This window comes from Pseudolabrys sp. (assembly GCF_035943735.1).
Taxonomy (GTDB): domain Bacteria; phylum Pseudomonadota; class Alphaproteobacteria; order Rhizobiales; family Xanthobacteraceae; genus Pseudolabrys.
Genome location: NZ_DASZBV010000027.1, coordinates 56983 through 111482, shown reverse-complemented (window position 1 = coordinate 111482; position 54500 = coordinate 56983). Strand labels below are relative to the sequence as shown.

General features: G+C 64.8%; 59 protein-coding genes and 1 pseudogene (2 of these 60 only partly in view). 35 read left to right on the top strand and 25 right to left on the bottom strand.

Translation table 11 applies throughout. The features are described 5' to 3' along the window. The 7 genes from VGV41_RS21015 to VGV41_RS20985 all read left to right on the top strand — a co-directional run. Nucleotides 1–769, top strand: partial view of a tripartite tricarboxylate transporter substrate binding protein gene (locus tag VGV41_RS21015; RefSeq protein WP_326866105.1) — the 3' portion only. Its footprint begins 212 nt before the window's first position; 769 of the gene's 981 nt are visible here — the last part of the coding sequence; its start codon lies beyond the left edge, outside the window; its stop codon occupies nucleotides 767–769. 14 nt (nucleotides 770–783) lie between these two features. Then, nucleotides 784–1566 (top strand): enoyl-CoA hydratase/isomerase family protein, encoded by a 783-nt coding sequence (locus VGV41_RS21010; RefSeq protein WP_326866104.1) that lies wholly within the window; start codon nucleotides 784–786, stop codon nucleotides 1564–1566. Continuing rightward, nucleotides 1566–3695: an acetate--CoA ligase family protein gene (locus tag VGV41_RS21005; RefSeq protein WP_326866103.1), complete on the top strand. Its 2130-nt coding sequence runs from the start codon at nucleotides 1566–1568 to the stop codon at nucleotides 3693–3695. The genes VGV41_RS21010 and VGV41_RS21005 overlap by 1 nt, the downstream gene beginning before the upstream one ends. Next, entirely contained in the window at nucleotides 3692–4666 is a 975-nt protein-coding gene (locus VGV41_RS21000) for a tripartite tricarboxylate transporter substrate binding protein (protein ID WP_326866101.1), read from the top strand. Before VGV41_RS21005 ends, VGV41_RS21000 begins: the two co-directional genes overlap by 4 nt. 75 nt (nucleotides 4667–4741) lie before the next feature. Then, nucleotides 4742–5215, top strand: a complete 474-nt coding sequence (locus tag VGV41_RS20995; RefSeq protein WP_326866100.1) for a cupin domain-containing protein — start codon at nucleotides 4742–4744, stop codon at nucleotides 5213–5215. A 28-nt stretch (nucleotides 5216–5243) separates the two neighbouring features. Further along, nucleotides 5244–6248, top strand: a complete 1005-nt coding sequence (locus tag VGV41_RS20990) for a tripartite tricarboxylate transporter substrate binding protein (protein WP_326866098.1) — start codon at nucleotides 5244–5246, stop codon at nucleotides 6246–6248. A 20-nt stretch (nucleotides 6249–6268) separates the two neighbouring features. Next, nucleotides 6269–6991 (top strand): class II aldolase/adducin family protein, encoded by a 723-nt coding sequence (locus tag VGV41_RS20985; RefSeq protein WP_326866097.1) that lies wholly within the window; start codon nucleotides 6269–6271, stop codon nucleotides 6989–6991. A gap of 15 nt (nucleotides 6992–7006) precedes the next feature. Here VGV41_RS20985 and VGV41_RS20980 read toward each other — a convergent pair whose 3' ends face one another. Next, nucleotides 7007–7930: a LysR family transcriptional regulator gene (locus VGV41_RS20980; RefSeq protein WP_326866095.1), complete on the bottom strand. Its 924-nt coding sequence runs from the start codon at nucleotides 7928–7930 to the stop codon at nucleotides 7007–7009. 170 nt (nucleotides 7931–8100) lie between these two features. On the opposite strand from VGV41_RS20980, the gene VGV41_RS20975 reads away from it, so the two are divergent. The 4 genes from VGV41_RS20975 (at nucleotide 8101) to VGV41_RS20960 (ending at nucleotide 11453) form a co-directional block, all read left to right on the top strand. After that, complete coding sequence (locus VGV41_RS20975; RefSeq protein ID WP_326866093.1) at nucleotides 8101–8367, top strand: hypothetical protein; 267 nt, start codon at nucleotides 8101–8103, stop codon at nucleotides 8365–8367. 186 nt (nucleotides 8368–8553) lie between these two features. After that, nucleotides 8554–9519 (top strand): extracellular solute-binding protein, encoded by a 966-nt coding sequence (locus VGV41_RS20970; protein WP_326866091.1) that lies wholly within the window; start codon nucleotides 8554–8556, stop codon nucleotides 9517–9519. 9 nt (nucleotides 9520–9528) lie between these two features. Beyond that, nucleotides 9529–10365 carry an ABC transporter permease gene (locus tag VGV41_RS20965; protein ID WP_326866090.1) on the top strand — a complete coding sequence of 279 codons (837 nt, stop codon included), beginning with the start codon at nucleotides 9529–9531 and terminating at the stop codon, nucleotides 10363–10365. Then, complete coding sequence (locus tag VGV41_RS20960; protein WP_326866089.1) at nucleotides 10362–11453, top strand: ABC transporter ATP-binding protein; 1092 nt, start codon at nucleotides 10362–10364, stop codon at nucleotides 11451–11453. Before VGV41_RS20965 ends, VGV41_RS20960 begins: the two co-directional genes overlap by 4 nt. A gap of 10 nt (nucleotides 11454–11463) precedes the next feature. Here the strand turns inward: VGV41_RS20960 and VGV41_RS20955 are convergent, their stop codons facing one another. From VGV41_RS20955 to VGV41_RS20935, 5 genes and pseudogenes are all read right to left on the bottom strand, one after another. Further along, complete coding sequence (locus VGV41_RS20955; protein WP_326866088.1) at nucleotides 11464–11688, bottom strand: hypothetical protein; 225 nt, start codon at nucleotides 11686–11688, stop codon at nucleotides 11464–11466. Between the two features lie 77 nt (nucleotides 11689–11765). Then, nucleotides 11766–13103 carry a S41 family peptidase gene (locus VGV41_RS20950; RefSeq protein WP_326866087.1) on the bottom strand — a complete coding sequence of 446 codons (1338 nt, stop codon included), beginning with the start codon at nucleotides 13101–13103 and terminating at the stop codon, nucleotides 11766–11768. A 153-nt stretch (nucleotides 13104–13256) separates the two neighbouring features. After that, nucleotides 13257–13526, bottom strand: a complete 270-nt coding sequence (locus VGV41_RS20945; protein WP_326866086.1) for an isochorismatase family protein — start codon at nucleotides 13524–13526, stop codon at nucleotides 13257–13259. Nucleotides 13527–13575: 49 nt separating this feature from the next. Continuing rightward, nucleotides 13576–13725, bottom strand: a pseudogene (locus tag VGV41_RS20940) (cysteine hydrolase); the annotation flags it as partial. 116 nt (nucleotides 13726–13841) lie between these two features. Then, complete coding sequence (locus VGV41_RS20935; protein ID WP_326866085.1) at nucleotides 13842–14273, bottom strand: MarR family winged helix-turn-helix transcriptional regulator; 432 nt, start codon at nucleotides 14271–14273, stop codon at nucleotides 13842–13844. Nucleotides 14274–14358: 85 nt separating this feature from the next. Here VGV41_RS20935 and VGV41_RS20930 point away from each other — a divergent pair, with 85 nt between their 5' ends. After that, nucleotides 14359–15837 carry an MDR family MFS transporter gene (locus VGV41_RS20930; RefSeq protein WP_326866083.1) on the top strand — a complete coding sequence of 493 codons (1479 nt, stop codon included), beginning with the start codon at nucleotides 14359–14361 and terminating at the stop codon, nucleotides 15835–15837. Between the two features lie 4 nt (nucleotides 15838–15841). Here the strand turns inward: VGV41_RS20930 and VGV41_RS20925 are convergent, their stop codons facing one another. After that, a complete protein-coding gene (locus VGV41_RS20925; RefSeq protein WP_326866082.1) occupies nucleotides 15842–16741 on the bottom strand; it encodes a LysR family transcriptional regulator in 900 nt (299 codons plus the stop codon). A 134-nt stretch (nucleotides 16742–16875) separates the two neighbouring features. On the opposite strand from VGV41_RS20925, the gene VGV41_RS20920 reads away from it, so the two are divergent. The 5 genes from VGV41_RS20920 to VGV41_RS20900 all read left to right on the top strand — a co-directional run bounded on the left by VGV41_RS20920 (nucleotide 16876) and on the right by VGV41_RS20900 (nucleotide 21297). Continuing rightward, nucleotides 16876–17868, top strand: coding sequence for a tripartite tricarboxylate transporter substrate binding protein (locus VGV41_RS20920; protein WP_326866079.1), 993 nt, complete (start codon nucleotides 16876–16878; stop codon nucleotides 17866–17868). A gap of 75 nt (nucleotides 17869–17943) precedes the next feature. Beyond that, nucleotides 17944–18858 carry a dihydrodipicolinate synthase family protein gene (locus VGV41_RS20915; protein WP_326866078.1) on the top strand — a complete coding sequence of 305 codons (915 nt, stop codon included), beginning with the start codon at nucleotides 17944–17946 and terminating at the stop codon, nucleotides 18856–18858. A gap of 15 nt (nucleotides 18859–18873) precedes the next feature. After that, nucleotides 18874–19779: a dihydrodipicolinate synthase family protein gene (locus VGV41_RS20910; protein WP_326866076.1), complete on the top strand. Its 906-nt coding sequence runs from the start codon at nucleotides 18874–18876 to the stop codon at nucleotides 19777–19779. Next, entirely contained in the window at nucleotides 19779–20531 is a 753-nt protein-coding gene (locus VGV41_RS20905; protein ID WP_326866074.1) for an SDR family NAD(P)-dependent oxidoreductase, read from the top strand. Before VGV41_RS20910 ends, VGV41_RS20905 begins: the two co-directional genes overlap by 1 nt. Nucleotides 20532–20568: 37 nt before the next feature. Then, nucleotides 20569–21297 (top strand): class I SAM-dependent methyltransferase, encoded by a 729-nt coding sequence (locus tag VGV41_RS20900; protein WP_326866072.1) that lies wholly within the window; start codon nucleotides 20569–20571, stop codon nucleotides 21295–21297. Here VGV41_RS20900 and VGV41_RS20895 read toward each other — a convergent pair. Beyond that, the gene (locus tag VGV41_RS20895) at nucleotides 21294–22331 is read right to left on the bottom strand and encodes a CapA family protein (RefSeq protein WP_326866070.1); all 1038 of its coding nucleotides are present in this window, start codon (nucleotides 22329–22331) and stop codon (nucleotides 21294–21296) included. The genes VGV41_RS20900 and VGV41_RS20895 overlap by 4 nt on opposite strands. Nucleotides 22332–22402: 71 nt before the next feature. Beyond that, nucleotides 22403–23380, bottom strand: coding sequence for a tripartite tricarboxylate transporter substrate binding protein (locus tag VGV41_RS20890; protein WP_326866069.1), 978 nt, complete (start codon nucleotides 23378–23380; stop codon nucleotides 22403–22405). On the opposite strand from VGV41_RS20890, the gene VGV41_RS20885 reads away from it, so the two are divergent. The 3 genes from VGV41_RS20885 to VGV41_RS20875 are packed head-to-tail and all read left to right on the top strand — an operon-like array spanning nucleotide 23351 to nucleotide 26028. After that, nucleotides 23351–24544 (top strand): LysR family transcriptional regulator, encoded by a 1194-nt coding sequence (locus tag VGV41_RS20885; protein ID WP_326866067.1) that lies wholly within the window; start codon nucleotides 23351–23353, stop codon nucleotides 24542–24544. The genes VGV41_RS20890 and VGV41_RS20885 overlap by 30 nt on opposite strands. 35 nt (nucleotides 24545–24579) lie before the next feature. Continuing rightward, nucleotides 24580–25296: a class II aldolase/adducin family protein gene (locus VGV41_RS20880; RefSeq protein WP_326866066.1), complete on the top strand. Its 717-nt coding sequence runs from the start codon at nucleotides 24580–24582 to the stop codon at nucleotides 25294–25296. A gap of 48 nt (nucleotides 25297–25344) precedes the next feature. After that, nucleotides 25345–26028, top strand: a complete 684-nt coding sequence (locus VGV41_RS20875) for a class II aldolase/adducin family protein (RefSeq protein ID WP_326866065.1) — start codon at nucleotides 25345–25347, stop codon at nucleotides 26026–26028. Between the two features lie 9 nt (nucleotides 26029–26037). Here VGV41_RS20875 and VGV41_RS20870 read toward each other — a convergent pair whose 3' ends face one another. Next, on the bottom strand, nucleotides 26038–26874 hold the full coding sequence (locus VGV41_RS20870) for a shikimate dehydrogenase (protein WP_326866064.1): 837 nt from the start codon (nucleotides 26872–26874) through the stop codon (nucleotides 26038–26040). A 99-nt stretch (nucleotides 26875–26973) separates the two neighbouring features. On the opposite strand from VGV41_RS20870, the gene VGV41_RS20865 reads away from it, so the two are divergent. From VGV41_RS20865 to VGV41_RS20845, 5 genes are all read left to right on the top strand, one after another. Beyond that, the gene (locus VGV41_RS20865; protein ID WP_326866063.1) at nucleotides 26974–28005 is read left to right on the top strand and encodes an LLM class flavin-dependent oxidoreductase; all 1032 of its coding nucleotides are present in this window, start codon (nucleotides 26974–26976) and stop codon (nucleotides 28003–28005) included. 424 nt (nucleotides 28006–28429) lie between these two features. Beyond that, entirely contained in the window at nucleotides 28430–28633 is a 204-nt protein-coding gene (locus VGV41_RS20860) for a hypothetical protein (protein WP_326866062.1), read from the top strand. A gap of 114 nt (nucleotides 28634–28747) precedes the next feature. Next, nucleotides 28748–29206 (top strand): DoxX family protein, encoded by a 459-nt coding sequence (locus VGV41_RS20855; RefSeq protein WP_326866061.1) that lies wholly within the window; start codon nucleotides 28748–28750, stop codon nucleotides 29204–29206. A 178-nt stretch (nucleotides 29207–29384) separates the two neighbouring features. After that, a complete protein-coding gene (locus VGV41_RS20850; RefSeq protein WP_326866059.1) occupies nucleotides 29385–30422 on the top strand; it encodes a YeiH family protein in 1038 nt (345 codons plus the stop codon). Between the two features lie 236 nt (nucleotides 30423–30658). Continuing rightward, the gene (locus VGV41_RS20845; RefSeq protein WP_326866058.1) at nucleotides 30659–31642 is read left to right on the top strand and encodes a tripartite tricarboxylate transporter substrate binding protein; all 984 of its coding nucleotides are present in this window, start codon (nucleotides 30659–30661) and stop codon (nucleotides 31640–31642) included. Between the two features lie 11 nt (nucleotides 31643–31653). On the opposite strand, the gene VGV41_RS20840 is transcribed toward VGV41_RS20845, so the two are convergent. Genes VGV41_RS20840 through VGV41_RS20825 form a run of 4 tightly spaced genes read right to left on the bottom strand, consistent with a single transcriptional unit; the run spans nucleotide 31654 to nucleotide 34885 of the window. After that, the gene (locus tag VGV41_RS20840) at nucleotides 31654–32631 is read right to left on the bottom strand and encodes an NAD(P)-dependent oxidoreductase (protein ID WP_326866057.1); all 978 of its coding nucleotides are present in this window, start codon (nucleotides 32629–32631) and stop codon (nucleotides 31654–31656) included. 1 nt (nucleotide 32632) lies between these two features. After that, complete coding sequence (locus VGV41_RS20835; protein ID WP_326866056.1) at nucleotides 32633–33007, bottom strand: cupin domain-containing protein; 375 nt, start codon at nucleotides 33005–33007, stop codon at nucleotides 32633–32635. Further along, the gene (locus VGV41_RS20830; RefSeq protein WP_326866055.1) at nucleotides 33007–33810 is read right to left on the bottom strand and encodes a creatininase family protein; all 804 of its coding nucleotides are present in this window, start codon (nucleotides 33808–33810) and stop codon (nucleotides 33007–33009) included. Before VGV41_RS20830 ends, VGV41_RS20835 begins: the two co-directional genes overlap by 1 nt. After that, on the bottom strand, nucleotides 33800–34885 hold the full coding sequence (locus VGV41_RS20825; protein ID WP_326866053.1) for a Gfo/Idh/MocA family oxidoreductase: 1086 nt from the start codon (nucleotides 34883–34885) through the stop codon (nucleotides 33800–33802). Before VGV41_RS20825 ends, VGV41_RS20830 begins: the two co-directional genes overlap by 11 nt. 77 nt (nucleotides 34886–34962) lie before the next feature. On the opposite strand from VGV41_RS20825, the gene VGV41_RS20820 reads away from it, so the two are divergent. After that, complete coding sequence (locus tag VGV41_RS20820; RefSeq protein WP_326866051.1) at nucleotides 34963–35649, top strand: GntR family transcriptional regulator; 687 nt, start codon at nucleotides 34963–34965, stop codon at nucleotides 35647–35649. Nucleotides 35650–35715: 66 nt separating this feature from the next. Here the strand turns inward: VGV41_RS20820 and VGV41_RS20815 are convergent, their stop codons facing one another. Beyond that, nucleotides 35716–37191, bottom strand: coding sequence for a 4-hydroxyphenylacetate 3-hydroxylase family protein (locus VGV41_RS20815; protein ID WP_326866050.1), 1476 nt, complete (start codon nucleotides 37189–37191; stop codon nucleotides 35716–35718). A gap of 453 nt (nucleotides 37192–37644) precedes the next feature. Between VGV41_RS20815 and VGV41_RS20810 the strand changes: the two genes are divergently transcribed. Genes VGV41_RS20810 through VGV41_RS20790 form a run of 5 tightly spaced genes read left to right on the top strand, consistent with a single transcriptional unit; the run spans nucleotide 37645 to nucleotide 41481 of the window. Next, complete coding sequence (locus VGV41_RS20810; RefSeq protein ID WP_326866048.1) at nucleotides 37645–38505, top strand: branched-chain amino acid ABC transporter permease; 861 nt, start codon at nucleotides 37645–37647, stop codon at nucleotides 38503–38505. Beyond that, entirely contained in the window at nucleotides 38502–39338 is an 837-nt protein-coding gene (locus VGV41_RS20805; RefSeq protein WP_326866047.1) for a branched-chain amino acid ABC transporter permease, read from the top strand. Before VGV41_RS20810 ends, VGV41_RS20805 begins: the two co-directional genes overlap by 4 nt. Next, the gene (locus tag VGV41_RS20800; protein ID WP_326866046.1) at nucleotides 39335–40090 is read left to right on the top strand and encodes an ABC transporter ATP-binding protein; all 756 of its coding nucleotides are present in this window, start codon (nucleotides 39335–39337) and stop codon (nucleotides 40088–40090) included. Before VGV41_RS20805 ends, VGV41_RS20800 begins: the two co-directional genes overlap by 4 nt. Further along, nucleotides 40084–40809: an ABC transporter ATP-binding protein gene (locus VGV41_RS20795; RefSeq protein WP_326866045.1), complete on the top strand. Its 726-nt coding sequence runs from the start codon at nucleotides 40084–40086 to the stop codon at nucleotides 40807–40809. Before VGV41_RS20800 ends, VGV41_RS20795 begins: the two co-directional genes overlap by 7 nt. A gap of 39 nt (nucleotides 40810–40848) precedes the next feature. After that, on the top strand, nucleotides 40849–41481 hold the full coding sequence (locus tag VGV41_RS20790) for a MarR family winged helix-turn-helix transcriptional regulator (RefSeq protein WP_326866044.1): 633 nt from the start codon (nucleotides 40849–40851) through the stop codon (nucleotides 41479–41481). Between the two features lie 48 nt (nucleotides 41482–41529). On the opposite strand, the gene VGV41_RS20785 is transcribed toward VGV41_RS20790, so the two are convergent. Both VGV41_RS20785 and VGV41_RS20780 read right to left on the bottom strand, forming a co-directional pair. Next, entirely contained in the window at nucleotides 41530–42690 is a 1161-nt protein-coding gene (locus VGV41_RS20785; protein ID WP_326866042.1) for an FAD-dependent monooxygenase, read from the bottom strand. A gap of 54 nt (nucleotides 42691–42744) precedes the next feature. Further along, the gene (locus VGV41_RS20780) at nucleotides 42745–43437 is read right to left on the bottom strand and encodes an enoyl-CoA hydratase/isomerase family protein (protein WP_326866041.1); all 693 of its coding nucleotides are present in this window, start codon (nucleotides 43435–43437) and stop codon (nucleotides 42745–42747) included. Between the two features lie 61 nt (nucleotides 43438–43498). Between VGV41_RS20780 and VGV41_RS20775 the strand changes: the two genes are divergently transcribed. The 3 genes from VGV41_RS20775 (at nucleotide 43499) to VGV41_RS20765 (ending at nucleotide 46287) form a co-directional block, all read left to right on the top strand. Further along, nucleotides 43499–44116 carry an amino acid synthesis family protein gene (locus tag VGV41_RS20775; RefSeq protein ID WP_326866040.1) on the top strand — a complete coding sequence of 206 codons (618 nt, stop codon included), beginning with the start codon at nucleotides 43499–43501 and terminating at the stop codon, nucleotides 44114–44116. A 4-nt stretch (nucleotides 44117–44120) separates the two neighbouring features. Continuing rightward, nucleotides 44121–45308, top strand: a complete 1188-nt coding sequence (locus VGV41_RS20770) for an amidohydrolase family protein (RefSeq protein WP_326866039.1) — start codon at nucleotides 44121–44123, stop codon at nucleotides 45306–45308. 298 nt (nucleotides 45309–45606) lie between these two features. Beyond that, nucleotides 45607–46287, top strand: coding sequence for a GntR family transcriptional regulator (locus VGV41_RS20765; RefSeq protein WP_326866038.1), 681 nt, complete (start codon nucleotides 45607–45609; stop codon nucleotides 46285–46287). Between the two features lie 6 nt (nucleotides 46288–46293). On the opposite strand, the gene VGV41_RS20760 is transcribed toward VGV41_RS20765, so the two are convergent. Genes VGV41_RS20760 through VGV41_RS20740 form a run of 5 tightly spaced genes read right to left on the bottom strand, consistent with a single transcriptional unit; the run spans nucleotide 46294 to nucleotide 50351 of the window. Then, nucleotides 46294–46947: an isochorismatase family protein gene (locus tag VGV41_RS20760; protein ID WP_326866037.1), complete on the bottom strand. Its 654-nt coding sequence runs from the start codon at nucleotides 46945–46947 to the stop codon at nucleotides 46294–46296. 15 nt (nucleotides 46948–46962) lie between these two features. After that, nucleotides 46963–47739: an ABC transporter permease gene (locus VGV41_RS20755; RefSeq protein WP_326866036.1), complete on the bottom strand. Its 777-nt coding sequence runs from the start codon at nucleotides 47737–47739 to the stop codon at nucleotides 46963–46965. Further along, the gene (locus tag VGV41_RS20750; protein WP_326866035.1) at nucleotides 47732–48520 is read right to left on the bottom strand and encodes an ABC transporter permease; all 789 of its coding nucleotides are present in this window, start codon (nucleotides 48518–48520) and stop codon (nucleotides 47732–47734) included. The genes VGV41_RS20755 and VGV41_RS20750 overlap by 8 nt, the downstream gene beginning before the upstream one ends. Then, on the bottom strand, nucleotides 48517–49305 hold the full coding sequence (locus tag VGV41_RS20745; protein ID WP_414705179.1) for an ABC transporter ATP-binding protein: 789 nt from the start codon (nucleotides 49303–49305) through the stop codon (nucleotides 48517–48519). Before VGV41_RS20745 ends, VGV41_RS20750 begins: the two co-directional genes overlap by 4 nt. Continuing rightward, nucleotides 49293–50351: an ABC transporter substrate-binding protein gene (locus VGV41_RS20740; protein ID WP_326866033.1), complete on the bottom strand. Its 1059-nt coding sequence runs from the start codon at nucleotides 50349–50351 to the stop codon at nucleotides 49293–49295. The genes VGV41_RS20745 and VGV41_RS20740 overlap by 13 nt, the downstream gene beginning before the upstream one ends. A gap of 159 nt (nucleotides 50352–50510) precedes the next feature. On the opposite strand from VGV41_RS20740, the gene VGV41_RS20735 reads away from it, so the two are divergent. Next, nucleotides 50511–50915 carry a RidA family protein gene (locus VGV41_RS20735; protein ID WP_326866032.1) on the top strand — a complete coding sequence of 135 codons (405 nt, stop codon included), beginning with the start codon at nucleotides 50511–50513 and terminating at the stop codon, nucleotides 50913–50915. 174 nt (nucleotides 50916–51089) lie between these two features. On the opposite strand, the gene VGV41_RS20730 is transcribed toward VGV41_RS20735, so the two are convergent. The 3 genes from VGV41_RS20730 to VGV41_RS20720 all read right to left on the bottom strand — a co-directional run. Then, a complete protein-coding gene (locus tag VGV41_RS20730; RefSeq protein ID WP_326866030.1) occupies nucleotides 51090–52526 on the bottom strand; it encodes a UbiD family decarboxylase in 1437 nt (478 codons plus the stop codon). 45 nt (nucleotides 52527–52571) lie between these two features. Then, complete coding sequence (locus VGV41_RS20725) at nucleotides 52572–54083, bottom strand: 4-hydroxyphenylacetate 3-hydroxylase family protein (protein ID WP_326866029.1); 1512 nt, start codon at nucleotides 54081–54083, stop codon at nucleotides 52572–52574. A gap of 158 nt (nucleotides 54084–54241) precedes the next feature. Further along, on the bottom strand, nucleotides 54242–54500 hold the 3' end of the coding sequence (locus tag VGV41_RS20720; protein ID WP_326866028.1) for a tripartite tricarboxylate transporter substrate binding protein. It continues 743 nt past the right edge of the window; the window shows 259 of its 1002 coding nt (coding positions 744–1002); its start codon lies off the right edge, out of view — the gene reads right to left on this strand; its stop codon occupies nucleotides 54242–54244.

The following is a 54500-nucleotide window of genomic DNA, read 5'->3' as shown; positions in this document are numbered from 1 at the left end:
GCCGGGCGCCGGCACCATCGTCGGCACCGAATACGTCGCCAAGGCGGAGCCGGACGGCCACACGCTTGTCATGGCCACGTTCGCGCATGCTGTGAATCCGAGCCTGCGGTCGAAACTGCCCTTCGATGCCGACAAGGATTTCGCGCCGGTGGCGCTAGTCGCACGCTCGTTCAACATCGTCGTGGTCAATCCCAGTTCCGGCATCAATTCCATCGCCGACCTGATCGCCGCGGCGAAAGCGAAGCCCGACGGACTGAACTTCGGCACCTTCGGTCCGGGCACCTCGGCGCATCTTGCCGGCGAATTGTTCAAGAGCCTGGCGCACGTGAAGATGACAGCCGTGCACTACAAAGGCGCGGCGCCGGCGATCACCGATCTGCTCGGCGGCACGATCCAGGTGATGTTCACCACCGTCGCCAGCGCCACCTCGCTGATCAAGGCCGGCAAGCTCAAGGCGCTCGCGGTCACCTCGGCGACGCGGACCAAAGCCTTCCCCGATCTGCCGACGGTCGCGGAAGCCGGTGTGCCCGGCTATGCCGCCGAAAGCTGGTATGGCGTGTTCGCACCGGCAAAAACGCCGCCGGCCACGATTGCGCTGCTCAACAAGGCCATTGACCAGTCGCTGCACGCGCCGTCCTTCGACAAGCTCGTCGCGAACGAAGGTCTCATCATGGTCGGAGGGGCGCCGGAAGAGTTGGGGCGCTACGTTCACGAGCAGGAACTGCTGTGGCGGCGGGTCGTGCGCGAAGCCGGCATCAAGGTCGAATAGCAGGACATCAGAACATGACAGCGCTCGTCGAACTGGCGGTCGAGGACAAGATCGCGATCGTAACGCTCAACCGGCCGGAGGTGCGCAACGCTATCAACGACGCGATGCGTAGCGAACTCGTGGCCGTGCTCGAACGCGTCGCCGCCGACCAGTCCGTTCGCGCCTTGGTGCTGACCGGCGCCGGCAAGGGCTTCTGCTCCGGCGGCGATATCGCCGGCATGAAGGAGCGGCTGACCGCGCCGTCGGGACAAGTCGGCTTCAACGGCTGGCGGCGGCAGGGCCAAGTGCACAAAAGCGTCGGCCTCCTGCACGGCATGCCGAAGCCGGTGATCGCCGCCGTCAACGGCGCCGCCGCCGGGCTCGGTTGCGACATGGCGCTCGCCTGCGACTTCATCCTCGCGTCCGAGCAGGCCGCCTTCACCATGAGCTTCGTCAAGCGCGGGCTCGTGTCCGACGGCGGCGGCATGTATTTTCTGCCGCGCCGCGTCGGCCTGCCGCGCGCCAAGGATCTGATCTTCACCGGCCGCGTGGTCGAGGCGAATGAGGCGCTCGCCATCGGGCTCGCCGACCGCGTCACCGCGCCGGACAGGCTGATCGCCGATGCGGTCGCCTGGGCATGCGAACTGACGCAGGGCTCCAGCGTATCGATCGCCTTTTCCAAGACAATTCTCGATCGTACGTTTGAATCGACGGAAGAGCAGGTCTTTGCGCTCGGCCGCGAGGCGCAGGCGGTCTGCTACACCACCGACGAACATCGCGACGCGGTCACGGCCTTCCTGAACAAGGCCGGGCGCTGATGGCGTCGCTTGAGGCTCTGCTGCGGCCGCGCAGTGTCGCCATCGTCGGCGCCTCCGCGGACACGGCGAAGCTGACCGGCCGGCCGCTCGCTTATCTGGAGAAATACGGCTTCACCGGCGACATCTATCCGGTCAATCCGCGCTACGAGACCATCGGCGCGCACCGCTGCTATCCCGATATCGCCGCACTGCCCCATGCGCCCGATGCGGCCATCGTGCTGCTGGGCGGCAGCCGCGTGCTCGACGCCGTGCGGCAGCTCGCTGTCATCGGCACGCGCGCGGCTATCGTGCTGGCGAGCGGCTTCGGCGAGAGCGGGCCCGAGGGCCGCGCCCGGCAGGACGAATTGCGCCACGCCGCCGGTGCCATGCGGCTGCTCGGCCCCAACACCATCGGGCTGGTCAATGTCAGCGAAGGCATCGTGCTCTCGGCCAGCAACGCGCTGGTCACCGATGAAATCATCGCTGGCAACATCGCGCTGGTGTCGCAGAGCGGCGGCATTCTCGGCTCGCTGCTGTCGCGCGCGCAGGCGGCGGGGATCGGCTTTTCCAAGCTGGTCGCCACCGGCAACGAATGCGACCTCGAAGTGTCCGATTTCATCGATCACCTCGTCGACGATCCGGCGACCAAGGTCATCGCGCTCTATCTCGAGGGCTTACGCAACGCGAAGGCGTTCCAGGCCGCGGTACTGCGTGCGCACGCCGCCGGCAAGCCGGTGGTCGCGTTCAAGGTGGGGCGCTCGGAGGCCGGCGCCCGCTCGGCGGTGTCGCACACCGGCGCGCTGGCCGGCTCCGACGCCGCCTATAACGCCATGTTCAAGCAGTTCGATGTCATCCGCGCCGAACGCTATTCCGACCTGCTCGACATCCCGCTGGCGCTGAGCCGCGGCCGCAGGCTGAACGGCACGCGCGTCGCCATCATCACCTCGACCGGCGGCGCGGCGAGCCTGCTGGCCGACGCCGCAGGCATGCTGGGGCTGGAGACTCCGCCGCCCGATGCTGCCACCGCCGCCACGCTCAAGGCGCTGGCGATCGAGGGCACGACGCTCGACCGCAATCCGATCGACGTGACGCTCGCCGGCGTCAAGCCGGACACCTTCCGCGCCGTGCTCGACGCGGTGGCGTCGAGCACGACCTACGACGCGGTGGCGGTCGTGCTCGGATCGTCGGCCCTGCGCGAGCCGGAGACGGCCGGTGCACCGCTGCGCGCCTGCGCCGCCGCGAGCGACAAGCCCGTGGTCGGCTTCGCCAGCCCCGACGCGCCTCACTTGATCCGCACGCTCAATCTCGCCGGCGTGCCGACTTTCGCCGCACCGGAAAGTTGCGCCGCTGCGCTGGCGGCATTGCGGCGTATGGGCAACGCGACACCGGTCGCCGGCAGCGCCAAGAGCACGCCTGCCCTCACGCAGGAGATACGCGCGCTGCTGCGCCCGGGCGCGCTCGACGAGGCCGAGAGCAAGCAGCTTTTCAGCCGCTTCGGCATTCCGGTGACGCGCGAGGTTGTCGCCAGGACGCCCGATGAAGCGGCCGCTGCGGCGAAGACCTTCCCTGGCAATGTCGTGGTCAAGGTCCTGTCGCGCGATCTGCTGCACAAGTCGGAGGCCGGCGGCGTCGCCGTCGACGTCCCGCCGGCCGACGTGGCAGGCGTGTGTGCCGAGATCGCGAAGCGCTTCGCTGCGGCGAAAGGCGGCAAGCCGGACGGCTTCCTCGTGCAGGAGCTCATCCGCGGCGGCATCGAGCTCATCCTCGGCTTCCACCACGACGCGCAACTCGGCCCGGTGATCCTGCTCGGCATGGGCGGAGTCGCGGCCGAGCTCTATCGCGACACCACGCTGCGGCTGGCCCCTGTCTCGCGCGGCGAGGCCTGCGCCATGATTGACGACCTGAAGACGTCGGCGCTGCTCAAGGGCTACCGCGGCCGCCCGGCCGCCGATGTCGAGGCGCTCGCCGACGCGATCATCGCCTTCTCGGACATGGTCGTGGCCACCGGCGATGTCCTGCAGGAAGCCGAGATCAATCCGCTGTTCGTGCTGCCGCGCGGACGGGGCGTTGTCGCTGCGGACGGCGTAATCTTTGTAAATGCCACCGAAGAAGTGGCCGGTGTAAGCACATCCGAGGGAGGATCATCATGAACAACAACCGTCGTCGCTTTCTGCAATTGCTCGGCGCCTCCGCCTTGGCGCCGACCGTATCGTCCGCCGCGGACACCTATCCGACGCGGCCGATCCGCATCATCGTCGGTTTCGCGCCGGGCACCGCGACCGACATCGCAATGCGCCTGATCGCGCAGCCGCTCAGCGTACGGCTAGGCCGGGAAGTGGTGGTCGAGAACAAGCCTGGCGCCGCCAGCAACATCGCCGCCGACTTCGTCGTCCGCTCCCCGCCGGACGGCTACACGCTGCTGGCCATGACGGTGACGAACGCAATCAACGCCACCTTCTACCCGCATCTGAACTTCGATATCACGCGCGACATTGTCCCGTTAATCGCCACCTTCCAGTCACCGAGCACTTTCGTGGTCAATCCCTCGGTGCCGGTAAAGACGATCCCCGAATTCATCGCCTACGCCAAAGCGAATCCCGGCAAGCTCAACTACGCCTCGTCCGGCTATGGCAGCGCGCCGAACCTGAACGGCGAGATGTTCAAAATCATGACCGGCGTGAACATCGTGCACGTGCCGTACCGCAGCAGCCTCGTGCCCGACCTGCTCGCCGGGCAGGTGCAGGCCTTCATCGGGCCGATGCCGGTAACGATTGCCTATGTGAAAGCGGGCAAGCTGCGCGCTTTGGGCGTGACCAGCGCCAAGCGTTCCGATGCCCTGCCGGACGTGCCCGCCATCGCCGAGTTCGTGCCCGGCTATGAAGCCACCATCTGGCACGGCCTCGGTGCGCCCAAAGGCACGCCGCCGGCAATCGTCGACAGGCTCAACAAGGAGATCAACGCGGTCCTCGCCGCGCCGGACTTCAAGGCCAAGTTCGCCAAGATCGGCGGCACGACCCTCGGCGGCACATCGGCCGCATACGGCAAGCTCATCGCCGACGAAATCGCCAAGTGGGGCAAGGTCATCCGCGAGGCGAACATCAAGCCGCAGTCGGACAAATGACACAATGGCGGGAAGCGCCTGCCGCGGCGGGCCGCCCTCGTCTTCCCCGCTTCAGCATTCAAGGAGACCAGACTCGTGAAATTCCCCGCCCGGCGCGTCGTCACCGGCCACGACGAGAACGGCAAGGCCATCGTCCTCATCGACGAAACCGCCACCAATGTGCGCTCCCGTCGAGGCGGGCACGCGTCGCATGTCGTCTGGTCCGAGCCCTATCCCGTCGACAACGACGCGACGTCCGACGGCTCGCAGCGCCAGTTCGACCGCGTGCTGCCGAACGGCAGCGTGTTCCGCGTCATCCGGCTCGAGCCCGGCGCCGAGCCGCGCATGCATCGCACCAACTCGCTCGACTACGCCATCGTTCTCGCCGGCGAGGTCGACCTCGAACTCGACGACTCCGTCGTTCGCCTCAAGGCCGGCGACACGGTCGTGCAACGCGGTACGATCCACAACTGGGCCAACCGCGGCGGCGAGGTCTGCCTGATCGGCATCGTGCTGATCTCGGCCGACCCGGCGAAGGCGGGCGGCAAGGTTCTCGACGAGATCAAGTAATCAAAAAGACGTTAAAGGGGAGGATGACATGACGAAGACCGGAGGCCGGTGGCTTGCAGTCCTGCTGCTCACCGCAACGCTCGGTATCGCGAACTGCGGCGCGCGGGCAGCCTCGTTTCCCAGCCGTCCCGTCCGCATTGTCGTGCCCTTCGCGCCGGGCGGCGTCACAGACGTGCTGGCGCGCATCCTGGCGCAATATCTGTCGCAGCACTGGGGCCAGTCGGTCATCGTCGAAAATCGCCCCGGCGGCAACACGACCATCGCGGACAATTACGTCGCCCACGCCGCGCCCGACGGCTACACGGTCGTCGTCATTCTCACCAGCCACACGGTCTCGGCAAGCGACCCGCAGTACACCTTGAGCTACGACCCGATCAAAAGCTTCGCGCCAATCACCATGCTCGGCTCGACGCAGGATCTGCTCGTCGTCAACCCGAGCGGCCTTAAGGTCAAATCGGTGAAAGAGTTGATCGCCGAGGCAAAGGCACGGCCGGGCGCGCTCAACTTCGGTTCGTCCGGCACCTACACGCCGGGCTTCCTGAGCATGGCGCTGTTCATGCACGCGACCGGCATCAAGATGGTCAACGTCACCTACAAAGGCAGCGGGCCGATGCTGGCCGCCGTACTCGGCGGCGAGGTGCAGCTAACCTTCGGAACCGTGGCGACATTCCTGCAGCAGTCGAAAGCCGGCAAGCTGGTGGCGCTCGCGGTGAGCGGCCCGACCCGCTCGCCGATCGCGCCCGACGTGCCGACGCTGCTGGAAGCGTCCGGGCCGCTCGACAAGGACGCGGCGGCGCTCGTCTCCTCCAACGACAACTGGTACGGCGCACTGGCGCCCGCCGGCACGCCGCCGGAGATCATCAAGATTTGGCACGACGGCATCGTCGCAGCGCTGCACGACCCGGAGGTCGGAAAGCTGCTGGTAGGACAGGGTTTCGTTGCCGACGGCCGCTCGCCGGAAGCCTTCGCCGCCTTCCTGAAGGAAGACATCGCCAAGTGGCGCAGGATGCGTCAAGAACACGTGCTCAAGTGAGCCGCACCGTCGAGGTCGTCATGGACGAGAATACGAAGATCGCCGAGAAGCTGGCGAAGGCGTGGCGGTTCTTCTTCGACCGCGGCTTCATTGAAGGCTTCGGCCACATCAGCGCGCGCACCACCGATCCCCAGCGCATCCTGATGGCGCCGCGCAGCCTCGGCCGTGACGCGGCGCCCGGCGACTTCGTCATCGTCGATCTCGCCGGCCGCCAGATCGGCACGACGTTGGAACTGCCGAGCGAGTTGCCAATCCATCTCGAGATTTACAAGAGGCGTCCCGATGTCGGGAGTGTTGCGCACTTCCACTGCCTCTATCCGACGAGCTTCGGCATGTCGGAGAGGATGCTGAAGCCGACCTACTTTCTCGCCTCGATCTTTCGCGACGGCATTCCGATCCATCCCGACTCGCGACTGGTCAGCAATGCCGAACGCGGCGCGGCGCTGGCCGCGACTTTGGGCAGCCATCGCGCCGCGATCATGAAGGCGCATGGCATCGTCGTCGTCGGCCAGGATGTCGAGGAGATGCTCGCGGCAACCTACATCCTGGAAGACAACGCCCACCGCACTTGGGTCACGGCGTCGATGGGCGACATCGAATATCTCGCCGACGAGGCCATGGCCGAAATCGAAGCCGAGATGCTGAAGACCCGCGGCCCCTTCCGGCGCATCTGGGCGCTGTGTGAGTGCCATACTTCGGAAGCGGGAGCGGCGCCGGGCCGCCAGGCTTTCAAAGCGGAGTGAAACGGCCGCCGGTCGTCAATGCTCGCTGGCCTCAGCCGTCAGTTCGACCATCTTGCGAAACCAGCGGTGTGCCGGAACGCCATCGAGCCAGCGCGGCCACAACATCTCCGTCTCAACCGCCGGTGAGACAAACGGTAGGTCGCGAGAGACCAGCGGATAGAAGCGCATCAGCGCCTGAGCGATTCGTCGGGGCAGCACGGCGATAGATTCCGAGGACGCAAGCATCGAGCCCGCCGACAGAAGCGGCGCACGCACCGCAATACGGCGGACAAGCTTGTTCCGCTTCAGGGCATTCTCGACGAACGCCATCGTGTACCGCGAGGATGACACGTCGAGGTGCGCCAGTGCAGCGAACTTCTCGGGCGTCAACTTGCGGGCGCTCGCTGCCGGATGATCCTTGCCCATGAGAACGACGAGCCCATCGCCAAGCAACTTGCGATGGCCGAAGCGCTCCGCCGGCTCCATGAAAAACCCGAGCGCTAGGTCGAGCAGGCCGCGATCGAAAACATCGGCGAGATCGAGCGTGCCGCTCGGCTGGAATTCCAGGCTGATGTTCGGCGCCAACTTTGCGACGCGCGCGGCAAGCGGCGCCGTCAGGACGATGGCGGAATAGTTGTCGACGGCGACGCGGAAGGTGCGTGTGGCCTTTGCCGGATCGAACTCTTCCTCCTCGAGCGCGCGCTGCAATTCCTCCATAGCATGGCGCACCGCCCCGGCAATTTGCTCTGCGCGAGGCGTCGGCACCATGCCTTTCGGACTACGAACGAACAGCTCGTCACGGAGCATGTGCCGCAGGCGCGCCAACGCATGACTGACCGCCGGCTGACTCAAGGCGAGCTGGCGTGCCGCCCGGGTGACGTTGCGTTCCTGCATGAGGGCATCGAAGACGACGAGAAGGTTGAGGTCGACGGCGCTGAGGTTGAAGGCCGACTTGGCCACGGCTGCGCTCCATTATTCATATCTGACATGGGTGGATAAAGAGAATGCATTTCATTTATAACTGACCCGATCCCATCTGTCGTGTCGGACGATGCCGCTGGCGCAAGCCGCCCGGCAGGCCCGCGAGCAGGCAGCGCCTTCTCGCGCAACGACACACCAGGAGACTTTCCATGCGTAATGCTCTCAAACTGCTGATCGTCGGCTCGGTTGCCGGACTCGCGCTGGCCGAACCGGCTTTCGCCCAGTCCTTCAATCCAGACTTCGGCACCGCGAACACGTTGCCGCTGGCCTACGCCCCGCAAAGCGGCGGGCAGTACCAGGCCACTCCGGACGCCGGCCGCAACGCCTTCGCGCAGGCGCCGGAACGCGGGATCGCCGCGCAGGATGATGCGGGCAACGCCAGCGTCGGCTACGAGAAGCTGCTCGCGACGCACTGATCTCGCTGACCGACCGATCGCGCTAATGGGAGACGGACACGATCCGTCTCCCATTGCATTCTCGGAGGCCGCCGAGATGACGCATTTATCTATATGCATAAGTATGCTTATTTTACGCATATTGGCCATTGCCGGAAACTGGGGCACAAAGCGACCGGGACGACAATTGTTCGAGGACGCTTTGCCATGCGAGTTGCCGCCACTTCATCCATTTCAGCGCTGATTTGCGTGCTTGCTGTTCTGCCCGCGACCAACGCGGCCAGCGCCGCTGAGCCCACCAAGCTCACCATCTTCGCCGCCGGCACGCTGGCGGTGCCGTTTCGCGAGGTCGACGCACTGTTCGAGAAGAAATATCAGGGCGTGAAGGTGCAGCCGCAGTTCGGCGGCAGTGTCAAAATGGCCAAGCAGATCACCGAATTGCACCAGGACGCCGACCTGCTCGCCGTCGCCGACTACAGCGTCATTCCCAAATACATGTTCGCGCAGCCCGCGCACGCGGCTTGGTATGTAGGGTTTGCACGCAACGCCATCACCTTCGTCTATACTGACAAGAGCAAGGGCGCGAAGGACATCAACGGCAAGAACTGGTACACGGTGCTGGCGCAGAAGGGTGTCGAGATCGGCCGCTCCAATCCGGACACCGACCCGTCCGGCTACCAGACCGTTCAGATGCTGAACCTTGCGAACACGTTCTACAACGACGCCAAGATCGAGGACGCCGTGCTTGCCAACGCACCGCTGAGTAACGTACGCGACACCGAGACGTCACTGATCTCGGCGCTGCAACTCGGCCAGCTCGACTATCTGGCGATCTATCGCTCCGACGCTCTACAGCATCACCTGAAATTCATCGAGATGCCGAACAAGATCGACCTCAGCGATCCGGCGCAGTCGGCCTACTATCAGCAGGGCGTCGCCCACACCAAGAATGGCGACCTCAAGGGCAAGCCGATCGTCTATGCGATCACCATGGTCACCGGCAGCAAGAACGCCGACATGGCGGAGAAATACGTCGCCTTCCTGCTTGGGCCGGAGGGCCAGGCGGTGATGAAGAAGAACGGTTTCGGCGAGTTCAAGCCGGCCTACGCCGTCAACAGCAACGCCATGCCGGCGAGCCTGCAGACGCTGGTAGAGCCCTGGCCGGGCCAGTAACAGACGGATATGGCGAACCGAGCGCAACACGGCTGGTGGCGATCCGCCGCCCCCAGCCACCCCACGACAGTGTTTCTGCTGCTGTGGCTTCTCGGCAGCCTGCTGCTGGCCTTCGTGCTCATCCCGCTGCTGGTGCTCGCGGGGACGCCCTCGCTATCGGGCCTGATCGATGCCGCGCGCATGCCGGACGTGCGCGATTCCATCCTGCTCAGCCTGGAAGCGGCGTGTCTTTCGGCCATCCTCACCGCTCTGTTCGGCGTGCCACTGGCGTATGTGCTCGCACGCACGCGTTTCGTCGGCAGGGGCATCATCTCGGCCATCGTCGATCTGCCGCTCGCCGTCCCGCACACCGTCGCCGGCATCGCGCTGCTGATGGTATTCGGCCGGCAAGGCATCCTCGGCGAGCCCCTGCAGGCGCTGGCCGGGCTGAAATTCTGGGGCACCTTGGCCGGCGTCGTCGTCGCCATGATGTTCGTGTCGGCCCCCTACACCGTGAATGCCGCGCGCGTCGGCTTCGAAGGCGTCGACCTGCAACTCGAGAAGATCGCGCGGACGCTCGGGCTCGGGCCATGGCGAACGTTCTGGAAGATCACGCTGCCGCTGGCCCGGCGCGGCATCTTCACCGGGATGATGCTGACGTTTGCCCGTTCGATCAGCGAGTTCGGCGCGGTGGTGATCCTCGTTTATTACCCGAAGACCGCGCCGGTCGAGATCTACGAGCTGTTCCTGCGCGTCAACCTGCAACAGGCCGTCGCCGCCGCCGTGCTGCTCCTGGCGGTCTCGCTGGGCCTTTTCGTTCTCCTCCGCTTTGTCGCGCACAATCCGGACCTGCGCGAAAGCCGATGACCAATATCGCGATCGAGGGGCTTTCGCTGTCGCTCGGGACCTTCGCGCTCGACAATATCGAGGTCGCGCTCGACGGAGGCCAAATCCTGGTCGTGCTCGGGCCGAACGGATCGGGCAAATCGGTGTTGCTCGAGACCATCGCCGGCTTTCACCGACCCGACACCGGGCGCATCCTCATCCGTGGCATCGATGTCACTCGCCTGCCGCCGGAGCGGCGCAGGGTTGCATTCGTGGTGCAGAATTTCGGCCTGTTTCCGCACTTGACCGTCGAGCAGAACGTCAGGCTGGCGCTCGGCCCGCACGCGAACGAAAAGCGGTCCGGCGTGCTGTCGCCGCTCGCCGGCGATGCGGCGGCGCTGCTCTCCTATTTCGGCGTCTCGCATCTTGCGGCGCGAACACCGGGGCGGCTGAGCCCCGGCGAGAAGCAGCGCGTGGCGCTCGCCCGCGCGCTAGCGGCGAACCCCGACCTGTTCCTGTTCGACGAGCCTTTCTCCGCGCTCGACTCGCAGACGCGCGAGCAGTTGCGCGACGACCTGTTGTCGCTGCTGCGGCGGATTTGCCTGCCGGCGATCTTCGTCACGCACGATCACACGGACGCTCTGACCCTCGCCGATCGGGTTTTGGTGCTGCGCCACGGCAAGACCGTGCAGGTGGGCACGGCGGACGACGTGTACCGGCGGCCTTCGGACGCCTTCGTCGCGCGCTTCTCCGGCGTCGAGAACATCCTCACCGGCCGCATCGGCGCTGCGCACGGCGATCGCCTCGCGGTCTCAGTCGGCGACATCGTGCTGCAGGCGGTGAAGCCTTCATCTCCACCGGGCGCGGAGGTGCAGGTCTGCATCCGCGCCGAGCAGGTCCGATTGCGCGACGCGCGGAGCGCGCAAGACAGCGAATGGCGCGAAAACAGGTTTACCGCGCGCGTGGCGAACATCCGCCGCATGGGCGCCGTCGTCCGCGTCGAGCTCGAGGGACCGTGCCGCCTCACATGCTGCCTGCTGACACCGCAACTGCAGGAAATGCGCCTCGAGCGCGGCAGCTCCGTCGAGGTCAGCATCGCCGCGGAGGCGTTGCACCTGATTCCCGCGTGAGCGCAGGAGGTCAGTAGCCGATTGGCGGCCGCCGCGGCCGCCAATCGCCGTCGCGCTCGAGCTGCATCGCCTTGAACACGCAGAACTCGTTCGGCGGCAGGCCGCAACTCGCGTTGCGCTCGCAGTCACCGCAGGAAAACTCGCGCTGCGCGCTCAGGACGGCCATGCTGCGAGCGGCGGCTTTCGCCACGCCGTCGAAAAAAATCGCAAGGCCACGGGACAATTCAAGCTGCATGAGAGCCTCCATTCCGAGACGATCAGCTCAGCATGAAGGGCGTTTTGTGGCCTTGAGGAAAATCAATCGCGGGCGCGTCAGTTCTTCCGCGCCAGCTCCGGATGCGGCGGGAAGGCCGGGTTGCTCTTGACGCCGCGCAGGAGATCGTCAGCTTCGTGCAACGCCTTGTCGTTTTTCGGGTCCGGCGGGACGTAGGACTGCGAGCCCTTGTTCTCCTTGCCCGGATCGCCCGTGAGGTGCCCGCGCAGCGAGGCCTCGCCGCCGGTATCGGCGTCGCTCTTCAGATCGGCCGGTACATCCTGCATCACCTCGATGTCCGGCGTGATGCCCTTGGCCTGGATCGAGCGGCCGGACGGCGTGTAGTAACGCGCGCTGGTCAGCCGCAGCGCGCCGTTGTCGCCGCCGAGCGGGATGATGGTCTGGACGGACCCTTTGCCGAACGATTGCGTGCCGAGGATGGTCGCGCGCTTCTGATCCTGGAGCGCACCGGCGACGATCTCCGAGGCCGAGGCCGAGCCGCCGTTGACGAGAACGATCAGCGGCTTGCCGTGCGCCAGATCGCCGGGCTTGGCGTCGAAGCGCTGCATGTCGTCGGGTTTGCGGCCGCGCGTGGCGACAATCTCGCCGTGGCCGAGGAAGGTGTCCGCCACCGACACCGCCTGGTCGAGCAGACCGCCGGGGTTGTTGCGCAGGTCGAGGATATAGCCCTTGAGCTTGTCCTCCGGCACCTTCGCCTGGATGGCGGCGATGCCCTTCTCCAGCCCCTCGGCCGTCTGCTCGGTGAACTCGGTCAGCCGGATATAGCCAACGTCGTCGCCTTCCACCTGCCAGCGCGCCGACGGCACGCGGATGACCTCGCGCGTCAGCGTGACCTCGACCGGTTTGTCCGCGCCCTTGCGCTGGATGGTCAGATGCACCTGGCTGTTGATCGGGCCGCGCAGCTTGGTCACCGCCTGCTCCAGCGTCAGTCCCTGCACCGCATCGCTGTCGATCTTCGAAATGATGTCGTTGGCGAGCACGCCGGCCTTGGCGGCGGGGGTGCCGTCGATCGGAGACACGACCTTGAGCGCACCGCCCTCCATGATCACTTCCATGCCGAGACCGCCGAACTGGCCCTGGGTCTCGACCTGCATGTCCTTGAAACTCTTCGCATTCATGTAGCTTGAATGCGGATCGAGGCCGGTGAGCATGCCGCTGATGGCGTCCTCGACCAGCTTCTGGTCATTGGGCTTGTCGACGTAATCGGCGCGCACGCGTTCAAACACGTCGCCGAAGAGATTGAGCTGCCGGAAGGTATTCGTCTCGCCGCTCACTTTGGCGATGGCTTCGGTCATGGCCGGGCGCGGCTGAGCGACAAAAAAAGTGAGGGCCGCGCCGGCGGCCGCACCGAGAACCACGAACGAGCTGTTGCGCATTGCCTACCGGTTCGAAGATACCAGCGCCCCTACGCGCCAATATAGCACCGCTCCGGACGAAATTGCGGCAGCCGTTTCGGATTGCTCTCCTATTTTTGACGATCGGCAAGGCGGGCAGCGGACTACCGCCGCGGCCCGCCCGTCCGTGCACAATTAGGAGGCACTCAATTTCGCGACCACATCGGCGGTCAGGCTGCGTTCGCCGATGCGCGGAAACACCTTCTCGACCGCATTGCGATGCATCTCGGCGTCGAGGTCGGTCATCGCGTCGGTGACCAGTACGACATTGTAGCCGTGGTCGAAGGCCTGCCGCGCCGTCGATTCGACGCCGAGGCTGGTGGCGACGCCGGCCACGAATACCTGCGTGACGCCGCGGCGGCGCAGGATCCTCTCCAGCCCGGTGCCATAGAAGGGCACCGACATTCATCTTCGTGACGGTCTCGTCGCTCGCCTGACGGTCGAGTTCGGGAATCAGCTCGGCCCAATCGGGCGGCGGCGTAAAGTTGAGCGTCGCTTCGACCCGCCCCGGAGCGCGGCCTGCGACATTGACCAGCACCACCGGCAGACCACGCGCGCGGAAAGCGCGGCACAACGCGGCGACATTGTCGATGACGCCGGCCATCGGATGCGCCGTCGGCAACGCCACGATGCCCTTCTGCATGTCGATCACGATCAGGGCGGCGTTGGCATCGAGGCCGGAAAAGGGCATGGGATATCCTTTACGCAATGGGTTACGAATTACGATTCGGCGAGGCGCTTGATAACGTCGATGGCCGTGAAGAGTTTGCGCTGTTCCTCGCGCTCGAGGCCGGCGATCGCCGACAACAGCCATTCGCGCTTGGCCAGGCGCGACTTGTAGCGACCCTGAAGGCCGGCGGCGGTCAGTTCGTAGAGGATCTGCCGCCCGTCGGTCGGATGCGCCTTCCGCCGCACCAGGCCCTCCTGCTCCATCTGCGCCAGCGCCGCGCCCATCGACTGCGGCTTCATCGATTCGGCGCGGGCGAGGTCGGCCGTGGTCATCGGCCCGGCTTCGAGCCGCCCCATGATCGCGTTTTGCCCCCAGCTCAGTTCGCCCGTACGCGCCTCGGCGCGCAGCCGGCGCACCAGCTGGCCCATGGCGGCGAGCAGCTCGGCGACCTCGGCTTCACGGGCTTGGGTGAACTTGGCCATGCGGTCTAGGTATAGATTAGAAGGTTATCTTGCAAGTCTATCTGATGATATCTAGATGAGGCCTGCCGCCGCAGAAAGGACCGCCTTGCCCTCGCATCCAGTTCCGCACACGCCTGCGCCCGGCGCTTCCATACCCGCCGGCGGCCGGCTGCCGATCATCATCCCGGTGATCGTCGCCGTGGCGTTCCTGATGGAACAGCTCGATGCCACCATCATCACCACGGCGGTGCCCGATATCGCGCACAGCCTGCAGGTGACGCCGGTGCAGATGAGCCTGGCGGTGGCGGCCTACGTGCTGTCGGTCGCCATCTTCATTCCGGTAAGCGGCTGGTTCGCCGACCGCTTCGGCGCGCGCCGCGTCTTCATCGCCGCGCTTGCCATCTTCACCATCGGTTCCGTGCTGTGCGGGCTGTCGCAGAGCTTCGCCATGCTGGTGGCGATGCGCGTGGTGCAGGGGCTGGGCGGCGCAATGATGACGCCGGTCGGCCGTCTGATCCTGCTGCGCAGCTTTCCGCGCTCCGAATTGATGACGGCAATGACCTACATGACGCTGCCCGCGATCATGGGCCCGGTGATCGGCCCGCTGCTGGGCGGCGTCATCACCACCTATTTCTCCTGGCGCTGGATCTTCTACGTCAACATCCCATTCGGGCTTCTCGGTATCCTGTTGGCGATGCGCTACGTCGCGAACACGCGGGAGCATGAGGTCGCGGGCTTCGACTTCGCGGGATTCCTGATGGTCGGCGGCGGACTGGGATTGTTGCAGTCCGCCCTCGAAGCTGTCAGCCACCCCGTCGTGCCGCCGTTCGTCATCGCGCTCGCGGCGGCCGCGGCGATCGCGCTGCTGCTCGGCTTCTATTTCTACGCACGCCGCGCAGTGGCGCCGGCGGTCGATCTGACTCTGTTCCGCAGCCGTTCATTTCGCGTCGGCACGCTCGCCGGCGGAGTCTGCCGCATCGGCATGAACGGCATGCCGTACCTGTTGCCGCTGATGCTGCAAGTAGGCTTCGGCCTGTCGCCGATCGCTTCCGGCTCGATCACCTTCATCACGTCCGTCGGCGCGGTCATCATCCGTAACCTGCTGGCGCCGGTGATCCGTAACTACGGCTTCCGTTTCGTGCTTATCGCCAGCGCTGTCGCCGGCTCGGTCGGGCTCGCCGGCTTCGCGTTGATCGAACCGCACACCCCGCATTACCTCATCCTGCTCTGGGTGTTCATCTTCGGCCTCACCCGCTCGGCTCAGTTCATGAGCTCCAATACGTTGTCTTACGCCGACACGCCGGACCGGCAGCTCAGCCGCGCCACCAGCCTCGGCGGGGTGCTGCAGCAGCTCTCGGTAAGCCTCGGAGTGTCGGTCAGCGCCGTCTTGCTGGCGCTGGTCAGCGCGCACAGCGAGACACTCACCCCCGCGCGCTTCCACGAGGTCTTCCTGCTCTCCGCGGTCATTCCGCTGCTGGCGATCCCGGGCTTCCTCACACTGGCGCACGACGACGGCGCCCGCGCCATCAGCCGTAAGAAGACGTTCTCCGAGGTGGAAGAGCACGATCGTGAGGTGGCGGCATAGCCGCTCACCATGGCGGCGGCGAGAAGATCTCGACCAGAAAATCGATGAACACGCGCAGGCGCGGCGAGATCGACTTGCGCTGCTGAAACACCACCGAGATATCGTAGGCGTGCGCCTTGAAGTCCGGCAGCAACTCCACCAGCGCGCCGGCGTTCAAGGCGGGACGCGCGTAATATTCCGCGACCTGCACCAGCCCGAGTCCCGCCGTCGCCGCCGCGATCAACGCCTCGCCGCTGTTGAAGATCAGCGCCGGGTCGGGCGTATGCGCCTCGGCAGCGGCAGCGCCCGCAAAGCGCCAGTTGCGGATGTGCCCGTTGCGGGGCCGCCGATAGCTCAGACAGATGTGATCCTTCAGATCGGTGGGACGCGCAGGCCGTCCGCGCACCGCCAGATAGCGCGGCGCGCCGCAGACGAGATAGTCGACCGAGGCGAGCTTGCGCACCATCATGCGTGACGACGGCAACTCGCCCACCTGGATCGCCGCGTCGAGTCCTTCGCGGTCGGCCACCGTGAAGAAGTCACCGACCACGATCTCAATCGACACCGACGGGAATGCCGAGGTGAACTCAGGCAGCCGCGGAATGACCCACATGCGTCCGAGCGCCGAGGGCATGCCGATGCGCAAACGGCCGCTTGGCAGACGGCCACTGCGCGCCACGCTGCTTTCGGCCTGTTCGAGATCGGCGACGATCTTCTTGCAGCGATGGTAGAATTCGAGCCCTTCCGGCGTCGCGTCGACGCGGCGCGTGGTGCGGTTGAGCAGCCGCACCGCGAGCTTCTCCTCCAGCCGGAGCACCGTGGCGCTCACCGCTGCGGTGCTGACGCCGAGCGCCCGCGCCGTCTCGCTGAAACTGCGCGTCTCGACGACGTTGAGGAACACCAGCAGGCCGTGCAGCCGATCCATAGGCGCTCATTGTCAATGCTGACATTGAAACTCAATAAACCACTCCGCTGGCAAAAAATCCACTAGAGTCGCGGCTATCGGGCGTGTTCTCACATCCAGAAAAACAGCAAGACGCTCGATGTCAGGGAGGAGTCATGTCCATCGTTAGGTCGCGAAAGGCCATCGCGCTCGCTTCGCTCTTGTGCGCGGTCGGATTGACCGCCGCTTCTGCGCCGGCGCACGCCGACAACTACCCGAGCCATCCCATTACGCTGGTCGTGCCGTCGCCGCCGGGCGGCGGCACGGACACGCAGGCGCGCATCCTCGCGCCGAAGCTGTCGCAAATTCTCGGCCAGACCGTGGTCATCGAGAACCGGGCCGGCGCCAGCGGCAATATCGGCGCGCAGGCGGTCGCGAAAGCCGCACCGGACGGCTACACGCTGCTGGCCATGATCTCGTCGCACGTCATCAATCCGAGCGTGCTGAAGTCGGTGCCCTACAATATGGATCGCGATTTCGCGATGATCTCGCGCACGGTCACGGTGCCCGGCGTGCTGGTCGGCAATCCATCGCTGCCGGCGAAGAACCTGAAAGAACTGCTCGCCTATCTCAAGCAGAATCCGGGCAAGGTGAACTTCGGCTCGGCCGGCGTCGGCAGCCTCTCGCATCTGATCGTCGAATTGTTCGAGCGTGACGCCGGTGTGAAGTTGCTGCACGTGCCGTATCGCGGCACGCAACCGGCGCTCAACGACACGCTGTCGGGGCAGGTCAAGCTGATGGTGCCCGATCTGACCATCGCACTCGGACAGATGGCGGCCGGCCATCTGCGCGCCTACGGCGTGACCAGCGACAAGCGCTCGGCCGCGGCGCCGGACGTGCCCACCCTGTCCGAAGCCGGGCTGAAAGGCTTCAACGCCGTGCAATGGTTCGGCCTCGCCGCACCCGCAGGAACGCCGCCCGCCGTCATTCACAAATTGTATGAGGCGACTGCGAAGGCGCTCGGCGACGCCGACGTCCAGGCGAAATACAAGAAGCTTGCCATGACGCCCAGCCCGAGCGCCTCCCCCGAGGAATACACGAAATTCGTGCACGACGAAGGCGTCCGCTGGGCCAAGGTCGTGAAGGACGCGCACATCGAAGCGAAATGATGCGAGGAAGCCGGGTGTGCACCCCACCGTGCATCCGGCCTTCGCGCTTGACTGTCAGGGAGCAAAGAAACTGGAATGACCCTCGTCCTCAAGGGCGTGATGCAAAGCCCGGTCACGCCGCTGAAGGCTGACTTCTCGCCCGACTACGACACCTTCGAACGGCTGGTCGATTTCCACGTGCGTACCGGCGCGACCGCCATCTCCTGGCCGCACCACAAGGCGGAATCGCACAACCTGACGATCGCCGAGCGCAAGGCGCTCGCCGAGGTGGCCATCAAGGCGGTCGCCAAGCGCGTCCCCATCTCCATTCACGTCAGCGCGCTGGCGCTCGAGGACACGTTCGACCTCGCTCGCCACGCGCAGGCGAAAGGCGCCGACGCGATCATCGCGATCACGCCCTACTTCTGGAAATATCCGCCCGAAGCCATCTACGACTACTTCGTCAAGCTCGGAACGAGTTTCGACCTGCCGCTGATCGCCTACAATTCGCCGAGTTATCTCGACGGCATCGAATTTACCGGCGAACTCACCGCCCGCCTCATCCAGCGGCTGCCGAACTTCATCGGCATGAAAGAGGCGAGCTTCAACAGCGAGAAGTATTTCGAGATCTTGCGCGCCGCCCTGCCCCTGCGGCCGAACTTCGCGATGATCGCCGGCGTCGAATATCTACTGCCGTCGATCTCGCTCGGGGGCGCCGGCTCCTACTCGTCCGCCGGCGCAATCTGCCCGAACCTCTGCGTCGAGCTCTACGAGGCGTGCGCGGCGGGGCAATGGGGGCGCGCCCGCGCTGCACAATACAAGCTATCGCAGCTCTGGCTTATCTTTCGCGACCAGTACCCCTCGTCGCTCAAGGGCGGCTGCGTGATCATGGGCCGGCCGGTCGGACCGACGCGGCCTCCGCTGCCGACCGCCTCGCCTGAGCGCGTCAAATTCATCGAGAAGCGTCTGCAAGAGCTCGGTATCCTCGATACCGAGCCGCATGGCTGGTGACCGGAGGACAGTATCGTGACATTCAAGTTCGGTCTCGTGCATGCGCCGCTGACGCCGTTCGCGAACGGCCGCATCGATTACGCCACCTATGGCCGGCTGCTCGACTTCCACATCGCCCATGGCGCCGAGGCACTGGCCCTGCCGATGCACGCGGGCGAGTCGGTGAGCCTCACCGTCGTGGAGCGGGAGGAACTGCTCCGCTTCGCAATAGGTCATGTCGCCGGCCGCGTCCCGATCATCGCGCATGTCAGCGAGGCGGGCACCGCGATCGCCGCATCGCTCGCCGCACACGCGAAAGCGACAGGCGCCGCCGCGCTGATCGCCTCCGTTCCCTATTATTGGACGCCCCCGCAGCACATGCTGGTCGAGCACTTCACCGCGATCGGCACGGCGGGTGGCCTGCCCTTCTTCGTCCTGAATACGCCCTCCGAAATGGCCGACGTCGAAATCGCCAGCAAATCGGTGGTCGATCTCATCGGCAAACTGCCCAACTTTGCGGGACTGATCGATACCAGCCTCGACTGGCAATACATGATCGAGGTGGTGACGGTGGCGCGGGCGGAAAACCCCGACTTCCAGTTCGTCTCCGGCACCGAATACATGATCTCCGCGTCGGCGATCGGGGCCACCGGTTTGTTATCGCCGCTGGCCTCGCTCGCGCCGCGCCTCGTGAGCAATCTCTATCGCGCCTGCCGCGCCGAAAACTACGTCGCGGCGCGACCGATGCAGGAAGATGCGGCGATCCTGTTTCGCCTGATGCGCGATTCCGGCGTCGCGGGGCTGAAGGCCGGCGCGGCGGCCCAGGGACGTGACTGCGGCGATCCACGCCCACCGCTGGTGACATTGCGCGACGGCAGCGGGTTACAAGCCTCGATGGCGCAAGCGCGCAGCCTCGCCGCCGAGCCGCGCGGCTGGGCGTGATGGACGGGGCGAGCAAGGTCGCTATCGTCACCGGGGCCTCCTACGGCGTCGGCGCCGCATGCGCGCTGGCGCTGGCGCGCGCCGGCTTCCGCCTCGCCATCACCGCCACCCGCGAAGCCAATCTCGCGCCTGTGCTGGCGAAGCTCGCCGGCGCCGAAGTGCTGCCGCTGGCGCTCGATCTACGCCGGCAGGACAGCATCGAAGCCTGCGCCGCGGCGGCGCTGCAGCGCTTCGGCGCGATCGACGTGCTGGTCAATAACGCCGCCGTCAACCTCCGCCGCAAGGCCGTCGACACCGGCTGGGCGGAATGGAACGATCTCATCGCCGCCAACCTCACCGGCGCCTTCTTCCTCACCCAGCAGGTCGGGCGCCATCTCATCGCGCGCAAGGCGCCCGGCCAGATCGTGTCCATCGCTTCCGCGCACGCCTTCGTCGGCGCGGCCGAGCGCTCCGCCTACGGCATCAGCAAGGCGGGGCTCGTGCAGATGACACGTATGCTGGCGATCGAATGGGCCGAGCACGGCATCACGGTCAACGCCGTGGCGCCGGGGCGGCTGATGACCGACTCCCCGTCGCGTCAGAAGACCGGCTCCGATGCCGCTTACATGGAAGCGATGCTCAAGCGCATTCCGCTGCACCGGCTGGCGACCGCCGAAGAAGTCGCGGGCGCCGTGGCGTTCCTGGTGAGCCCGGCCGCGCGTTCGATCACCGGGCAGACGATCATGCTCGACGGAGGTTTGACCGCCGCCTAAAGTCCGCCGCTCGCGAACTCAAGACGCAGGATATACCGTGGACAAGAAGCCGCTCGACGATCCCTGGGACTGGATGCAGCCCTACGACGTGCAGCGCTTCGGCGAGGTCATCCTCGACCGCAAGGAGCAGGAGCGCTGGTGCCGCGCCGTTCTGCTCGGCGGCCTGCCGTTCATGTGGCGCAAGGCGGAAGCTGCGCGCAACGTCATCTATGATCGCCTCGAGCTGCGTCCCGGCGACAAGGTACTGATCATCGGCGAATGCATCACGCCGTGCGGCTTCGTCGACGATATGAAGCAGCGCATCGGTTCGAACGGCGAGGTGCACGTCATCGACATCACCGACGAGGCGCGCGACAACTACATCGCCAAGAAGCGCGGCCGCGGCGGCCAGCTCGCCACCTGGCAATGGACCTACACCAAGGACTTCGCCGACGGCACGTTCGACTGCGCGGTCTGCCTGCAGGGCGTGCAGCACACGGACGATTGGCGCGAGACCGGGGCGGAATTGCTCCGAGTCATGAAGGCCGGACGCAACATCGTGCTGGCCGAAATCGCCTACAGCCCCGAGACGCAGATGAAGATCGGGCTGGACATGCACATCCAGTACGTCTTCGACAAGCTGCTCGCGCGCGTCGGCTGGAAGCTCGACGAGTTTCCCTATTACAGCCCGCAGGACCTCGAAGCCGCATTCGCCGGCCTCGTCAACGAGACCGGCAGCTTCGTCTGGAACGGCATCGAGACCTTCTGGGGCCGCAAGCCGCGCTAGCAGCGCAGGATGCGCACCCGCTCGCCGTCGCCCTTCAGAGTCGCGGCGAGCTTGGCGCTGCGCGCGATCAGGTCCGCGAGGACGGACGCTTCGGCGGTCGCGGGGCTGAAATACGATTCGTTGTCGTCATTCGCACGCACGAAGCGGAAGCAGCAGTCGATCGCCGAACCGCCGTCCACCGCCAGTTCCACCAGCAGCCCGACCCAGCCTGCGTGCGCGCGCCCGAGATGGCCGGTGTTGAACGTCAGGTTGCCCATGCCGTAGAAGATTGGCCGGCCACGGTAGACCTCGATCGGCAGCGGATAATGCGGCCCGTGCCCCATGATGATGTCCGCGCCCGCATCGATCGCGGCATGCGCGATCTCCTTCATGTACTGCAGCGGCTCGCGGCCGAGCCCCCAGTGGAACGATCCCACGAGGATGTCGACCTGTGGCCGCAGCGCCTCGACATCCTTGCGCAATTCGTCGAGATAGGCCGCGTCGGCCCAGGTCAGGACGAGCGGCGGAATGCCGGGCCGGTTGGCCGGCGGGATGTCGGGCGAAATGCGGCCCATCGGTACGTGATAGGCGGTGTGGCCCTTGAGCACGGCGATGCCGGGCGAGTCCGCCTGCGCCTCGTGGTCGGTCGGCCAGTAGACCGAGCTCCGCTGCAGCGCGCCAAAACGCACACCGTTGCGCTCGACGATGGCCGGCGCGCGCGCCGCCGCGGCGTTGGCGCCGGCGCCGGTATGCACCATACCGATCTCGTCCAGCCGCGCGATCGAGGCGGAGATATTGTCCCAGCCGTAGTTGACGTTGTTGGCGATGCCGACGGCCCGAATGCCGGACAGCCGCAGCGCCTCCCCACCGACCGCCGGATCGGCGAAGAAACCCTCGTTGGCGTGCGTCTGCTGCTGCCGCCGCAGGCAGCACTCCAGATTGGAGAACACCACGTCCGCCGCATTCAGATCGGCGGCGACATGACGGAAGGGCACGTTCGCATCGGTGACGCGCATGAGGTTCACATCACCGGTGAGAACGACTTTGGCGGCCATTGCGAGCGATCCGTTGCCTCGAGAGAATTGGGAGATTGCAAGCCGGATTCACCCGGCGCAGTTGAACACGGTCAGTCGGCCGACATGTGCGCCGCCGTGACCACTTTCGCCCACTTCGCGGTCTCGTTGGCGATGAAGGTTTCGAACTCGGCCGGCGTACCGCCCATGATCGTGCCGCCGAAAGTGGCGATGCGGGCCTTGATGACCGAATCGGTGAGCGCGGCGTTGCTTTCCTTGTTGATCGACGCGACGACCTCGGCCGGCGTGCCTTTCGGAGCTACGAAGCCGTACCACGCAACCATGTCGTAGCCTTTGACGACCTCGCCGATGGCGGGCACGTCGGGCAATGCCGGGGCGCGTTTAGCGCTGGTGACGCCGAGCGCGCGCAACGTACCGGCCTTGATGTATTTCTCCGCCGCCGATATCGGCGGGAACAGCACATCCACCTGCCCGCCGAGCAGCGCGACCAGCGCCGGCCCGTTGCCGCGGAATGGCACGTGCGTGAGATTGACGTCGGCGAGATACTTGAACATCTCGCCGCTGAGATGACCGCCGCTGCCGACGCCCGGCGAGGCCATGTTGACCTTGCCGGGGCTCGCCTTCGCGTAGGCGATGAACTCCTGCAGCGTCTTCGCCGGAAACTTCGGATTGACCATCATCACGTTCGGGATGCTAAGGATGCCGACGATCGGCGTCGTGTCTCGCAGGAAGTTGAAATTTAGCTTGTGATAGAGGGTTGCGTTCACCGCGTTGGGAATACCGGCGAGCAGCAGCGTGTAGCCGTCCGGCGCCGAATGGAGCACGAGCTCGGCCGCGATATTGGTGCCGGCACCCGGCTTGTTCTCGACCACGAACTGCTGGCCGAGCTTCTCCGACAGCCGCTGCGCCATCAACCGCGCGACGAGATCGTTGCCACCGCCAGGGGCGAAGCCGACGATCAGACGCACCGGCCGCGACGGGTAGCCGGCGGCGCGGGCAAAGGTCGACGTGGCGGGCATAAGCGCGGCGCCAGCGGCCAGATGCAAAAACGTTCGGCGGGGCATGGGCATGGACGGTCCTCCGGGTGTTTTTGTGCGCGCTTTATGCGCGTCGCCCGCCATTCAGGACCGGCGGCGACCTACAATCTAAAGGCGTGCCGCCATGCCAGGATAATGCTATTTAGGCATCGGACCATAACGTTTCTGGGATGGGGTGACGTCGTGCAGTTAAGCGATCGCATTGGACGCCGCGTGAAGCTGCACGATGTGCATGTGCTGATGGCGGTCGTGCAAAGCGGCAGCATGAGCCGGGCCGCCGCCCTGCTCAACACGGGGCAGCCGGCAATCTCGCGTTCGATCGCCGAGCTCGAGCAGGCGCTCGGCGTTCGCCTGCTCGAGCGCAACCGCGACGGGGTGAAGCCGACAGAATGTGGCCGCGCTGTGCTCGACGGCGGCACCAAGGTTTTCGACGACCTGCGCCAGACGGTGAAGAACATCGAATTCCTCGCCGATCCCACAGTTGGCGAGGTCGCGATCGGCGGAAATCCGTTCCTGATCGCCACATTCATCGCCACCGTGGTGGAGCGCCTCTCCTGCCAGTATCCGCGCATGGTGTTTCGCCTCGCGCCCGGCAACGTCCGCGCGCTGCACCGAGAGCTGATTGAACGCAACGTGGATGTGCTGGTGACGCGGCGCTTCGGGCCGATCGCGGACGAGCATCTGGATTTCGAGCCGCTGTTCGACGACTCCTACTCGGTCGTGGTCGGCGTGCAGCATCCGCTGGCGGAGCGGCGCAAGATCGAGCTGGCCGAGCTGATGCACGAGCCCTGGGTGCTGCCGCCGCCGGACGGGCCGCTCGGCTCCATCGCGATGCAGGCATTCCGCGCCAGCGGCCTGGGCTATCCCCACACCGCGGTGATCGGGCCGGCGGAGGTGCGCGCCAGCCTGCTGGCCGGCGGCCGCTTCATCTCCATCGTACCTAACTCGGGGTTGCGCTTTTCCCGACGGCAGCTCGATCTCAAGGTGCTCCCGGTCAAGGCGTCGTTCGGCACTGTGCCGGTCGGCATCGTGACGCTGAAAAAACGCGCGATCGGTCCTGTCGCACGGCTGTTCATCGACAGTTGCCGTGCGCTCGCGCAGCAGAACGCGACCGACGGGCCGGCTCAGGCGGACGCGTCTCGCCCGCACCGCCCGCGCGGCCGCGGCGTTAGACAACGCTCGGCATCACGGGCATAAACCGCCCGATCGAAGCGCGGAGGAGTGCAGCCATCATGACGACATCCGGCGGTCCGGTGGATCGCGCCACGCTGGAGGATCTGGCCGCCGCCAACCGGATTCTGGTCGACCAGGGCGTGTTCGACGCTGCCGGCCATGTGTCGATGCGGCATCCGGGGTCTGCGCAGCGTTTCCTGATGGCGCGGGCGCTGGCGCCGCAGATGATCACCGCCGACGACATCATGGAGTTCGATCTCGACTGCAACGCCATCGCTGCCGGCGGCCGCCGCGGCTTCATCGAGCGCTATCTGCATGGCGAGATCTTCCGCGCGCGCCCCGACGTCATGGCGATCGTGCACGGCCACTCGCCCGCGGTCATCGCCTTCGGGCTCACCAGAACGCCGATGCGCGCGATGTACCACAACGCCGCATTTCTGGCGGCCGGCGTTCCGGTGTTCGACATCCGCGACACCTTCGGCACGACTGACATCGTCATCAGTTCCGCCGGCAAGGGCGCCGCGCTGGCCGCGACGCTCGCCGACAAGCCTGTGGCGCTGCTGCGCGCGCACGGCATGGTCGCAGTGGGCCCTAGCCTGCCGGTCGCCGTGTTCCGCGCGATCTTCACCGTCGCGAGCGCCGGCATCCAGCATCAGGCGCAGGCGCTTGGCGGGCCCATCGCTTGGCTGGAGCCGGAGGAAGGCCGCATCGCTGACATCGTCAATGTCGACACCGTCGGCCGCTCTTGGGATGCCTGGAAGCAACGCGTGGCTTGAAGCGCCGCGCGGCGTGCGGACGGGAATAATGTTTGGGGGGATGAGCTTATGCTGAAGCCGTCTGAGGAAGCGATCAAGCAGGAACTGGTCGACGCGATTCGTATGCTGGAGCGCGCCGAATACATCGACCACAACGGCCATTGCAGCGTCCGCCGCGACGAAAGCTCTTTCTACATCAACTCCGGCGGCTCGATGCGTGCTGCATTGACCGTCGAGGACATCGTCACCGTCGATCTCGACGGCAAGCCGGTGGACGGCGGCAACGTCAAGCCGCCGCTGGAATTTCCCATCCACGCCGAGGTCTATCGCGCGCGGCCGAAAATCGGTGCCGTCTTCCATACGCATCCACAATGGTCGACCTACCTGACCATGACCGGCGTGCAGCAGAAGGTCGTCTACGCGCAGGCCTCGCTCCTGGGCGACATGCCGGTGATGGATTCGCCGATGTCGGTGAATTCGCGCGCCATAGGCGAAAAGATGGTCGCCGTCATGGGCGACAATCCGATCGTGATGCTGAAGGCGCACGGCGTCGTCGCAGCGGGCGAGACCGTCCTCGAATGCTTTGCCTACGCGGCCTACGTCGAGGAGAACGCGCGCCGGCAATACATGGCGCTGCAGATCGGCGAGCCGTACGTGTTCAGCGATGAGGAACAAGCGGCGTGCCGGCAGAAGCTGCGCTCGCCCAGCCTGTTCAAGAAGACCTGGGACCACTACCGATCGAAGATAGCCTGATCCGGCGCGCTACAGCGTCGCCTCGATCGCCGCCCGCAGCGCCGCTGTCACCTGCGGCTCGATGCCGAACCACGCCTTCCATGCCGGCACCCCCTGGTGCAGCAGCATGCCAAGGCCGGTGACGGTGCGATTGCCGCGTTCGCGCGCGACGACCAACAATGGCGTCTCGCGCGGAATATAGACGATGTCGTTGACCAGCGCCGTGATTGGCAATCTGTCGAGCAGCAGGTCGAGCGGCGGCTGACCGACCATGCCCTGGCTCGTCGTGTTGACCAGCATCGCCGCGCCGTCGAGCACGTCGTGGCGATCATCCCAAGGCACGACCCGCACCGCGGCGCCGAACTCATCCGCCAGAGCCTGAGCCCGTTCGACAGTGCGGTTGCACAGCCGAACCTCGCGCGCGCCGCGCGCGAGCAACCCGTAGATGACCGCGCGGGCCCCGCCGCCCGCCCCGATCACCACCGCGGGCCCCGCGTCCGCGCGCCAGTCCGGCGCGAACTCCAACACATTGTGCACGAAGCCGTACCAGTCATTGTTGAAGCCGACGAGGCGCCCGTCCTCCTTCACCACGACGCAGGAGGTGGCGCCGATCTTTTGCGCGGTGACGTCGACCTCGTCGACGATGGCCATCGCCTTCTGCTTGAGCGGAATGGTCAGGTTGCAGCCGGAGAAATTCAACGCTGGCAGCGCGCGCAGCGCCGCCTCGAGGCGGTCCGGCGCAATCGCCAGCGGCACGTATGTGCCCCTGAGGCCGTATTGCGCAAACCAGAAATTGTGCAGCATCGGCGAGCGCGACTGCGAGATCGGCCAGCCCATCACGGCGGCGAGAAGGAAACGGTCGGCCATCGATGCCCCTGTCCTGCGACCGAGGCAGAAAGCACGTAGTCGCGGCGGGCCGTCAAGGGCGCGGCGTGCTTTTGCCCCCGGACTTGCTATAACGCCGCCATGGCGCAGACGATCGAACTCGGCCTCGATACCTTTGGCGACATCACCGACGGTCCCGACGGCAAGCCGCTGCATGCAGCCCAGGTGATCCGGGACGTCGTCGACGAGGCGATCCTCGCGGACGAGGTCGGCGTCGACTTCATCGGCGTCGGCGAGCACCACCGCGCCGACTTCGCCGTCGCCTCGCCGGAAATGGTGTTGGCGGCCATCGCCAGCCGCACCAAGCGCATCCGGCTCGGCTCGGCAGTCACGGTCCTCTCTTCCGACGATCCGATCCGCGTCTTCCAGCGCTTCTCGACGCTCGACGCGATCTCAAACGGCCGCGCCGAGGTCATCCTCGGCCGCGGCTCGTTCATCGAATCCTTTCCGCTGTTCGGCTTCGACCTCGACCGGTACGAGGAGCTGTTCAACGAGAAGCTCGACCTGTTCGCCGCCGTGCTGACGCAGCAGCCGGTGACCTGGAGCGGACAGCTGCGGCCGCCGCTGAAGAACCAGAGCGTCTTCCCGAAAACCGAATCCGGCCGACTGATGACCTGGGTCGGCGTCGGCGGCACGCCGCAATCAGCGGTGCGCGCGGCGCATTACGGCATGCCCATGATGCTGGCCATCATCGGCGGCGATCCGAAACGCTTCGCCCCCTTCGCCGATCTCTACCGGCGCGCGCTCAAAGAGATGAACAAGCCCGAACTGCCGGTCGGCGTGCATTCGCACGGTTTCGTCGGCGAGACCGACGAGGCGGCGCGCGCCGACCTGTTCGCCGATTACAAGCGCATGCGCGACAAGATCGGCGCCGAGCGCGGCTGGCCACCGCTGACGCCGGCCGATTTCGCACGCGAGATCGAACACGGCTCGCTCTATGTCGGCTCACCCGAGACCGTGGCCCGCAAGATCGCCGCCACCGTGAAGGCGCTTGGCGCCGCCCGCTTCGACCTCAAGTACAGCGCCGGCCCGCTCCCGCACGAGAAGATGATGCGCAGCATCGATCTTTACGGCCGCAAGGTCATGCCGCTGGTGCGCGACATGCTCGCGTGAGTCATGCACACTGCACACGAGTCTAGACAGCGCGCTCCATCGGTTTGAAATCGATGGTTTTTCCCGGCACGCGAATGTGTAGTTCGCGCGCCGTACGCTGCGACAGATTGTACATTACCAAGATGTAAGGTGTATCGCCGCGCGCATCGGCCTAATGTCCTCTCAGCCGGCTGGATCGGCGGGTGACCGCATCCGTCGCCCCCGCGATCGCCCGAAGATCCGGTCGGCAGCTTTCCCCTCAGATCGGCGCAATCACCGCCCGCCCACCGCGCGGGTTCCCCTGTGGCGCCCGTCGCTTCATCACAATCCGGCCGCGGCATTTTGGCTCTGATCGGGCAGAGGAACACCTATTCGTTTTTCGACGTACTCACGGCGGCCATTCCGCGTTGAAATTAATAAGACAAGAATTGTGGAGGAGGCGCCCGTGACCCGCTGCATTCGACAAAGCCCGGTCTGCGAAGCCTGCCGGGTGCCGATGGTCTGGCGCGCGGCGAAGGACGCCGGCTGCCGTACCAGCAAGCGGCAGATCGACGTGTTCGAGTGTCCGCAGTGCGGGCGCACCGCGCAGGTCGATCTGGAACCTTTGGCCCTGGTCGACCATCCGCCGCCGCCGCACACGCAGCGCTGATCAAGCGATCGTGAAACCCCACGGCACACGCAGGTAACGGGCCACATCCGCACGCCGCGGATCGGCCACACTAACGCACGTGATAGCGGCTCTTCTTTGCTCATGGAGAGTCGAATGTCTGTGAACGCCGCGACCCGCCCCAAGCTTCTCATCCCGTCGCTGTCGGGTTTCTACGCCGTCGCGCCGAAGCTCGGTTACTTCCTCGTGCGTGTCACCGTCGGCGCCATCCTGTTCATACACGGTTGGGCCAAGGTCAAAGGCGGCGTCGCGCACGAAGTCGGCTTCTTCGTTCAGCACGGGTTCCCGCAGCCGGCGCTCTGCGCCTACACCATCATGTTCTTCGAGACGATCGGCTCGATCGGCGTCATCCTCGGTCTCTTCACACGTTTCTTCGCGGCGGGGTTAGCTATCGACCTCGGCGTCGCCTTCCTGGCGATCCATTTCCCGCATGGCTTCTCGGCGAGCCATGGCGGCTACGAGTATGTCCTCTTGCTCGGCATGGTGATGTTCGCGATCGCGCTGCGCGGCGGCGGCCCGCTGTCGCTCGACCGCGCCATCGGCGTCGAGCTCTAGTCCGCATCCAAGACCTTCCGATCTTGCGGCGCCCGACGCCGCAGGATCGCGCCGCCTGTGCGGGCGATCCATCGCCTCCCTCGAACAATTCATTCGCAACAGGCCATTGGACGATGCGGCCGGCCATACGTATGTGTCGCAGCGAATACATCATTCTCCAATCAGGCCCCTTCAAAGAATGGCCGTCCTCAAGCGCGCGAGCGAACTCCTACCCGGGGTTGTGCTCGTCATCGCCGTCACCGCCGCGGCGGAAGCGGCGCAGTACCTGGAAATTCAAGCGCTGGGGCGCGCCTGGCTCGAGTCGATCGTGCTCGCGATCCTGGTCGGCACGATCCTGCGCAGCCTGTGGACTCCGTCGGCGCGCTTTTTCCCCGGCATCAACTTCAGCGCCAAGACGCTGCTTGAAGTGGCCGTGATGCTGCTCGGCGCATCGATCAGCACCGAGCGGATCATGGAGATCGGCCCGGCCCTCGTTTGCGGCATCGCCGCGGTCGTGGTTGTGGCGCTCGCCTCGAGCTATGGCCTCGGCCGTCTTTTCGGTCTGTCGAAGCACGTCTCTCTTCTGGTCGCCTCCGGCAATTCGATTTGCGGCAATTCCGCCATCGCCGCGGTCGCGCCGGTCATCGGCGCCAAGCCGGCCGACATTGCGACCTCGATCGCCTTTACCGCGGTGCTCGGCGTCGTGGTCGTGATCGGCCTGCCGCTCTTGATCCCGGTGTTGCAGCTGTCGCACGCGCAATACGGCGTGCTCGCCGGGCTCACCGTCTATGCCGTGCCGCAGGTGCTGGCGGCGACGATGCCGATCGGCGCCGTCGCCCTGCAGATTGGCACCATCGTCAAGCTGGTGCGGGTGCTCATGCTTGGCCCGCTACTGGTGGCGCTGTCGGTCGGCAAGGCGCGCAGGCAGGATGCGTCGTCCGAGAGCGACGCTGCGCCGGCACGGGTGAACTGGGCCGGCGTGGTGCCCTGGTTTATTGTCGGCTTCATCCTGCTGTCGGCGCTGCGTTCGGCCGGTCTAATTCCGAAGCCGTGGCTCGCGCCGATTAACGAGGTCTCGATCCTGCTGACCATCGTCTCGATGGCCGCGCTCGGCCTTGGCGTCGACGTGCGCACGGTCGCGCGCGCGGGCACCCGGGTCATTGTCACGGTGACGGGCTCGCTCGTCCTGATCGCGGCCATTGCGATCGGCATGATCCATGCGCTCGGCGTGTCCTGACACCGAGCCCACTCGGGGCGGTGACGCCAAGCCCACAGCCGTCGACAAAGGCGGCATTTCGTGGCGCGAAATGGCCGTCCGCTTGCCCGTCCGAGGGCGTTTCGTGTTGACAAGACTCTACCTCAGCGCGTGAGATTGCGTACCGTGGCCTCGAACGAGAGGCGACGGTTGCTGTCGCTGCAAAAAGGCAGGCGCCGAACGAGCGGCTGCCAAGAAATAACTACGGGAGGATTTCCATGACGAAGACCTGGCGTCTTGCTCTGACTTTATGCGCACTTCCTGGGCTCGTCGGCGCTGCCTTGCTTGGGGAGAGTACGTCGGCCTGCGCCGAATATCCGGACCGCCCCGTGCATATCATCGCGCCGGTCGGCGCCGGTGGCGGCGTCGACGTGATGGCGCGCCTGCTGGCGCAGGCGCTCAGCGAGAGGCTGCATCAAAGCTTCATCGTCGAGAACAAGCCGGGCGCCGCCGGCATCATCGGCACCAAATACGTCATTGCCACACCGGCCGACGGCTACACGCTGCTCTATGCGCCGAGCAGCATCGCGCTGTCCGTCGTCGTGCACAAAAAGGCGCCCTACAACATCGACAAGGACCTCACCCCGATCATCAATGTGGGCATCAGCCCCTACGCGCTGGTCGTCAACCCGTCCGTTCCGGTCCATAACCTGAAAGAATTGATCGCCTATGCGAAAGCGCATCCGGGCAAGCTCAATTACAGTTCGCCGGGCGTCGGCAGCGCCGCGCATCTGGCCGGCGAAATGCTGAAGACCGAGGCCGGAATTCAGATGGTGCACGTCCCTAACAAGGGTATGGGCGGCGCCGTGCTCGACCTGATCAGCGGACAGGCTCAGGTTCTGTTCGCCAGCGTGCCGGCCTTGAAGACGCAGGGACCTGACCGGGTCCGCCCCATCGCCATGGCCGAGAAGAAGCGCTCCGCGCTGCTGCCCGACCTGCCGACGATGTCCGAATCCGGCATGCCCGGATTTGCCGTCGCCAACTGGTCCGGATTGCTGGCGCCGGCGGGGCTCGATCCGAAAATCGTCAAGAAGCTGCACGACGAGATCGTCGCCGTCCTCGCGACGCCGGAGATGAAAGAGAAGGTCAAGACGCTTGGCTACGATCTGATCGAGAGCACGCCGAAGGAATTCAGCGAGGATCTGGATGCCGATATCAAGCGCTGGGGGCCCGTCGCCGAGAGCGCCGGCATCGTCAAGTAAGCCGGCGCCGCTCAATAGGCGCGATTGAGCGGCCCGGCTTTCTCGATCAGCACCCGTTCGACGTTCTGCCACGCCGAGCGGAACAGAAGTGCGGCGGACTGCCGCGTCACGCCGGCGATGTGCGGTGTCAGCAGCAGGCGATGGGCCGCGTCGCCGGTCAATCCGAGCAGCGGATTGTCCGGCGTCGGCGGTTCGGTCGAATACACGTCCACCGCCGCGCCGCCGAGGGCGCCGGAACGCAAGGCATCGGCGAGCGCCTGCTCGTCGACGATGCCGCCGCGCGAGGCCTGCACCAGGATCGCGCCTTTCTTCATGCCGGCAAGCGCGTCGCGGCCAATCAACCCCTTGGTCTCCGGCAGCAGCGGCACGTGGACGGTCACGACATCCGCCTGGCGCAGCAATTCGGCGAGCGAGAGCGATGTCACGCCGAGCGCCGCGGCCGCCTGTGCATCGGCCGGCGCCGGATCGTAGTAGCAGACGCGGCAGCCCGCCTTGGCGAAGGCCTCCGCCACAGCCATCCCGATCACGCCGAGGCCGACGATGCCGACGAGCAGCCCGCCGAGGCCGGCGAGATTGTCGCCGATCATGCGCGCGCGGAAAGCGACGTAGTTGCCGTCTTTAAGCTCGGCATCGGCCCAGCCGAAGCGGCGCAGCAGCAGCGACGCCGTAGTCACCGCGTACTCGGCGACGGCGCTGTTGCTGCCGCCGGGTACGTTGGCGACGGGAATGCCGAGACCAGCCAAAGCCGCCTTGTCGAGGCGGTCGAGACCGGCGCCGGTCACCTGCACCAGCTTCAGCGCCGTTCCCTGGAACAGCTCGGCTGGCAGCTTCGGACCGACGGCCGGGATGACGAGCGCTTGCGCCTTGCGCATCAGCGTTGGCACCTCGGCATCATCCGGCGCCTTGTAGGTTACTGCGAGCGTCGACGGCGGCAGCGCATCGACGCGCGCGAAGTCGGCCTGCGGCCGCAGACAAAGAACGTCGCTCATTTCAGAAGCTCGCAAATTCGGTAGTGCCGGACGTGACGTCCGGCGTGGGGAAGAAGCAAAGCAGCACGAGCGGCTCGTTGCCGGTGTTGAGCGTCATGTGCTTCTCGCCGGCCGGCACCAGCAGGATGTCGCCGGCGGCGACCGGATAGGCGCCGCTCTCAGCCTGCATCGTGCCGCGGCCGGAGAGGACGTAGATGCATTCCTCGAAGTCGTGATGCACGTGCGGGCCGCGCGCCCTGTCGCCCGGCTGCGGCACGCCGATCGTGGCGATGCGGACGCTCACGCGCGAGCCGATTTCGCCCGACACTGGTTCGAGCGACGAACGCCCCGGCAGACCGAGGCGCTTTGCTTCGCTCTGTTTCAGCAGCTTGGCCATCAGCCTGCCTGACGCAATTGCCGGATCTCGGCGGTGCCGCCTTGCACCTGATCGAGCTGACGGAAGATTTCCTTTGCCTCCTGCGCGATCTTGTCGGCGATGTCGGTCAGCATGCGCGCGCCCTTTTCGGCCGTGGCGTGCTGCGGGCTGCCGAACCAGCCGGTCGCCGCAATCGAGCGGATGTCGGTGAGCACCGGCTGAAACGACCGTGTCCGGCGTAATTTATCCATCTTGTGGCCGTGCGCGTGGTCGGACGAATAATCGATGCGGTCGAGATGCACCAGATCGGGCCGATAGGCGAGCACGGCCAGCGCTTCGATCTCACCGCCATGCGTCAGTCCGTTGCACGAGTGCCCGTACAGCTCTTCGGCGACGTAGCAGGCCTGCACGGTCAGCACCGTCATGCCGTGTTCGCGATGCAGCGCCTCGGCGGCGATGGCCAGCGAGGGAATGTTGCCCTCGTGCCAGTTGAGGATGAGCAGGTATTTCGCGCCGTGCCTGGCCGTCGACACGCAGGTCTCGGTGACGACCCGCATATAGGTGTCCGGCGTGAAGCTGATCGTCCCTTCGAACGGCATATGCATCGGCGTGACGCCGAACGGCGTCGCCGGCAGGACCAGTCCATCCATGCGCTCCGCCACGGCATGGCCAATGACATTCGAGGCGAAGATGTCGGTGCCGGTCGGCAAATGCGGGCCGTGCTGCTCGACGCTGCCCGCCGGCAGGATTACCAGCGGGTTGGCCTTCAGTTGCGCCGCGATTTCGGGCTGCGTGAGGTCGATGAAATAACGGCTAGGCAACATGGCGCGTCCGCTCCCCGGCTTGCGCTTCCGCCAGCACGTCGGCGACCCGCACCAGCTGGCCGCGCTGATCGACCGACCGCAGCGCCGCGTTGACGATGGCCACGGCGACGTTGCCGTTATGCGCGTTGAGCTCGTTCCCCAGCCCGGTGCGACAACTTTCGGCGAACATTTCCAGTTCGACGCGGAACATGTCGCTTTCGGGAACCGCAAGCTCCTCGCGCTTGGACCAGCCATCCTTGCCGCGCTGGATGTAGAGCGTCGAGTTCGTGTGGAGCTTGTCCGGCGTGTCCCAGGTGCCGAAGTCGATCTCGTAATGCATCAACCCCTTGGAGCCGAACACGCGCACGGCGAAGATGCCCGGCGACGTCCAGCTCGAGCCGACATAGCCGATCTTGCCGTCGGCAAACTTCATGACCGTCATCGACTGGTCATCGACTTCGGCGCCGACCGGCGACAGCTTCGAGGCGATCGAGCTGACCTCGGCCACTTCGCCGCCGAGATAATGCAATACGTCGAACTGGTGGATCGCGAGCTGCGACAGCGGCCCGCCTGGCGCGCGCGACTTGTACCAGCGCCAGGTGTCCGGGGTGAGTTCCAGCGCACGCTCGTTCGAGAAATTCGCCTCCATGAAGGCGACGCGGCCAAGCTCACCGGCATCGATGGCCTCGCGGATCTTGCGGATGCCGGCCATCAGCCGGGCGCTATGACCAACGGTCACGGTGACGCCGTAGGCTTTTTCCAGCGCCTCGATGGCGAGGCCGTCTTCCAGCGTCGCGGCAATCGGCTTCTCCGTGTAGACGTGCTTGCCCGCCTTCGCCACCTCGCGCGCGACGGGAAGATGCTGCTCGTTCGGGACCGTCAGGATGACGCCCTTAATGTGCGGGTCGCACAGCATGCTCTGCAGGTCGGCCGCCGCCCCCACGCCCATCTCGCGGGCGAAGCTCTCGCGCTTCTCCTGCGAACGGCTGAAGCTGCTGACGATTTCGATCTTGTCGGAAGGCTTGATAGCGCGGGTGAGCACCTTGGCCCAGCGCCCCAGTCCGACAATGCCAACCTTGACCGCGCCCTCGCCCATGGGGATTTCCCTTTGTTCTGGCGTTCTTATCAGTATCGTAATACGGTATTACGGCTTGAGATGAGGAGCAAGAGCCCTTGTTGGACACCGCCCGCCCGACTTTCCGGAGAGCCCCGGCGCCGCTGCGCCATCAGGTCCTGGACTATGTCCGGCAGGCGATCATTTCCGGCCGCATCGCGCCCGGGGCGCGGCTGATCGAGCGCGACCTGATCGAGATGATGGGGGTCTCGCGCACCGTCATCCGCGAGGCCCTGCGCCAGCTCGAGACCGAGGGGCTGGTCGCGACGATCGCCAACAAGGGGCCGGTCGTGCGGCAATTGACCGCCGCCGAAGCCAGAGACCTCTACGCGATCCGCGGTGCCCTCCTCGGCCTCGCCGCGCGCCTCTTCGTGCAGAACGCCGACGACGCCGACGTGCAGAGCCTGCGAGCGGCGCTCGACGAGACCGTCGCCTGCTACGAGGCGGGCGATCCCGACCGGATCCTTGATGCGAAAAATCGGTTCTATGACGTGCTGGTCGCCGGCGCGCGCAGCGATTCGCTATCCGCGATGCTGTCGACGCTGCACGCGCGCATCTGGCGATGGCGCGCGCTCGGTCTCAGTCATCCGTCACGCTCGCCGATGCGTTCGCGCGAAAGCATCGACGGCCTACGTGCGATGTTCACGGCGATCACGATCCGTGACGCGACGAAAGCCGAACAATGCGCGCGTGAGGAGACTGATCGGGCCGCCGCCGAGGTGATGCACCTCCTCGCACAGAGCTGAGCAAGCGCCAATCGTTCCGACAGCGGTGACAGCGAATAGTGCCGGAGCGGCCGCCTACAAACGAAACTAGCGCGTTCGCGCCAGTTCGCTCTGCAAATCGTAGGAGGCGAGCAACCCCTCCAGCAGTCCCGTCGCGCCATTCCAATCAAAGGTCCGGAAGGAGTGACCGCAGGTCACGAAGTGCGCGCCGGCATAGAACATCTCGTACTGGGTGTGGCGCGAACCGAACTCCGAGCCGATCGCGTCCCACGCCGCCTTGAGAAACTTGACCTTCTCCTGCGGAGCCATGGATGCCGACCGCTGGGTCTTCTCGATGATCATTGCCAACTGCGGATTGCCGAAATCCCGCACCGACGAGGGCAACATGATGAGCGAGCCACCCGCCAGATCGCGCAAGGTCTGGATCACCTTCGGATAGAGCTCCTGCGTGATGACTTGCGCGGAGTACATGTAGTGCTTGTTCGGCACCCAATACTCTCCAAATTGCGAACCGGACGCCTCCATGCCCGACAGCATCGCGTTGACCATGCCGGTCTGCGCGGCCAGCATGCCAAGTTGTTCCGCCACCGATGGAATCCGGGTCGTGCCGATCGCCTCGGTGATGCGGCGCGCGAGCCCCGTGAGGAACGCGATCTTCACCGAAAGCCTGATCTGCGCCTGGTAGTTCTGATAGGCGTGCCCCGGCGTATCGTGGAACTGGGCGCGGCACGCATCCGTGTCGCGGTAGATGAAGATGCGATCCCACGGCACTTTTACGTCGTCGAAATACATCAGCGCATCGTTCTCATCGAAGCGCGACGAGAGCGGATTGTCGTAGATCGACACGGCGTGCTCTTCGTAGGATTTGCGCGAGAGGACGCGCAGACCCTTGACGTTCATCGGCAGCGCGCAGCAGAAGGCAAGGTCTTCTTCGCCCGGCTTGAGCGGCTGCAGGTTGGCCACGAAAACTTCGTTCGCCATGATTGACGACGTGCCGAGCATCTTGGCGCCTCGGATGGTGACGCCCGTCGAATCCTCGTCGACGACACGCGCCACCAGATCCTCTGCCTGGTCGCCCCAGTCCTTGCTCCGCTCGGCCTGCGGGTTGATGATCACATAGGTGAGGAACAGGTCGTTGGTCGTGGCATAATCGACGTAATCCTCGAATGCCTTCGCCCGCGCTTCGCTGTGCTTCTTGAAGATGTCGATGCCCATCCGCTGGCCGATGAGCGCGGATGCGAGATGGTCGGGCGAGCGGCCCATGAAACCGCACGACAGGCCGGCCCAGGCTTGCATCGCCTTGCGACGCTTCACCATCTCTTCGTAACTGCGCGGCATCTGCCACGCACGGTTGACCCTGCGGACTGAGCCGTCGGGCTGGAACGTCATCAACTCGCGGTTCTCCGGCCGCGCCTGGAAATCGTACAGGGCGGCCGCCGACGCCACCGAGTTGCGAAACGCCTTGTGGGCTGTGACATCCTCGATCAGCCGCCCGTCGAGATACACGGTGCGGCCGTCACGGAGGGACTTGATGTGGTCAGCTCCGGTTTTGATGTCGCTCATGGAATGCCCTTCTTTCGGAGCTTTTTGATATCGCTCCTGACGAGATATTAGGCATCAAGCATGTCTCGACGGCGATCATTGCCTAAGTAACAAAGCTTTTCAAGTTTGTTGATCGGTGTTAGCGTTTGCAACTGTGGGCAGCGGTTGGGGAAGCGATGACGTCGGCCGCGCGTCACAGCCGGGCAGCGCAGACGCCGTTCGGGACAACCGCGGCGGCACTGCGCATCGGGAGATGAAACGTGATTATAGGTAAGGCTTTCGCAGCCGGTCCCGCCGCGGCGCCGGTCGCCGCTTCGACATCTGCGAGATCGTCAAGCATGTACATTGACGGCGTGAAAACGGCCCGCTTCCACTGGGCCTGAAATTCTGACTCGTTCCCCCCGAGCGTCGGCACTATGCTGCCGGCGCGGGCCATCTCATAAAGACGCGCGAACCATGCTGCTTCAACAACTGGTGAACGGCCTGACATTGGGCGCAGTTTACACGCTCATCGCGCTCTCCTTTTCGCTCGTGATGGGCGTCCTTTCGATCCTCAACCTCGCGATCGGCGAGGTCTTCATGCTCGGCGGTTATCTCGGCTTCGCGCTGCTGGCGGCGCACGTGCCGCTCGCCATCGCCCTGCTCGGCGGGATGGTCAGCACCGCCGTCGTAAGCATCGTCATCGAGAAGGTCGCCTATCAGCCTCTACGTGACGCCCCCCTGATCACGCCAATGCTCTCGACCCTCGGCTGTTCGATCATTCTGCAGAATCTTGTGACCAACCTGTGGGGTTCAGACCCGCTGCAGCTGCCTTCCGAACTGTTCGACAGGCGTATTCCGCTCGGCCCAATCAGCATCGGGCTGATGCAGCTTGTCATCATCGGGGTCGCGGTGGTGCTGGTCGCACTCGTCGCATTTCTGGTGAAGAAGACGTCGGCCGGCCGCGCCCTGCGCGCCGTCGCAGAAAATCGCGACGTCGCCCGCCTGCTCGGCGTATCGCCGCAGCGGGTGACGCTCCTCGCGTTCGCGATCTCCGGCGCGCTCGCCGGCGCAGGTGGTGTACTGGTTAGCCTGCATTACGCGGCGATTACACCCTACGTCGGCGTCGATATCGGGCTCAAGGCGATCGCCGTCATGGTGATCGGCGGCACGACCAACGTGTGGGGTGCGCTGCTCGCCGGGCCCCTGATCGGAATCGCCGAGGTACTCACCATCGCCTATGGCGGCTCGCAGGCGCGCGACCTCGTGGTCTATGGCTTGATGATCCTCATCCTGCTGCTTCGTCCCCAGGGCCTGCTGGGCGGCGCCCGCAGCGATGTCGGGCAGCGCGTATGATATCGACCTATTACGCGGGCCTTTTCGCGGACGTCGGAATCCTCACGCTCGGGGCGCTGAGCGTCTACATCATCCTGGCCACTGGGCAATTGTCGCTCGGCAACGGCGGCTTCATGGGTATCGGCGCCTACGTCGCCTCTTATCTCACGGTCGCGCTGCACTGGCCGGTGACGCCGGCCCTTCTGGTCGCCGGCCTTGTTGCCGCCGTGGTCGGTGTCATCGTCGGTTTCCCTGCGCTGCGGCTGAAGGGAATCTACCTCGCCATAGCGACGCTTGGCTTCGGTGAGATGGTCCGCAGTTTCTTCCTGGTCTTCGAGCCGACCGGTGGCTCCGGCGGCTATCGCGGCATGCCGCATATCTCGATCAGCTACATCTGGGTTTGGGCCGGCGCCATAGTGCTTCTGGTGCTAGCCCTGGAGCGGTCCCGGCTCTGGCTGGAGATGCGGGCCGTGCATGACGACGAGACCGCCGCCAACCTCGTCGGCCTCAATACGACGGTCATCAAGATCGGCGCATTCGGCCTCGGCGCCGCCGTGGCGGCGATCTGCGGCGGTCTGTTCGCACATCAGTATGTCTATATCGAGCCTGGCAATTTCGGCTTTGATCGGTCCATCGACTTCGTCCTGGCCATCATACTCGGCGGCTCGACAGTCGGTCTCGGTGCGCTCGTCGGAGCTCTCCTTCTCGTGTTGGTCCCCGAATGGTTGCGTTTTCTGGTCGACTGGCGCCTCGCCGCCTTCGGCGCCCTTCTTATTCTCGTGCTGCTCACGCGCAGACAGGGCATTCTCGATCGCGCGCTCATCATGCGTCTCACCTTCAGGAAGACAGCATGACCCACCTCCTGACGCTGGACAACGTCAGCAAGATCTTCGGTGGCATCCGCGCGCTGTCGAACGTATCGCTGTCCGTCCCGCCGGACCGCATCGTCGGCGTCATCGGCCCCAACGGGGCCGGCAAGACGACCCTCTTCAACGTCATAACGGGCGCCTATCGCGCCACCGAAGGCAACGTCGTCTTTGACGGCAAGGAAATGACGCAATGGCCCTCTCACCGCATCATGCGGGCGGGCATTGCGCGCACATTCCAGAATATCCGCCTGTTCGGCGGCATGACCGTCTGGGAGCATCTGTTGGTGGCGCAGCCGCACCAAGGCAACATGCTCCGCCTCGTGCTGCCGGCCCGTTTCGCCGACCCTGTCGCATGGCGGCGCGCGGAAGAAGCGCTCGACATCTTCGGCCTGGGCGCCTACCGCGACACGGTCGCGCGGACATTGTCCTACGGGCTCCAGCGCAAGGTCGAGATGGCGCGGGCCCTGACGACCGGACCGAAGCTGCTGATGCTGGACGAGCCGGTCGCCGGCATGAACCACGACGAAGCGGAAGAATTGCGACTGCTTCTGCTGCGGTTACAGGGTCAGGGGCTTTCGATCCTACTGATCGAACACGACATGCCCTTCGTCATGCGGCTCTGCCACCAGCTTTATGTGCTGAATTTCGGCTCGCTTCTCGCTGAGGGCACGCCCGCCGAGGTGCGCAGCAATCCGGCGGTGCTCGACGCCTATCTTGGGAGTGAGACCGCATGCTGAAAGTGCGCGGCCTCGAAGTCTTCTACGGCCCGATTCGCGCCGTGCGCGGTATCGATCTGGACGTCGGCAAAGGCGAAATCGTCGCCCTGCTCGGCGCCAACGGCGCCGGCAAGACAACCACGGTGCGGGCTATCGCGGGCCTGTCGTCCTGTCGCGGCGAGGTGACTTATGACGGTCGCGCGCTGGTATCCAACGCCGCCGAGCGCAATCTGCGTGCCGGAATCTCCCTTGTCCCCGAAGGCCGCGGCATCCTCGGTTCAATGACCGTCGAGGAAAACCTTCTGATGGGCATCTACTGCCGGCGCGACCATGCGCAAGCGCTTAAAGACGTTGAGGACATGTACGCGCGCTTCCCGATTCTCGGTGAGCGCCGCATCGCGACGGCGCGCCTCCTGTCAGGCGGTGAACAACAGATGCTGGCCATCGCGCGCGCACTGCTTACCCGCCCGCGTCTGCTTATTTTGGACGAACCGTCGCTCGGGCTTGCGCCCAAAACGAGCGACTTCGTCTTCGACCTGATCGCCGGCCTTAAAAAAGAGGGAATGGCGATTCTACTGGTCGAGCAAAAGGCACGGCAGGCGCTCAAGATCGTCGACCGCGCCTATTTGCTTGAGACCGGCCGCATTATCAAAAGCGGTTCTGCGGCCGAGCTGGCCGGCGACCCGTCTGTCTCGGAAGCGTTTCTCGGCGGCAAGGCAGCTGTCGGCACGACTTCGTGAATCCATTCATTGCGTACAAGGGCAAGGAACAGGATCGTTATGCCAGCTCAAGCGCGCAAGCGTTCGCTCGTGACCTCGGCGCAAACCGCGGCCCGGAAGGCCTCCCGCGCTGCGCCTGCAGTGCCGCTAACGATCTCGCGACCGGAACTATTGGTCAACGGAAGCGACGCCGAGTTTCGCAAGCTGGTGCACAACCTGTTCGGCTTCTTCGCTTTGCATGAACGCATCCGTGGCGGGCACGCCCGGACTATCGGGCTCGCCGGCGTCGAATACACGGTGCTGATCTCGATCCTGCATCTCTCTGCCAAGGGCGAGGTGAACGTCAAAACCGTCGCCGATCACCTGCATCTTTCCGGAGCCTTCATCACCACAACGACGCGCAAACTGTTGCAGTTCGGGCTCATCCACAAGACGATGGACATGGCGGATCGTCGGCGCGTCACACTCACGGTCTCGCGCAAAGGACGCGCGGCGCTCGAGAACCTGGCGCCCACACAACGGCGCATCAACGACGTAGAATTCGGCTGCCTCGGCCGGGACGAATTCCGGGCTCTCAATGGACTGCTGGAGCGCCTGATTCAATGCGGCGATCGCGCAGTGGCGCTTCAGAACTACCTGCAACAGAATGGCAATTCCGAACATCTGTTAGGCCGGCAACCGGGCACGAGCTGAGATCGCCACCCGCCCATCATCGCTACGGATCGACGACGGCCGACAGCATCAGAATATTCGAGTATTCAGAACCCTGTCGCTTGCGCCAATCCGAACTGAAGCGTTCGCCGCGAACTCCTTGCACGCAACGGTAAGCTCCTCTTCAGTGCGCACGGACTGCTCTTCGTCCAGCCATTGCCGAGAGAAGCTGTAGACGAAGGTGCAACGCGCGTACCGCTTCTGCGAGTAGCGCATCAATCTGGCTTCGAGTGGCACATCCTGAGCCAGCGCCTCAAGCGCAAGGATGTAGCCGTCTTCCGCCGCCATCGCGGCACCCTGCGTGAGGTGCGGAGGAACCACATGCGCGGCATCGCCGCCGATAGCGACGCGCCCGCGATACCAAGGCCAAGGGAGCATCATCGGCTCGATCGGGCTGTAGACGATGTCCGACGCGTCGTTCAGCGATTCGCGGATATCGGTGACGTAGCTGCCATACTGCGCAAGCCTCTCCTGGAAGAGCCGCACATAGTCTTCGCGCGCGAACACTGCGCCTGGCTCTTCCGGGCGGATATGGAACAGATACATCAGATTGTCGCTGAGCGGCATCGCGCCGGTCTTGCTTCCGACGCCCTGCAGAAATTCCATACCTTTGACATCGGGGTGACGCGGCACCTGCACGCGCCATGCACCGTAACCGGACGGACGCGGTAAGAACGCGGAGCCGACCAGATGTTGCCGTGTGGTCGAGCGGATGCCGTCGAAGCCCGCGACCAGATCGAAGTTGTCTGAACTGCCGTCGGAAAACGTCACCGCGACCTTGTCCGGGCCTTCATCGAATTTATCGACCGACAGACCGAGGCGCACGGTCGTACCGGCGCCCTCCGCCGCGGCCAGCAGGATGTCGTGCAGGCGCCGGCGCGACAGCGCGCAGACCGCGGGCACCCGCTCGTCGCCGAGCAGGAACTTGTGATCGACGAGCAGCACACGCTGTCTGTCGAAGATATACATGTGATCGTAGATGAAGCCGCTAGCCAGAATCTGCGGTAGGACGCCGATCGCGTCATAGACGCGCAGTGCGTTGGCCGGCTGGCCGAGACCGACGCCCGGAACATCGAAGGCCGGGCGTTTCTCGATGAGCACGACGTCGACGCCCCGTTGCCCGAATGCCGTCGCCGCGGTCAGGCCGCCGACACCGCCTCCTACGACCAGAACGCGCTTGATATCAGCCATCTGCCATTACTGTCTTTGCATACCCCGCAGTCCCCGCCGGCAACCGGCGAAATGCTAGGCTTTGTTCAGCGCAAACTCGGTCTGCTCGACCAGGGCGAACGCCGATCGCGCATCGGCCGGCAATTTGGCGGACGCGCGCAGGTAGCGCTTGCACGCAAGCACGACGCGGCGATCGCGGCCGCGCAAAACGTCGACGAACCTATCGACCGCGTTATTGAGAGTGGCGGCGGACACGGCCTGCGACAGCAAGCCGATGCGGACAGCCTCCTGCGCGCTCAACTGACGCCCACTCAGCACCATCTCCAGAGCATGTTTCGGCGCGAGGTGATCGGCCATCGCTTCCATGATGAACATCGGCGGAATGCCGTGCTCCACCTCGTCCAGCCGGAATTGCGCGTCCTCCGACGCGAAGGCGATATCGGATCGCATGACCAGCCCCACGCCGAATCCGAACGCGCGTCCGCGCACCTTGCTGATGAGAATGCCCGGAAAGGCCGCCATTGCCGCATTGGCCGCGCTGATCTGACGGAAGGCGTCGAATGGCGATGCGGTCTTCGGCTCGTGCCGATCGCGGCCGATCGTGAAGTCGGCGCCCTCGCCGCGGATGATGACGACGTCGGCGCTCTGCGCCGCCTCGCGCATGATCTGCCCCAGTTGACGCGCCATCTCACCGGTGAAAGCGTTGCCGGCACCCGGCCGGTTGATGACGATCTCGGCGACGCGACCGTCGGCATTGAATTGCAGCATCCTTGATCTCCCGTTCAACACTTAGCTTACGTGATTGACAGATTGTCTGACAATAGACAGAATGAAAAAAGCTGATTGCCAGGGACAAGCGGTCGTGCGCATCACCATTCGTCGCAGCTTCGCCATCGTGGAAGAACGCAATGAAGAAGCCGGCCGGCCGGCCGAGCGGCCGTTGCGGCGCGTCGCCGCCGTCGCGATCGTCGAGAACCCCTATGCGGGGCGATACGTCGACGATCTGAAGCCGATGATCGACGGCAGCGTGCAACTTGGTCACGAGATCGCGGCGCTGGCGCTCGGCGCCTTCGGACAGCACGAGGTCCAGAGCTACGGCAAGGGCGGCATTGTCGGCCTGAACGGCGAGCAGGAGCACGCCAACGCGCTGCTCACGACCGTCTTCGCCAACCCGATCCGTGACGCGATTGGCGGCGGCGATGCCTGGATTTCGTCCTTTACGAAGAAGGGCGGCCCCGGCACTCTCATCGATATCCCGATGAACCACAAAGACGACGTTTACGTACGTTCGCATTACGATGGCATGACCGTGATGCTGCCGGATGCACCGATGCCGGACGAAGTGGCCGTCATCTTCTGCATTGCCAACGGGGGGCGCTTGAATTCCCGGGTCGGCGGCTTGACTCACGATGAAGTCGTCGCACGCAAGGGCAACAAGCGGTCGTAGTGGAATGAAGGTCGCGATCTTCAATCTCGGCAAGATTCTGACGGGCGATCTCGCCGCGCCCACTGCCGTCGGCGACACGATCATCCTCACCGCTGGCAAGATCGAATCCGTCGGAACCGGCGGCAGCGACGGTGAGTACGATGTGGAGATCGACGCGGGCGGCATGACGGCGATGCCTGGCCTGATCGATTCCCACGTCCACATCACGTTCGGCGACTACACCCCGCGGCAGAAGACCGTCGGCTTCCTCGAAAGCTACATCCATGGCGGCGTCACGACCTGCATCAGCGCGTCGGAAGTGCATGTGCCAGGCCGACCTCGCGACCCGGCCGGTGTCAAGGCCCTGGCCATCGCCGCCCGCAAGAGCTTCGATACCTATCGTCCCGGCGGCATGCGCGTGCATGCCGGGTCGGTCATCCTCGAGCCCGGCCTCGTCGAGGCGGATTTCGCCGAGATGCAGAAACAAGGGGTCTGGCTGGCCAAGGCCGGATTCGGCAACTTCGCCACGCCCTATGAATACGCCCCCTATGTCGCGATGGCGCGGAAGGCGGGCATGGTGTCGATGGTGCACACCGGCGGCTCTTCGATTCCCGGCTCGTCGGGCATATGGGCCGATCATCTGGTCAAGATCCAGCCCGACGTTTCGTATCACGTGAACGGCGGGCCGATCGCGATGCCGGACGACGATTTTCCGCGCCTCGTCAACGAGACGAAAGTGGCCATGCAGGTTTGTACGGCCGGAAACCTGCGCACGACGTTGCTGGTGGCGAAGCTGCTCGCCGAGGCAGACCAGAACGAGCGGCTTCTGATCGCCACCGACACGCCGACCGGCAGCGGCATCATGCCGCTCGGCATGCTCTATACGATGAGCCATCTGGTGTCGCTCGGTGGCGTAGCGCCCGAACTGGCCGTCGCAATGGCGACCGGCAACAACGCCAGAGTCTACCGGCTCAACAGCGGCGTCATCGCGGCCGGCCGCGACGCCGACATCGTACTGGTCGACGCCTGCCTCGGCGGCTCACAGAGCGACGCGCTCTCGGCGCTGAACAACGGCGACATCATGGGTGTCGGCGCGGTGATCACCGATGGCATTCCGCGCTTCGTCGGCCGTAGCCGCAATACTCCGGAGACGACGCGGCGGGTGAAGGTCGCACGCTGCAGGATCCCGCAAACCTTCGCCGCTGAACACTGATGCGTCCCTTTACGCAGGCCCTCCGTCGCCGCGGCGTGTATACGAAACTGGAAATATAAACCGGCTGCCGTGGACAAACCGGCGCGCCGTCGTCACCCTCATCGCCTTCAGATGCACCAGTTCCATTGCCGAAGTACGAGCTGCGACCGGCGTCGCAATGGACGCCTTGCTTAGCGACGCCCGGATCAACTAAACATAGTGTCGCTCGATGGGAGCCGACGCGAGATAGCCGCGGCGCGCTCCGGGCTACTCGAGCAGCAGGCACAGATTCTCGCGACCTCAGGGAAGACCACCTCACGTGTCCGCCGCCGTGTCACAGATCGACCTGCGCGTTTCCCCCAAAACGGTTCAGCGCCAGGCCGCCGACAAATTGCGGTCCGCGATCGTTGCCGGCATGTTCAAGCCCGGAGACAGGCTGGTCGAGGCTGATCTGTGCACGCTGCTCGGCGTCAGCCGCCCTTCGGTGCGTGAAGCGCTCCGGAGCCTCGAGGCTGAAAAGCTGGTCGCCCTGACCCCCAATCGCGGCTTTTTCGTCCCCACCCTGTCATGGAACGAGGCCGAAGAGATCTACAAGGTGCGCGCCCTCCTCGAGTCGGAGGCGGCCGCCCTTTTTACGACACGCGCCGCATCCGCGGACTTGAAGACGATGCGCGCCGCTCTGTCCGAGTTTCGCGGTAGCATCAAATCCGACGACCGCATCCTCCAGGTCACGTCGACCCGCCAGTTCTACGAGCCGATCCTGTCAAGGTGCGGAAACCGCATCATCCAGGAGATCCTGCATGGGCTGATGGCGCGAATCACATTCCTGCGCGCGCGCTCCATGTCGCGAGCCGGACGTGCCAAGTTCAGCCTGCGTGAGATGACCAAAATTTTCGATGCCATCAAAAGCGGCGACGCCGAAAAGGCGCGCGCCGCCGCACGCGAGCACGTCGAGAACGCGTGCGCGGCGGCGCGGCTCGCCTACGACGAAATTGAGTAGCCGCCGTTACCGCTCGCTGTTGTGGCCGACCGTTTCCAGGTAGGCCAGAACGTCATCCAACCCCATGACATCGGCATACTTGGCGTCGAGGTCGAACAGGCTCTGATCGTGCGCTGCCTGCGAGCGATCGCCAACGGCCTCGCGCACCACGACCGGGCGGAACCCGGACTGGCAGGAGTCGACCGCAGTCGCGCGGACGCAGCCGCTGGTCGTGCAGCCGGTAATGATCAATGTGTCTATCCGCCTGGACGTTAGGCGCGACCCGAAATCGGTGCCGAAGAAGCACGACGCGTACTTCTTGTGCATGAGGGCGTCGCCGGCCCGCACATCAAGGCGGTCGTCGATTTCCGCGTTTTCCGTGCCGGCGCGCAAGGTCGCCAGGCCGCCGATCTTGTTGATCCAGATGCCGGCGTCCTTGAATTCCGGATCGTCGTAGACGCAGGCGGTGTAGATCACCGGGATGCCGCGCCGGTGCGCGACCTCCACGAGAGGCACAATGGCCGCGATCTCGTCATCGAGATTGGAGCCGAGCGCCTGGTCGGGCTTGGTGAACCCCTTCTGCATGTCGATGACCACGAGCGCCGGATTTTCACCGAACCCGATCCGCCTGTTGAAGCCACGCTCCTTGAAGAGCTTCTCATCGTCCGTTGTTGCAGTCATTGGCTCGCTCCCTTTTCAACCTTCGTACCAATGCAGGACCTTCCGGCGCAGCCGCAGCAGCTCGACGTCGAACAGATAGCCGCAAATGAGCATTACCAGAAGGTAGGCATAGACGGTCGCACTCTCGAAATAGCGCTGCGCCATGATGAGGGCTCCGCCCAGTCCGCCGCCGGCGACCATCTCCGCCGTGAACGTCGTCAGCAGCGCCGTCGGCACGGCGACGCGGAGCCCGCTCATCAAGGACGGCAAAGCCGCGCGCAGAACGATCCGCCACAGCAAGGTCGCCTCCGAGGAGCCCATCGCCCTCGCCGCCCAGATCTGATTGAGCGCAACGGTGCGCGCGCCGGCCACCGCCGACAGCATGAATGGAAACACTGTGGTCAGTGCGACCAGCATGATCTTGGACAAATTGTCGATGCCAAACCACAACGTGAACACCGGTATCAGCGCCAGCTTCGGGGCCGGACTGCCGAAGGCCACGAGCGGATCGACGAACCAGGCGACGAACCGGTTGCGCACCACCAAGAATCCGATCGGGATTCCGACCGCCGCCGCCAGAACGAGACCGGCGGCGCTGCGGTAGAGGCTCGTCAGCAGCGGCGGCCACAGTTCGCCATCCGTTGCGGTGACATAGAGCCGCTCCAGCACGACCGAGACGGGCGGAAGAAACAGGGGCCGCACCAGCCCCGCTCTCGCCACCAGCTCCCATACCACGAGCAGCAGAAGCAGCGGATAGACAGCGCGGACGCCGTCCCAGATCCTCAAGGCAATCGTCTCTGCAGCCTTACGCATGGCGTTCCGCCGGCTCCTGCCAGCGCAGGATGTGGTCAGTGAAAATAACGAAGGCGCGGTCGGCGAGATAGGCGGCGACCACGATGGTGATGACCGCCGCGAACATGTAGTTGTAGGAGCCGCTGTCGCCGAAAAAGAACATCAGCTTGCCGATGCCGTGGTTCGAGACGATCATTTCGGCGGCGATGGTCACGATGAACGCGAAGCCGAGCGCAATGCGGATTCCGGTGAAGATCGCGGGCAAGGCGGCCGGAAGGATGATTCGCGTCAGCGTCTTCCAGCGCGGCGTTCCGAAGGCGGCGGCGCTCCAGAGGAAGAGACGCGGCACGCCATGCACGCCGTGATAGGTGTAGATCACGATCGGCAGCAGCGTCGTAAGCACGGTCGCCAGTATGTTGGTCAGACCGCCGACGCCGAACCAGAGCACGAACAGGGGCACGAGCGCCGACTTCGGCAAGGAATATGTCGCCTTGATGATCGGGCCGAAGAAGCCGTCGGCGCGCGGCGACAGGGCCATGGCGGCGCCGAGCGGAACGCCGATCAGGATGCCGAAGAGCAGACCCAGCGCGGCCGTTATCAGCGACGTCGCAAGGTCGACCCAGAGGGTTGTTTCGCCGGCAAGATCGCGAAACGCGGCCCAGATCGCGCCAAGTCCCGGCAGGAATGCGGGGTCGGTGATCCCCAGCATCGTGATCGCTTGCCAGAGCGCGAGGCAGATCAGAAACGGTCCTGCCTTTGACAGGATGCGAATGCCGCGGCTGGCTGTACCCGCCGCGCTCACGGCGCATCTCCGCCGGGGACGAGCACCTCATGCCTCACCGCCAGCCAGACCTGATTGTGCAACTCGGTATAGGCCGACGAGAGCACGATCGACTCACGCGTACCCGTGCGGTCCAGGGTGATCGGGAACTCGCGCACAATACGTCCCGGCCGCCGCGACATCACGCAGACGCGCGTCGACAGGTACACGGCTTCACTGACGTCGTGGGTGACCATCAGGATCGTCTTGCCGGTCGAGCCCCACAACCGCAACAGCTCGTCCTGCATGATCTCGCGGGTCTGCGAATCGAGCGCGCCGAACGGCTCATCGAGCAGCAGGATGTCCGGCCCATAGGCGAACGTGCGCGCCAGCGCGACGCGTTGCTTCATTCCGCCCGACAGCTCGCGCGGATAGCGCGTTTCGAACCCCTTCAAGCCGATGAGGTCGATGTAACGGCCGACAGTATCCCGCTCTTCCGCCCGCGAGCAGCCCTTCATTTGCAGACCGTAGGCGATGTTGTCGTAGACCGTCAGCCATGGAAAAAGGGCATAGTCCTGAAAGACGATGCCGCGGTCGATGCCCGGCTTCGTGATCGGCTTCCCGTCGGCGAGCAATCGGCCACTTGTCGGGTGTACGAAGCCGCCGATCATGTAGAGCAGCGTACTCTTGCCGCAGCCAGAAGGACCGACGAGGGAGACGAACTCCCCCGCGCCGATCTTCAGGTCGATGTTGTCGACCGCCGAGATGCTATCGAAGCTTTTAGACAGCGACTCGACGGCAATCTTGCTGGCGCTCACGCCTTGCATGGATGGGGCAAGAACGACGTATTGATGTATTTGCCCATATCGACCGGCTTCGCGAGGAAGCCCTCCTTCGCCATGGCGTCGATGGCCGGCTGCAGTTTGCCGGCGTCGATGCATCCGCTGCGTTCGCGATAGTAGTCCTTGTCCGTCAGAAAATAGGTTCCGAGGATGTTGGCGGGCGATTTGGTAAACGCCGCCGTCGCCTCGATTGCCTTGGTGCGGTTCGCTGGCGTGTAGAGCCACTCCAGCATGCCGACATAGTCCGCGCACCAGGCCTTCACCAAGTCGGGATGCTGCTTGATGAACTCGTTGCGCGCCGCCATGAACACGACCGAGAAGGTCGGGAAGGCATCGGCGCCGGTGAACAGCGTCCGCAAGCCACCCTTGGCGACTTCGACGGCCATGAACGGCAGCACCATGACCGCACAATCGACGCGCTTCTCGCGCAGGGCCGGCCCCATGTTCGGGAACGTCACCTCGACGATCTCGACATCCTTCTTGGGATCGAGCCCGTTCTTCTTGAGGACGACGCGCAGCTCGAGGTCCACCGCTGAACTGAATGCATTGATGGCGATTTTCTTGCCCTTCAGGTCCTTGACCGTCTTCGGCCCGCCGTTATCCAGCACGAAGAACGTATTGGAGGCGTAACCCTTGCGGCCGTCCTGAAACACGTCGGCAATGATCGACATGCCGCCGGGAACGGCGTCTTTCAGAACCGAGGCAGCGAAGATGGGGAACGAAAGGCAGGCAAGATCGACCCGTCCTGCCGCCATCAACGCAGCCGCCTCCGGCGTGCCGCGCGTGAACGTCGCCTGCAGCTCGTACACCTTGCCGTAGTTCTTCAGAACGTTCTTCTGGAAGAACTCCGTCGTCATCAAGGTTTCGATCTCGTTCGGCGCCACCGCGCCGCCATTGGCGAAGCGGATCGTTGCGGGCGCCGCCCGCAGAATAGCGGGAGAAAAAACGGTCGCCGCAGCGGCGAGTGCGCCGCCGGCCTTGAGTGCACTGCGGCGGGTGAGCCCGCCCTTCGCATCGGTAGAACGGGACATCGAAGTAACCCCTCTCGACTGGACACCAATCTAGATGACATTAAGATTGTCTGACGATCTGGTCAATTCGCGTGCGTGGCACTTTTTTGAGCGCAGACCGCCGCCGCGTTAGGCGGCCACCGCGCGGTGTCCGGCACACAACATCTGGAGAGCCTGTTCGTGCCGATCAAACGCTTGCAGCCATCCGCTTTGTTTCAACGCGCACTTAACGGGCGCGTGCTTTACAGCCATGTCGTCGTCGCCGAAGGACAATCGCTGATCTTTGTCTCGGGACAACTGGCCCGCGATGGCTCGGGCAACATTGTCGGCCCGCGCGATATGCGGCGGCAAATCCAGCAGGTCGGAGAGAACCTTCGCGCGGCGCTCGAAGCGGCGGGCGCCGGCCTCGCCGATCTCGTGAAAACGACGACGTTCGTCACCGACATCGACGAGTTCTTTCGCCATGTCGACATTCGCCACGATATTCTCGGCGTATCCTTGCCGGCGAGCACGACCGTCGAGGTACGACGCCTGTCGCACCCCGATCTGATGGTGGAAATCGAAGCGATCGCCATGCGGACCTAGCCTGCGGCCGCTTCCGGCTGGCAGGCTTAAATCGGCGATCGACACCGCGACGGCATGCGCCAGTTGCGGCAGTAGCGGTCCCTGGACCGCGAAATCCCCTGGCGGACGGCAGTTTTCGCAACTGAAGCGATGGCCGGCAGATGCGCCGCTGCCCGCGCGCGCGACCGATATTTCTTATTCGGGGCGCAGACACCGTCCCCACTTCTGTTCGGTGGCCGCAAGCTCCTCGGGCGAAAGAGCCGAAGCATGCGGAAATTGCGATTTCCACGCGAACGGCACGCAAGCATTGATAATCATCTTGGAGTGCGAGGTGACGCCTCGCTGCTTCATGTCCGGTGGGATTCGCGGATCGAGGGCCGAGCTCCAGGCGTCGCGCACGATATCCACCGATTCCGAAGGTTCCGAGCGCGTCGTAATCGCCCACATCACGTCCGCCAGGTTCGATGGGTCGACGTCCTCGTCGACCACGACGACGAGCCGTCCCATATAGCTGTTAGCGGCGGCGATCAGAGCCGCGCGCTTGGCATGGCCGTCGTACCGCTGCCGCAGGGCGATGACGGTCATCAATTGCGACACATGCTGCCAAGCCCCCACCACATCGGTGACGCCGGCCATCTCAAGGTTGCTCCAGATGCTTGCGGCGCGGAAAGGTAGGCCGAAATGAAAGCGTGGCGGCTTCATCGGCGGTGAACCGAGCAAAATCGGGTCGTTGCGGTAGTGCACGCCCGTGACGTCCATGACCGGCGCCGGCCGCGCGTCATTGGCGTAGTAACCCGTGAATTCGCCGAAAGGACCTTCGGGCAACGATTGGTCATCGAACGGGAGCAGCATGCCTTCGAGGATGATTTCGGCCCGGGCCGGGAGCGGCAGTCCTGTGATCGGCCCGTCGCACACCTCGACGGGCCGCTGCTTTATCCCGCCGGCGAACGAATATTCCGAAGCCCCTTCGGGCAGATACTCGAATCCAGAGATGAACAGTGCGGGATCCTCGCCATTGACCACGGCCACCGGGCAAGCCCGTCCTTTGCTCCAATATTTTCTGGCGATGATGGCGCCGTGGCGGCCCATATGGTCGAACTGGATCGTCACGCGATTGCGAGCGTGCACCTGCGCGCGGTAGATCGACGCATTGACCCATCCCGTTTCCGGATCGCGCATCACGACAAGGCTGCCGGAGCCGATGTAAGGCCCGCCGTCCTTGCGATGCCAGTGCGGCACCGGAAATCTCCCCAAGTCCACCGCTTCGCCACGGTCACTGTTTTCCAGAAAAGCCGCGCGCGTGACGGATACCGGATCCAATGGCTTCAACGTGCCGCGCCGTTGCATCCACGCCTTCAAGGCCTCAAGCGGGCGCAAATTCGGGTCGATGCCGAGCGCAAGCGAGGCGCGCTGCACGTTGGTCGTCGCGTTTGTGAAGATTCGGAAGCCGGGGGCGAAGCCCTTGAAGTTGTCGAACAAAAGGGCTGGACAGTCGGCCGTGCCGGCGGCCAGTTCGGTTACTGCGCCGACTTCAAGGTACGGATCGGCTGCGTCGATTTTCCGGAGAGCGCCTAGCTTCTCTACCTGCGCCACATATTCGCGGAGATCGTCATACCCAGGCCGTTCGCTCATTAGCCCTCCTGCAGACCCATCTCCCCGGCGGAAGCAGATGCCCGCTTAGGCATCGAGAGGCGGCAAATTCAACGCTCTATCGACCATCGCCGTTGCACGGTTGAAATCGTACATGCGAAACATGTTCATCTTCACCACATAGGCGGCGCCGCCGTAGAATTTTTCGTACTGCTGGTGACGATTGCCGAATTCAGTCCCGATGAAATCCCAGGCCAGACGCATCAAGGCAACGCGCTCCCGCGCCGTCATGGAACCCGATACGTAATAGCGCTCGATATCCCTGGCGATCTCCGGATTATCGAAATCCTTCGACGACGACGGGACCGTGATCATTCCAGCGCCGGTCAATTCACGAACGATGTCGATCATGTGCGGATTGATCTTCGACTGCAACGCCATCACGGAATAAAGCGCCGTGCGCGAAGGCCACAGAACTCCGTCCTTGTCGATCTCGGCGGCCGTCTCGTGCGAGTAGAGCATATGCTCGACGATCGAGGCGTAGGACGCCAGCTCGCCCATCTCCACTTGGACCGGCGGCACCTTGTCGTTGCCGGTCGCCTCGTTCATGCGCTTCGCGAGGCCGAGCAGGAAACGAAGCTTGGTCGCGTAGCGAGCCTGCGCCTGGTGGTTGCCGTAGAGATGCGCCGGCGTCTTCCACCATTGGCCGAAGCAGAGATCGACGTTGCGATAAATGAACACGCGCTCCCAAGGCACGAACACGTTGTCGAACACGACGAAGCAGTCGGTTTCGTCGAAACGGGACGTGAGCGGGTAGTCCTCGGCGTTCGTCGCCTGCAGCGGGAAGGCCCGCCGCGAGAAGAGTTTTACGCCTTCCGCGTCGACTGGAACGGCCAAGCTCAGAGCGTAATTTTCATCGCCGGGCTGCAGCGGATGAATGCTGCTCAGATGAATGTAATCGCAATACACGGCACCCGTCGCCAACTGTTGGCCGCCTGAAACGTAGATTCCGGCGTCCGTCTCCTTGACCACCCCCGCGTACAGTGTCGGGTCGGCCTGCTTGTGCGCGGGCTTGCTCCTGTCGACCTGCGGCGGAACGATCGCGTAGGTCACATAGCGGTGCTCGTCGCGAAGGTGCTTGTAGAAACTGACGAGGTTCTCGGCATAGCCAGATCCACCGGCGGCAAAGAACTCCGGTTTGGCGGCAAAGCCGGCGAAGAAGTTGGAAACGTGATCGGGCGTGCGCCCCATCAACCCAAAGCTCTGCCCGGCCCACGCCTCGGCTGCCAGGCGTTTGGCGCGCAGATCGTCGTGAGACCCGGGTATCTGGTAGCAGCGCCAGACGGGGCCACCCGTATCCGGCGAAGTGAAGGTCATCAGGTCGCGGTTTTCCGGCGCAGCCGCAAAGTCGAACAGCCCGGCCACACTTTTTGCGCCTCCGGAAAATGCCGGATGCCCCGTCGGGTCCGTCACCTTCTCCCCGTCGACGAAGATCGCGCGCGGGCGGGCCTTCAGCTCGGCAAGGAAGTTCTTGCCGGTGCGCAGCGGAATCGCGCCCTTCGCCGTCTCATCGCCCCCCGATTGCATCGTCGCCGTCATGGGTCCGCTCCAGAAGCGCCTCGTCCTGATTTATGTACAGGATGTATATATCGTTGATGGATGTCAAGCAGCCGACCGCGGGGGCCGGTCGGCAGGACAGGTGCCTCAGCACCCTATCCTGCCTCCCGCACATCCGAATGTGCGCCGCCGTCAAGCGACTAAGGCTTCTGATCCACTTTCGATGCAATTTCGTTCCAGCTCAGCACCTGATCGTGGATGAACGACTGGAACGCAGCGGGAGTCGTCGTCGCCACGAAGATGCCGAGCGGCCGAAGCCGCTCTTGAACCTCGGGCTTGTGGAGCGCGCGATTGAGCGCTGCATTCAGCTTGTTGATGATGGCGGCCGGCGTCCCGGCTGGCGCGGCGAGCCCGTACCAGGTGCCTTGCTTGAAACCGGGCAGATCAAGGCCTTTCTCG

Excerpts from the sequence above, each read along its gene's own strand:
- VGV41_RS20945 (WP_326866086.1), bottom strand. The coding sequence starts at position 13,526 with ATGTCGGTGCCCTTCTATGGCACCGGGCTGGAGAGGATCCTGCGCCGC.
- VGV41_RS20850 (WP_326866059.1), top strand. The coding sequence starts at position 29,385 with ATGGCCGTCCTCAAGCGCGCGAGCGAACTCCTACCCGGGGTTGTGCTC.
- VGV41_RS20805 (WP_326866047.1), top strand. The coding sequence starts at position 38,502 with ATGATATCGACCTATTACGCGGGCCTTTTCGCGGACGTCGGAATCCTC.
- VGV41_RS20905 (WP_326866074.1), top strand. The coding sequence starts at position 19,779 with ATGGACGGGGCGAGCAAGGTCGCTATCGTCACCGGGGCCTCCTACGGC.
- VGV41_RS20975 (WP_326866093.1), top strand. The coding sequence starts at position 8,101 with ATGCGTAATGCTCTCAAACTGCTGATCGTCGGCTCGGTTGCCGGACTC.
- VGV41_RS20790 (WP_326866044.1), top strand. The coding sequence starts at position 40,849 with ATGCCAGCTCAAGCGCGCAAGCGTTCGCTCGTGACCTCGGCGCAAACC.
- VGV41_RS20965 (WP_326866090.1), top strand. The coding sequence starts at position 9,529 with ATGGCGAACCGAGCGCAACACGGCTGGTGGCGATCCGCCGCCCCCAGC.
- VGV41_RS20855 (WP_326866061.1), top strand. The coding sequence starts at position 28,748 with ATGTCTGTGAACGCCGCGACCCGCCCCAAGCTTCTCATCCCGTCGCTG.
- VGV41_RS20760 (WP_326866037.1), bottom strand. The coding sequence starts at position 46,947 with ATGACTGCAACAACGGACGATGAGAAGCTCTTCAAGGAGCGTGGCTTC.
- VGV41_RS20875 (WP_326866065.1), top strand. The coding sequence starts at position 25,345 with ATGCTGAAGCCGTCTGAGGAAGCGATCAAGCAGGAACTGGTCGACGCG.
- VGV41_RS20795 (WP_326866045.1), top strand. The coding sequence starts at position 40,084 with ATGCTGAAAGTGCGCGGCCTCGAAGTCTTCTACGGCCCGATTCGCGCC.
- VGV41_RS20755 (WP_326866036.1), bottom strand. The coding sequence starts at position 47,739 with ATGCGTAAGGCTGCAGAGACGATTGCCTTGAGGATCTGGGACGGCGTC.
- VGV41_RS20870 (WP_326866064.1), bottom strand. The coding sequence starts at position 26,874 with ATGGCCGACCGTTTCCTTCTCGCCGCCGTGATGGGCTGGCCGATCTCG.
- VGV41_RS20925 (WP_326866082.1), bottom strand. The coding sequence starts at position 16,741 with ATGGATCGGCTGCACGGCCTGCTGGTGTTCCTCAACGTCGTCGAGACG.
- VGV41_RS20895 (WP_326866070.1), bottom strand. The coding sequence starts at position 22,331 with ATGGCCGCCAAAGTCGTTCTCACCGGTGATGTGAACCTCATGCGCGTC.
- VGV41_RS20890 (WP_326866069.1), bottom strand. The coding sequence starts at position 23,380 with ATGCCCATGCCCCGCCGAACGTTTTTGCATCTGGCCGCTGGCGCCGCG.
- VGV41_RS20865 (WP_326866063.1), top strand. The coding sequence starts at position 26,974 with ATGGCGCAGACGATCGAACTCGGCCTCGATACCTTTGGCGACATCACC.
- VGV41_RS20990 (WP_326866098.1), top strand. The coding sequence starts at position 5,244 with ATGACGAAGACCGGAGGCCGGTGGCTTGCAGTCCTGCTGCTCACCGCA.
- VGV41_RS20970 (WP_326866091.1), top strand. The coding sequence starts at position 8,554 with ATGCGAGTTGCCGCCACTTCATCCATTTCAGCGCTGATTTGCGTGCTT.
- VGV41_RS20740 (WP_326866033.1), bottom strand. The coding sequence starts at position 50,351 with ATGTCCCGTTCTACCGATGCGAAGGGCGGGCTCACCCGCCGCAGTGCA.
- VGV41_RS20935 (WP_326866085.1), bottom strand. The coding sequence starts at position 14,273 with ATGGCCAAGTTCACCCAAGCCCGTGAAGCCGAGGTCGCCGAGCTGCTC.
- VGV41_RS20955 (WP_326866088.1), bottom strand. The coding sequence starts at position 11,688 with ATGCAGCTTGAATTGTCCCGTGGCCTTGCGATTTTTTTCGACGGCGTG.
- VGV41_RS20730 (WP_326866030.1), bottom strand. The coding sequence starts at position 52,526 with ATGAGCGAACGGCCTGGGTATGACGATCTCCGCGAATATGTGGCGCAG.
- VGV41_RS20835 (WP_326866056.1), bottom strand. The coding sequence starts at position 33,007 with ATGGCCAAGCTGCTGAAACAGAGCGAAGCAAAGCGCCTCGGTCTGCCG.
- VGV41_RS21005 (WP_326866103.1), top strand. The coding sequence starts at position 1,566 with ATGGCGTCGCTTGAGGCTCTGCTGCGGCCGCGCAGTGTCGCCATCGTC.
- VGV41_RS20845 (WP_326866058.1), top strand. The coding sequence starts at position 30,659 with ATGACGAAGACCTGGCGTCTTGCTCTGACTTTATGCGCACTTCCTGGG.
- VGV41_RS20960 (WP_326866089.1), top strand. The coding sequence starts at position 10,362 with ATGACCAATATCGCGATCGAGGGGCTTTCGCTGTCGCTCGGGACCTTC.
- VGV41_RS20825 (WP_326866053.1), bottom strand. The coding sequence starts at position 34,885 with ATGGGCGAGGGCGCGGTCAAGGTTGGCATTGTCGGACTGGGGCGCTGG.
- VGV41_RS20770 (WP_326866039.1), top strand. The coding sequence starts at position 44,121 with ATGAAGGTCGCGATCTTCAATCTCGGCAAGATTCTGACGGGCGATCTC.
- VGV41_RS20815 (WP_326866050.1), bottom strand. The coding sequence starts at position 37,191 with ATGAGCGACATCAAAACCGGAGCTGACCACATCAAGTCCCTCCGTGAC.
- VGV41_RS20775 (WP_326866040.1), top strand. The coding sequence starts at position 43,499 with ATGAAAAAAGCTGATTGCCAGGGACAAGCGGTCGTGCGCATCACCATT.
- VGV41_RS20840 (WP_326866057.1), bottom strand. The coding sequence starts at position 32,631 with ATGAGCGACGTTCTTTGTCTGCGGCCGCAGGCCGACTTCGCGCGCGTC.
- VGV41_RS20915 (WP_326866078.1), top strand. The coding sequence starts at position 17,944 with ATGACCCTCGTCCTCAAGGGCGTGATGCAAAGCCCGGTCACGCCGCTG.
- VGV41_RS20800 (WP_326866046.1), top strand. The coding sequence starts at position 39,335 with ATGACCCACCTCCTGACGCTGGACAACGTCAGCAAGATCTTCGGTGGC.
- VGV41_RS20725 (WP_326866029.1), bottom strand. The coding sequence starts at position 54,083 with ATGACGGCGACGATGCAATCGGGGGGCGATGAGACGGCGAAGGGCGCG.
- VGV41_RS20830 (WP_326866055.1), bottom strand. The coding sequence starts at position 33,810 with ATGTTGCCTAGCCGTTATTTCATCGACCTCACGCAGCCCGAAATCGCG.
- VGV41_RS21000 (WP_326866101.1), top strand. The coding sequence starts at position 3,692 with ATGAACAACAACCGTCGTCGCTTTCTGCAATTGCTCGGCGCCTCCGCC.
- VGV41_RS20785 (WP_326866042.1), bottom strand. The coding sequence starts at position 42,690 with ATGGCTGATATCAAGCGCGTTCTGGTCGTAGGAGGCGGTGTCGGCGGC.
- VGV41_RS20885 (WP_326866067.1), top strand. The coding sequence starts at position 23,351 with ATGCAAAAACGTTCGGCGGGGCATGGGCATGGACGGTCCTCCGGGTGT.
- VGV41_RS20920 (WP_326866079.1), top strand. The coding sequence starts at position 16,876 with ATGTCCATCGTTAGGTCGCGAAAGGCCATCGCGCTCGCTTCGCTCTTG.
- VGV41_RS21010 (WP_326866104.1), top strand. The coding sequence starts at position 784 with ATGACAGCGCTCGTCGAACTGGCGGTCGAGGACAAGATCGCGATCGTA.
- VGV41_RS20745 (WP_414705179.1), bottom strand. The coding sequence starts at position 49,305 with ATGCAAGGCGTGAGCGCCAGCAAGATTGCCGTCGAGTCGCTGTCTAAA.
- VGV41_RS20985 (WP_326866097.1), top strand. The coding sequence starts at position 6,269 with ATGGACGAGAATACGAAGATCGCCGAGAAGCTGGCGAAGGCGTGGCGG.
- VGV41_RS20950 (WP_326866087.1), bottom strand. The coding sequence starts at position 13,103 with ATGCGCAACAGCTCGTTCGTGGTTCTCGGTGCGGCCGCCGGCGCGGCC.
- VGV41_RS20780 (WP_326866041.1), bottom strand. The coding sequence starts at position 43,437 with ATGCTGCAATTCAATGCCGACGGTCGCGTCGCCGAGATCGTCATCAAC.
- VGV41_RS20880 (WP_326866066.1), top strand. The coding sequence starts at position 24,580 with ATGACGACATCCGGCGGTCCGGTGGATCGCGCCACGCTGGAGGATCTG.